At 61.9% G+C, this 42,073-nt stretch carries 29 protein-coding genes and 1 tRNA gene (1 of these 30 running past the window's edge); 16 read left to right on the forward strand and 14 right to left on the reverse strand.

All coding sequences use genetic code 11. The annotated features are described in order from the left end of the window. Positions 1 to 1,693, reverse strand: partial view of a translation elongation factor 4 gene (gene lepA, locus GOB93_RS13425; protein WP_173584013.1) — the 5' portion only. 110 nt of this gene lie to the left of the window's left edge; only the first 1,693 of its 1,803 coding nucleotides appear in the window; its start codon is at positions 1,691 to 1,693; its stop codon lies off the left edge, out of view. A gap of 241 nt (positions 1,694 to 1,934) precedes the next feature. On the opposite strand from lepA, the gene GOB93_RS13430 reads away from it, so the two are divergent. The 3 genes from GOB93_RS13430 to GOB93_RS13440 all read left to right on the forward strand — a co-directional run bounded on the left by GOB93_RS13430 (position 1,935) and on the right by GOB93_RS13440 (position 6,370). After that, on the forward strand, positions 1,935 to 3,731 hold the full coding sequence (locus GOB93_RS13430) for a M3 family oligoendopeptidase (protein WP_242010773.1): 1,797 nt from the start codon (positions 1,935 to 1,937) through the stop codon (positions 3,729 to 3,731). A 3-nt stretch (positions 3,732 to 3,734) separates the two neighbouring features. Beyond that, entirely contained in the window at positions 3,735 to 5,090 is a 1,356-nt protein-coding gene (locus GOB93_RS13435; RefSeq protein ID WP_173584015.1) for an ABC1 kinase family protein, read from the forward strand. Between the two features lie 356 nt (positions 5,091 to 5,446). Continuing rightward, a complete protein-coding gene (locus tag GOB93_RS13440; protein ID WP_173584016.1) occupies positions 5,447 to 6,370 on the forward strand; it encodes a LysR family transcriptional regulator in 924 nt (307 codons plus the stop codon). On the opposite strand, the gene GOB93_RS13445 is transcribed toward GOB93_RS13440, so the two are convergent. The 8 genes from GOB93_RS13445 to dapF all read right to left on the reverse strand — a co-directional run bounded on the left by GOB93_RS13445 (position 6,352) and on the right by dapF (position 17,939). Then, positions 6,352 to 8,124, reverse strand: coding sequence for a gamma-glutamyltransferase family protein (locus GOB93_RS13445; protein ID WP_173584017.1), 1,773 nt, complete (start codon positions 8,122 to 8,124; stop codon positions 6,352 to 6,354). The two genes, GOB93_RS13440 and GOB93_RS13445, sit on opposite strands and share 19 nt — an antisense overlap. Continuing rightward, positions 8,121 to 9,437, reverse strand: coding sequence for an MFS transporter (locus tag GOB93_RS13450; RefSeq protein ID WP_173584018.1), 1,317 nt, complete (start codon positions 9,435 to 9,437; stop codon positions 8,121 to 8,123). Before GOB93_RS13450 ends, GOB93_RS13445 begins: the two co-directional genes overlap by 4 nt. A gap of 10 nt (positions 9,438 to 9,447) precedes the next feature. Beyond that, positions 9,448 to 11,793: a TonB-dependent receptor gene (locus GOB93_RS13455; protein ID WP_173584019.1), complete on the reverse strand. Its 2,346-nt coding sequence runs from the start codon at positions 11,791 to 11,793 to the stop codon at positions 9,448 to 9,450. 378 nt (positions 11,794 to 12,171) lie between these two features. Beyond that, positions 12,172 to 13,440 carry an outer membrane beta-barrel protein gene (locus GOB93_RS13460; protein ID WP_173584020.1) on the reverse strand — a complete coding sequence of 423 codons (1,269 nt, stop codon included), beginning with the start codon at positions 13,438 to 13,440 and terminating at the stop codon, positions 12,172 to 12,174. Positions 13,441 to 13,669: 229 nt separating this feature from the next. After that, the gene (locus GOB93_RS13465; protein ID WP_173584021.1) at positions 13,670 to 14,452 is read right to left on the reverse strand and encodes an acetoin reductase; all 783 of its coding nucleotides are present in this window, start codon (positions 14,450 to 14,452) and stop codon (positions 13,670 to 13,672) included. A gap of 426 nt (positions 14,453 to 14,878) precedes the next feature. Beyond that, a complete protein-coding gene (ftsY, locus tag GOB93_RS13470; protein ID WP_173584022.1) occupies positions 14,879 to 15,835 on the reverse strand; it encodes a signal recognition particle-docking protein FtsY in 957 nt (318 codons plus the stop codon). A gap of 2 nt (positions 15,836 to 15,837) precedes the next feature. Beyond that, a complete protein-coding gene (gene mtaB / locus GOB93_RS13475; protein WP_173584023.1) occupies positions 15,838 to 17,115 on the reverse strand; it encodes a tRNA (N(6)-L-threonylcarbamoyladenosine(37)-C(2))-methylthiotransferase MtaB in 1,278 nt (425 codons plus the stop codon). Then, on the reverse strand, positions 17,112 to 17,939 hold the full coding sequence (dapF, locus tag GOB93_RS13480) for a diaminopimelate epimerase (protein WP_173584024.1): 828 nt from the start codon (positions 17,937 to 17,939) through the stop codon (positions 17,112 to 17,114). Before dapF ends, mtaB begins: the two co-directional genes overlap by 4 nt. Before the next feature lie 174 nt (positions 17,940 to 18,113). Between dapF and GOB93_RS13485 the strand changes: the two genes are divergently transcribed. Further along, positions 18,114 to 19,970 carry a hypothetical protein gene (locus GOB93_RS13485; protein ID WP_173584025.1) on the forward strand — a complete coding sequence of 619 codons (1,857 nt, stop codon included), beginning with the start codon at positions 18,114 to 18,116 and terminating at the stop codon, positions 19,968 to 19,970. A 147-nt stretch (positions 19,971 to 20,117) separates the two neighbouring features. After that, a complete protein-coding gene (locus GOB93_RS13490; protein ID WP_173584026.1) occupies positions 20,118 to 21,872 on the forward strand; it encodes a DEAD/DEAH box helicase in 1,755 nt (584 codons plus the stop codon). A 64-nt stretch (positions 21,873 to 21,936) separates the two neighbouring features. Here GOB93_RS13490 and GOB93_RS13495 read toward each other — a convergent pair whose 3' ends face one another. The 3 genes from GOB93_RS13495 to GOB93_RS13505 all read right to left on the reverse strand — a co-directional run bounded on the left by GOB93_RS13495 (position 21,937) and on the right by GOB93_RS13505 (position 26,295). Next, positions 21,937 to 23,043 carry a flagellin gene (locus tag GOB93_RS13495; protein WP_173584027.1) on the reverse strand — a complete coding sequence of 369 codons (1,107 nt, stop codon included), beginning with the start codon at positions 23,041 to 23,043 and terminating at the stop codon, positions 21,937 to 21,939. A 2-nt stretch (positions 23,044 to 23,045) separates the two neighbouring features. After that, positions 23,046 to 24,572 carry a flagellar hook-associated protein FlgK gene (gene flgK, locus GOB93_RS13500; RefSeq protein ID WP_173584028.1) on the reverse strand — a complete coding sequence of 509 codons (1,527 nt, stop codon included), beginning with the start codon at positions 24,570 to 24,572 and terminating at the stop codon, positions 23,046 to 23,048. A gap of 154 nt (positions 24,573 to 24,726) precedes the next feature. Continuing rightward, positions 24,727 to 26,295: a flagellar hook-basal body complex protein gene (locus GOB93_RS13505; RefSeq protein WP_173584029.1), complete on the reverse strand. Its 1,569-nt coding sequence runs from the start codon at positions 26,293 to 26,295 to the stop codon at positions 24,727 to 24,729. 373 nt (positions 26,296 to 26,668) lie between these two features. Between GOB93_RS13505 and GOB93_RS13510 the strand changes: the two genes are divergently transcribed. The 10 genes from GOB93_RS13510 (at position 26,669) to GOB93_RS13555 (ending at position 40,201) form a co-directional block, all read left to right on the forward strand. Continuing rightward, the gene (locus GOB93_RS13510; protein WP_173584030.1) at positions 26,669 to 29,659 is read left to right on the forward strand and encodes a beta strand repeat-containing protein; all 2,991 of its coding nucleotides are present in this window, start codon (positions 26,669 to 26,671) and stop codon (positions 29,657 to 29,659) included. Positions 29,660 to 29,672: 13 nt separating this feature from the next. Beyond that, positions 29,673 to 30,479 carry a flagellar hook assembly protein FlgD gene (locus tag GOB93_RS13515; RefSeq protein ID WP_173584031.1) on the forward strand — a complete coding sequence of 269 codons (807 nt, stop codon included), beginning with the start codon at positions 29,673 to 29,675 and terminating at the stop codon, positions 30,477 to 30,479. A 369-nt stretch (positions 30,480 to 30,848) separates the two neighbouring features. Further along, positions 30,849 to 32,513 carry a flagellar basal-body MS-ring/collar protein FliF gene (fliF, locus tag GOB93_RS13520; RefSeq protein ID WP_173584032.1) on the forward strand — a complete coding sequence of 555 codons (1,665 nt, stop codon included), beginning with the start codon at positions 30,849 to 30,851 and terminating at the stop codon, positions 32,511 to 32,513. A gap of 2 nt (positions 32,514 to 32,515) precedes the next feature. After that, the gene (gene fliG / locus GOB93_RS13525) at positions 32,516 to 33,523 is read left to right on the forward strand and encodes a flagellar motor switch protein FliG (protein ID WP_173584033.1); all 1,008 of its coding nucleotides are present in this window, start codon (positions 32,516 to 32,518) and stop codon (positions 33,521 to 33,523) included. Then, entirely contained in the window at positions 33,520 to 34,224 is a 705-nt protein-coding gene (locus GOB93_RS13530; protein WP_173584034.1) for a hypothetical protein, read from the forward strand. Before fliG ends, GOB93_RS13530 begins: the two co-directional genes overlap by 4 nt. Positions 34,225 to 34,237: 13 nt before the next feature. Continuing rightward, positions 34,238 to 34,561: a flagellar motor switch protein FliN gene (gene fliN, locus GOB93_RS13535; RefSeq protein WP_173584035.1), complete on the forward strand. Its 324-nt coding sequence runs from the start codon at positions 34,238 to 34,240 to the stop codon at positions 34,559 to 34,561. A gap of 12 nt (positions 34,562 to 34,573) precedes the next feature. Next, positions 34,574 to 35,917 carry a sigma-54-dependent transcriptional regulator gene (locus tag GOB93_RS13540; protein WP_173584036.1) on the forward strand — a complete coding sequence of 448 codons (1,344 nt, stop codon included), beginning with the start codon at positions 34,574 to 34,576 and terminating at the stop codon, positions 35,915 to 35,917. Continuing rightward, the gene (gene flhA / locus GOB93_RS13545) at positions 35,914 to 38,067 is read left to right on the forward strand and encodes a flagellar biosynthesis protein FlhA (RefSeq protein ID WP_173584037.1); all 2,154 of its coding nucleotides are present in this window, start codon (positions 35,914 to 35,916) and stop codon (positions 38,065 to 38,067) included. Before GOB93_RS13540 ends, flhA begins: the two co-directional genes overlap by 4 nt. Positions 38,068 to 38,108: 41 nt before the next feature. Beyond that, positions 38,109 to 39,281, forward strand: a complete 1,173-nt coding sequence (locus GOB93_RS13550; protein ID WP_173584038.1) for a flagellar biosynthesis protein FlhF — start codon at positions 38,109 to 38,111, stop codon at positions 39,279 to 39,281. Between the two features lie 11 nt (positions 39,282 to 39,292). Continuing rightward, positions 39,293 to 40,201: an AAA family ATPase gene (locus GOB93_RS13555; RefSeq protein ID WP_173584039.1), complete on the forward strand. Its 909-nt coding sequence runs from the start codon at positions 39,293 to 39,295 to the stop codon at positions 40,199 to 40,201. Positions 40,202 to 40,419: 218 nt separating this feature from the next. Here GOB93_RS13555 and GOB93_RS13560 read toward each other — a convergent pair whose 3' ends face one another. Further along, positions 40,420 to 40,854: a hypothetical protein gene (locus tag GOB93_RS13560; protein ID WP_173584040.1), complete on the reverse strand. Its 435-nt coding sequence runs from the start codon at positions 40,852 to 40,854 to the stop codon at positions 40,420 to 40,422. 145 nt (positions 40,855 to 40,999) lie between these two features. Here GOB93_RS13560 and GOB93_RS13565 point away from each other — a divergent pair, with 145 nt between their 5' ends. Next, entirely contained in the window at positions 41,000 to 41,218 is a 219-nt protein-coding gene (locus tag GOB93_RS13565; protein ID WP_173584041.1) for a lipoprotein, read from the forward strand. Between the two features lie 702 nt (positions 41,219 to 41,920). Here GOB93_RS13565 and GOB93_RS13570 read toward each other — a convergent pair. Beyond that, positions 41,921 to 41,989: transfer RNA gene (locus GOB93_RS13570), tRNA-OTHER, on the reverse strand. Between the last annotated feature and the right edge of the window lie 84 nt (positions 41,990 to 42,073).

Genomic DNA, 42,073 nt, shown 5'->3' on the forward strand with positions numbered 1-42,073 from the left:
GGGAGATGTCGCCGCCGTAGCATTTGGCGGTGACGTCTTTTGAGAGCGCGCCGATGGTTTCGCGGGCGATGACGCGCGAGCCGATGGCGGCCTGGATGGCGATCTTGAAGAGCTGACGGGGGATCAGCTCTTTCAGACGGGCGCAGATTGCCCGGCCCCGGCTTTCGGCGGCGGAGCGGTGGGCGATGAAGGCCAGGGCGTCGACGGGTTCCTGGTTGACCAGGATGGAGATGCGGACGAGGTCGCTCTCTTCGTAGCCGTCCATCTGGTAGTCGAAGCTGGCGTAGCCGCGGGTCAGGGATTTCAGCCGGTCGTAGAAATCGAACACCACCTCGTTGAGCGGCAGGCGGTAGACGGCCATGGCGCGGTTGCCGACATAGGTGAGATCGGCCTGGATGCCGCGACGCTCGGTGCAGAGGGTGAGGACGGCGCCCAGATACTCGTCGGGGACCATGATGGTGGCTTTGATCCACGGTTCCTCGATGGACTCGATCAGGGACGGATCGGGCATGTCGGCGGGGTTGTGGAGGTCCTCGGTCTCGCCGCTGTTCATTTTGAGGTGATAGACGACGGACGGGGCGGTTGCGATCAGGTCGAGATCGAACTCGCGGGAGAGGCGTTCCTGGATGATTTCCAGGTGCAGCAGGCCGAGGAAGCCGCAGCGGAAGCCGAAGCCGAGAGCGGCTGAGGTTTCGGCCTCGTAGTGGAAGGAAGCGTCGTTCAGGCGCAGCTTGGAGAGGCTGTCACGCAGCTTTTCGAAATCGTCGGCATTGATCGGGAAGAGGCCGCACCAGACGACGGGGATGGAAGGCTTGAAGCCGGGCAGCGCCTCGGCGGCGGGTTTGCGGTCATCGGTGATGGTGTCGCCGACATTGCAGTCCGCGACGGTTTTGATGGCGGCGTTGATGTAGCCCATCTCGCCCGGACCGAGATCGTCCACGGGGACCATGCGGGGCGAGAACACGCCGACCTGGTCGACGAGATGGGTGGCGCCGGAGGACATCATGCGGATGCGGGCGCCTTTTTTCAGGCGGCCTTCCTTGATGCGGACGAGGATGATGACGCCGAGATAGGCGTCGTACCAGCTGTCGACCAGCATGGCCTTGAGCGGCTTGTCGGCGTCGCCGGTCGGGGGCGGCAGGCGGGTGACGATGGCCTCCAGCACGCCTTCGATATTGATGCCGGTCTTGGCGGAGATTTCGACGGCGTCCTCGGCGTCGATGCCGATGACTTCCTCGATCTGGGCTTTGACGCGCTCGGGTTCGGCGGCGGGCAGGTCGATCTTGTTGAGGATCGGGACGATTTCGTGATTGGCGTCGATCGCCTGATAGACGTTGGCGAGGGTCTGCGCCTCGACGCCCTGGGAGGCGTCGACGACGAGCAGAGAACCTTCACAGGCGGCGAGCGAGCGGCTGACTTCATAGGCGAAGTCGACGTGGCCCGGCGTGTCCATCAGGTTGAGGACGTACATCTTTCCGTCTTTGGCCGGATAGGTCAGGCGGACGGTCTGCGCCTTGATGGTGATGCCGCGCTCGCGCTCGATATCCATGTTATCGAGCACCTGGTTTGTCATCTCGCGGGCCGTGAGGGCGCCGCACGCCTGGATCAGCCGGTCGGCAAGGGTGGACTTGCCGTGGTCGATATGGGCGATGATCGAGAAGTTGCGGATCAGGTCGAGGGGCGTGTCGGTCATGCGCGTCCCATAAGGGATAAAACAGTAAAAGTCAGCTATCGAAAACGGGCGATTACGCCGGAAGCGGGCGGATCATGCTCTCGCCTCCCGCGTGGAGCCGCGCTACAGTCGGGACATGGTTGATCAAGCGCCCTTCCCTCGCCTGCTTTTCCCTCATGCCGCCCCGTTTTGCGGGCCGTTGTCCCGGCCGCTGTCCGGATCGCTATCCGGGCCATTATCCCGGTCGCTGTCGGGGCTGGCGATGAGTCCTGACGGTGGGCAGGCAGCCGCGCCGGAAGCTCAGGATACCCCGCCGCGCTGGGATCTGTCGGATCTGTATGCGTCGGCCGATTCGCCTGTGCTGACGGCGGACCGGGAGCGGATTGCCGAAGAGGCGAAGGCGTTCGCGGAGCGGTATCGCGGGAAGGTGGCGACGCTGTCCGGCGCGGAGCTGGCGGCGGCGATCGATACCTATCAGGCGATCGACGAGGCGATGGGGCGGATCGGGGCGTTCGCTTCCCTCTCCTTCTCGGCGGACATGACCAGCCCGGAGACGGGCCGGTTCAGCCAGTCGGTCCGGGAGACGCTGTCGGATATCTCGACGGATCTGCTGTTTTTCACGCTTGAGATCAATCTGATCGACGATGCGGATCTGGAGGCGAAGCTCGCCGATCCGGCGCTGGCGCACTGGCGGCCGTTCCTCCGGGATCTGCGGATGTTCCGGGCGCATCAGCTTCCGGATGAGATCGAGCAGGTGCTGCTGGAAAAATCCGTCACGGGGGCTTCGGCGTGGTGCCGGCTGTTCGATGAGCAGATGAGCGCGGTCCGGGTTTCGCTGGACGGGAAAGAGCTGACGCTGGGCGAGGCGCTGAATCTGCAGTCCGATCCGGACCGGGCGGTACGGGAGAAGGCGGGGCGCGCGGTGGGCGCGACATTGCAGGGCAATCTGCAGCTCTGGTCGCTGATCACCAACACGCTGGCCAAGGACAAGGCGGTCTCGGACAAGCTGCGGAAATATCCGCGTCCGGAATCGTTCCGCAACATCTCGAACATGGTCGAGGATGAGGTGGTGGACGCGCTGGTCTCGGCGGTGGTGACGGATTATCCGCGGCTGTCGCATCGTTATTATGCGCTGAAGGCGAAGTGGCTCGGGCTGGAGAAGCTGGAGCACTGGGACCGCAATGCGCCGCTGCCGGGGATGCGCGAGCAGAACATCCCGTGGAGCGAGGCGAAGACGATCGTCCGGCAGTCCTATGACGAATTCGATCCGCGTCTGGGCAGCCTGGTCGGGGAGTTTCTGGACAGGCCGTGGATCGATGCGGCGCCGGTTCCGGGGAAATCGCCGGGGGCGTTCGCGCATCCGGTGGCGCCCTCAGTGCATCCTTATGTGCTGATGAATTACCGCGGACGCACGCGGGATGTGATGACGCTGGCGCATGAGCTGGGGCATGGGGCACATCAGATTCTGGCGGGGAAGCAGGGATATTTCATGTCCTCCACGCCGCTGACGCTGGCGGAGACGGCGAGTGTGTTCGGGGAGATGCTGACGTTTCAGCATCTGCTGGAGAACGAGACCGATCCGGCGCAGAAGCGGCTGATGCTGGCGGCCAAGGTCGAGGACATGCTCAACACGGTGGTGCGGCAGATTGCGTTTTACCGTTTTGAGAGCCTGGTGCATGGCGAGCGGCGCAATGGCGAGCTGCTGCCGGAACGGATTGGCGAGATCTGGCGTCAGGTACAGACGGAGAGTCTGGGGCCGGCGTTCCACTTCACGCCGGAATACGACGCATACTGGACCTATGTGCCGCATTTCATTCACTCGCCGTTCTATGTTTATGCCTATGCTTTCGGTGATTGTCTGGTGAACGCGCTTTACGGTGTCTATCAGGAAGGGGCTCCTGGTTTTCAGGACAAATACCTGGCGATGCTGGCGGCGGGCGGGACGAAGCGGCATCGGGAGATGCTGGCGCCGTTTGGTCTGGATGCGGGCGATCCGGGGTTCTGGCGGCGGGGGCTGGATGTCATTTCCGGCTTTATCGACCAGCTTGAGGTGGGCTGAGCCATGGCGGAAAGAGATCTCGACAGCACGGGCCTGTTTGGCGAACTGGGGCGGATGATCCGCACGACCGGAACGGTCGGCGGCATCGCGGCGCGGATTGCGGGCAACAGGATCGGCTTTCGTGGCAATGACGCGGCGCACGCGGAGGATCTGAAGTCGGTTCTGGGCGGGCTGAAAGGGCCGCTGATGAAGGCGGCGCAGCTTCTGGCGACGATCCCCGGCGCGTTGCCGGACGAGTATGCCACGGAGATGGCGCAGCTGCAGGCGAATGCGCCGCCGATGGGCTGGAGCTTTGTCCGGCGGCGGATGGCGGCGGAACTGGGACCGGACTGGCAGAAGCATTTTCGCGAGTTCGGGCGTGAGGCGGCAGCGGCGGCGAGCCTGGGGCAGGTTCACCGGGCGGTGCTGCTGAACGGCGAGGTGGTGGCCTGCAAGCTGCAGTATCCGGACATGGCGACGACGGTTGAGGCGGATCTGAAACAGTTTCGCATGGCGATGGGGGTGTATCATCGTCTCGACAATGCGATCCGTCAGGAAGACGTCATCGAGGAGCTGACGGAGCGGCTGCGCGAGGAGCTGGATTACCGTCGCGAGGCGGCGAATATGCGGCTCTACGGGGTGATGCTGAAGGATTCGGCTTCGGTGACCATTCCGAAGCCGGTCGATGCGCTGTCCACGCGGCGTCTGCTGACGATGGAGTGGGTGACGGGACGCGGGCTGCAGGCGGTTCTCGACACCAGCCCGAGCCAGGAAGAGCGCAACCGGATGGCGAAGGCGCTGTTCGAGGCGTGGTATGTGCCGCTTTACCGCTACGGCGTGATTCATGGCGACCCGCATATGGGCAATTTCACCGTGCGGGAGGATGGCGGGTTCAATCTGCTCGATTTCGGGGCCATCCGGGTGTTCCGTCCGCAGTTTATCCACGGGATCATCGATCTGTGCGAGGCGCTGCGGGTCGGGGACGAGGACCGGGCGGCTCATGCCTATGAGATGTGGGGCTTTAAGGGGCTGTCACGCGAGACGATGACGGTTCTCAACGAGTGGGCGAGTTTCCTTTATGAGCCGCTGATGCAGGACCGGGTGCGGACGATCAACGAGGATCAGGAGACGATTTTCGGGCGGGACATTGCCGCGCGGGTCCATACGGGACTGCAGCGCACGGGCGGGGTGAAGCCGCCGCGTGAGTTCGTGCTGGTGGACCGCTCGGCGATCGGGCTGGGCTCGGTGTTCATGCGGCTCGGGGCGAAGCTGAACTGGCACCGGATGTTCCAGGAGCTGATTGCGGATTTCAGCGAGGAGGCGCTGGCGGAGCGGCAGCAGGCGGCGCTGCGGGAGGCGGGCGTTGAGGTGAGCGTGTGAGGGTGCGGTAACGGCGTCCCTGCCTGTGCCCCTGTCGCGGCTGTTCTGCCGCTGCCGTTCTGTTGCTGCCATTCTGCCGGCCGGGGCATCTGCCGGCCGTTTCTGCCAGAGCATCTCTGTCAGGGGGTTTCTGTCAAAGTGTTTCTGCCGGATCGTTTCTGTCGTAGTGTTGCTGTCAGAGCGTTTCCGCCAGAGAGTTCCTGTGTGTCGGGTGTTTCCGCCGGAGCATTTCGGGCTGACAGTCTTTTCTGTCGGGCTGGCTGTGACTGATGCCTTCAGTCCCGGACGGCCCGCAGGTGTGTTACCAGACCGCGCTCCGGATGACGGAGAGCCTGTAAGCTGAAAGACGGCTGTTTATGCCCCGTGACCATGATCTCGATCCACAGTTGCTGCGGTCCTTTCTGGCTGTGGCGGATACGCTGCATTTCACGACAGCGGCCCATGCACGCGGGGTCAGTCAGTCCACGATCAGCCAGCACATCAGCAAACTGGAAAAGTTTCTCGACCGCTCTCTTCTCGTAAGAAGCACGCGCGATACCCGTCTGACGGAAGACGGGCAGCTCCTTGTTCCTCATGCCAAGCAGATTCTCGCGGCCTGCGATGCGGCGTTTGACGAATTCGAGCCTGATTTCCTGTCGGGTCATATCCGCTTCGGGGTTTCGGACGATCTGGTTCTGTCCCATCTTCCCGAGGTCCTGCGGGAATTCCGCACCATGTATCCGAGCGTGCATGTTTCGCTGGTGGTCGGGCTGAGTTCGGAGCTGAACCGGCGTCTGCATTCGGGCGAGCTGGATGTGGCCTGCACGAAGCGGTTTCTGCCTTCGAGTGAGGTGTTCGAGGGCGAATGCGTGCTGTGGCGCGAGCAGCTCCGATGGCTGGGAGCGCGGGGGCTGTCGCTTCCGGAGACGGGGCCGGTGCCGCTGGTCGCTTATGAAAAGGAAGGCCTGAACCGGCGGCGTTCGATCGAGGCGCTGAATCATGCCGGGCTGGCGTGGCAGCTTTCCTTCGTCAGCGACCATCTCAGCGCGCTGATCGCGGGGGTCCGGGCCGGTTATGGCGTCTTCATGCAGTCTTCGCTGCTTACCGATGACAGCATCGTTCCGGTGGAGACGCCGGTTCTGCCTCCCCTGCCGGAGATGGAGTTTCTGCTGGTGCCGGGGCGTTCGACCCGCGCCGTGAAGGCGCTGATGCGCACGCTCATGGAGAATGTCTCGCGGGTCGCGCCGCGCGGAAGCGAGATTCCGGCGGCGCTTATTCCTGTTCAGCGGGCGACGGCGTAACCCTGCATGCCACGGGGGTTGGCCCCGGCGTAAAGACGTCCGCCCTCTTCCCGCCGGACGGCGGACAGGCGGCCCTCGCTCCAGTCTCCGCCGACCACGACATCATGACCGCGATTCCGCAGATCGTCCACGACATCCGGGCTGAAACGGCCCTCGACGACGATTCTGCCGGGGCGGGCGGTGTGGGGCCAGAAGCTGCCGGGCCAGTGTTCGCAGTGGAAGCTCGGGGCATCGATGGCTTCCTGAATGTTCATGCCGTGACGGGTCATGCGCAGGTAGAAAATGACCGACCACTGATCCTGCTGGTCGCCGCCCGGGGTTCCGAACGCCATCCAGGGTTTGCCGTCTCTGAGGGCGAAGCTGGGTGTCAGGGTCGTTCTGGGGCGTTTGCGTGGCGCCAGGGCATTGGGGTGATCGGGACGGACCGAGAACATCTGCGCCCGCGAGCCGAGGCAGAAGCCGAGTTCCGGGATGACCGGCGCGGACTGGAGCCAGCCGCCGGACGGGGTCGCGCTGACCATGTTGCCGGCGGAGTCCACGATATCGATATGGCAGGTGTCGCCTGTGGTCGTGCCCATATTGGACACGGTGGGCTCACCGACGCCGCTCGCGGCCTCGCTGCCGGCTCCGGTGGCGGGCGTGAAGCCGGCTTCCGGGATTCTGCCGTCCGGATGGCCGGGGCGGAGGTCCAGCGACGCCCGGTCGGTGACGAGCGCGCGTCTGGCGTCGTTGTAGGCGGCCGACAGCAGGGTCGCGAGCGGGACGTCCGGGGTGTCGCCGTAGAACGCCTCCCGGTCGGCGTAGGCCAGTTTCGCGCATTCGGTGACGGTGTGCACGAAATCCGCGCCGCAGGGAGGCATGGCGGAGAGGTCGAAGCCCTGCAGGAGCGCCAGTTGCTGGAGGAAAACCGGTCCCTGGCTCCAGGGGCCGCATTTCAGGACGGTGTGGCGGCCGTCACGCAGGGAGACGGGCTCTTCGAGCGTGGCGCTCCAGGCGGCCAGATCCGCTGCGTTCAGAAAGCCGGCATGGGGTTTTCCGCTGCTGTCCATCATCGGGATTCTGCAGAAGCGGTCGATGGCTACGGCGACGAATCCTTTGTACCAGGCGTTGCGGACGGCATCGATGCGGTCTTCGCGGGTTGCGCCGGTGGCGGCGGCCTTCAGGCGTCTGAGAGTCTGCTCCAGAACGGGACGGCGAAGAAGCGAGCCGGCGGCGGGCACCTTGCCGTTGGGCATGAATGTTCTGGCGTTCTCCGGCCAGTATTCCCTGAACAGCGTTTCCACGCTGGCGATGGTGGCGACCATCTGTGGCATGACGGGCACGCCTTCCACGGCGTAGAAAATCGCGTAGTCGATGACATCGGCGAAGTCCCAGGTTCCGAATTCGCGCAGCATCAGGCACCAGGCGCCGAACGCTCCCGGCACGACGGCGGCGAGGTGGCCGGTTCCGGGGATGTGATCGAGGCCGAGAGCCCGGAAGGCGGCGATGCTGGCGGCGGCGGGCGAGACGCCCTGTCCGCAGATAACGTGCTGTTTTCCGGTTTTCGCGTGACTGATGATGATCGGCGCGTCGCCTGCGGGGCCGTTGAGATGGGGTTCCGCGAGCCACAGTGTGAAACCGGCGGCGACGGCGGCGTCGAACGCGTTGCCGCCTCTTTCCAGCACGGCCTGTCCGACGCTGCTGGCCAGCCAGTGCGTTGTGGCGACGGCGCCAAATGAACCCTTCAGTTCGGGACGTGTGAGAAACGGGATCATGCAGGACGCGCTTTCTTCTTGTCTGTGATGCGTGTGGCCGGTGTTGTGTTCCGGAGCGTATTCCGGGGCGTGTTCCGGCAGGCCATGAGGATCACGGCCGACAGGGCGCATATGGTGATGACGTATCCGATCCAGGACAGTTTGCTGCCTGTGAGACTGATGATCCCGGCGAAGACGAGCTGCGCGGTGGACCCGAACAGGGTCACGCCGATGGAATAAGACAGGCCGATGCCGAAGGCACGCTGTTCCTTCGGGAACAGGGAGGCGAGGAAGGCCATTCCGGCGCCTCCGGACACGGCATTGCCGACCATGAGGACCGCGCAGGCGAGTGTCAGGTTCAGGAGGGACGGCGCCTGGAGCATGAGCCAGAAGACCGGCAGATAGAGCACGGCGTTGATCAGGCGGGAGACGATGATGACCGGGCGGGCGCCGTAGCGGTCGGCGAGCAGGCCGCCTGAGAGGGAGCCGGCGAACCCGACAACTCCGTTGCTGATATTGATCAGCAGGGCCTTGCGGACGGGCATATGCAGCGTGTGGACGGCATAGGTCACGGCGAACTGGAAGAAATATTGCTGGATGGTGCTGCCGGCCTCGTAGACGACGCCGATGGGCAGGCAGCTGAACGCGTGATTGCGGAACTGCCGCATGAAGTCGGCGAAGGAGGGCCTTTCCTCTGGGGTCGGAGCGGTTTCCTCCAGGGTTTTCCGGAGATAGATTCCGACGGGCGCGATGAGGGTTCCAAACACGAAGGGCAGTCTCCAGGCCCAGTCGCGGATTGTGTGCTCATCGAAGCTGAGGAAGAGGATCAGCCCGAGCAGGCCCGACATGAGGGCGCCGAGATGCTGTCCTGTCGTCTGCCAGCTTCCGGCGAGGCCGATGCGATTTTCCCGTGCGTTTTCGACGAGGATCGAGGTGGCCGCTCCGAGTTCGCCGCCGGCGGCGAATCCCTGCAGCAGCCTGGCGATCACGAGGGCGAGCGGAGCGAGGAGGCCGATCCGCGCATAGCCGGGGAGAAAGGCGATGATGGCGCTTCCGGCGGCCATGACCCAGACGGTGAGTGTCATGGCGGCGCGGCGGCCGTGACGGTCCGCGTAAGCGCCGATGATGAAGGCGCCCAGCGGGCGGACGAGGAAGCCGATCCCGAATGTGGCGAGCGTCATCAGGAGCGCGGCGTCACTGTGGCCCGCGGGGAAGAAAGTGTACGAGATCACGGTCGCGAATGTCGCGTAGGCCGTGAAGTCGAACAGTTCGAAAGCGTTGCCGATGGCGGCGCCGACGATATTGCGTCGGGCCGCGGCGGATGTCGGGGTCATGGGTCCGGCCTTAATATGTCAGGGACATGCGGCCGCCGATGAAACGGGGTGGTCCGGGGATATAGAAATAGGTGGTTGAGGCGTTTCCGGCGGTTTCGGCATATTGCCGGTTAAGGATGTTACTTGCATAGGCGGTAACGGACCATGGACCGTTCTTTGGCCGGAATGTGATATGGGCGCCGAGCAGGAAATAGGTCGGCAGACGATAGACGCCGACGCCGCCGGGAGTGATGGCCTGGCTGTCGCGATACATCCAGTCCACACCGCCTTCGACGTTGTAGCGGCGGAAGATATCCCGGCGGTAATCGGCCTCGCCGTTGAGGGTCAGTTTGGGGATGCCGCTGTCGACGCCGGCGAAACTGTCGTAAATGCCTTTCCAGACGCCGGTTTTTGTGAAGTAGGCGTTGGTCTGGCCGCGATCGATATTGTCGAAGATCTGATAGGTGCCGCGCTCCCAGCCGAGATTCTGCGTCAGGTAGACATGCGGAAGCGGGTGAGCCTCGATGGAGGTTTCGAAACCCCAGATCTCCGATTTCGGCGCATTGATGATCTGTGACAGCGGGCCGTAATTCGGAACGAGGAACGTGCCGACCACCTGCTGATCATGATAATCGTCGTAGAATGCAGCAGCGTTCAGGCGCAGACGTCCCGGAATGAGGTCGCTTTTGAAACCGGCTTCGAAGGTGAGGACGGTTTCGGGTTTGAAGGGGGCGAGCTGGGCCTGTGAAACGGTATTGTTGGCGGTGAAGCCTCCGGGTTTATAGCCTTTGCTGGTCTTGAAGTAGAGCAGCGTTCCTTTCGTGGCCTGCCACTGCACGCCGAGCACGCCCGAGACCTGTGCGGACAGGGTCGATTCGTTATTGAACTGAAGATTGTTGATGCCGAAATGCTGTGTGCTGAGGCCGACAAGCGCGCGCTGATCCAGCGTATGGTTCAGACCGCCGAACACGGTGACGTTCCAGGGCAGTCTGTAGCTGACGTGGCCGTATTCGGAGATGCTCTGCTGGGTCGAGCGAAAGGCGGTTTCGCTGAGGTAGCCGCGCTGGGGCAGGTAATCGGTGAAGTCGAAATAGTAATTCTGCAGCATACGCGTGCGGTTATAGAAAGCACCGACATCCCATTGCAGCCGGTCGGAGGGGCTGGAGTTATGCAGGCGGACTTCCTGCGAGAAGACATTGGCCACGATGTTGCGGTAGGTGTCGCCGGTGGACAGGGATGTTGCGTCCTGATCCGTATATTCGCCGACCCGTTCGGTTTCATAGGCGCTGATGGATGAGAGCGTCACTTTCCCGAAATCGTGCGACATGTTGAGGTCCGCGCCCCAGAGCGTGTTGTGTTCGCTCGGCATGAGGCTTGAAGAGCGTCCGATGAGCCGGGCGAACTGCGGGCGCAGGCTCCATTCGGCCTGCTGGTATCCCAGGGACGGAATGGGCTGGGACGCGACCAGGCCGAGCGCGGGGCGGCCGACGACGACCTGATCGTCATCCTGGGTCCAGTGGCCGGTCAGCGTGATGGTTGTATGCGCGTCCGGGGTCCACCGGAGTTTGGCGCGCAGTGAGCCGTCATTCGCGTTGCCGAGATGGGTGTGATTCTGCGGGTCATATTGCCAGCCGCCGCCGTGAACGGTCTGTCCGGCGATGCGGAACGACAGGTTTTTCGCAATCGGTCCGGAAATAAACAGATCTGTTCTTGATCTTGCGTAACTCGCGATATCTTCCGAAACGCCGCCGTGCCAGTCCGGGGTCGGATCGTTTGTGTGGATGGAGACCTCGCCGCCTGAATCCGCCATGCCGTGCGTGAAGCCGACGGGGCCGGGGGTGACATCGACGGTCGACACGTCGAACATCTGGCCGCTCATCATCGTGTTCAGCGGAAAGGCGACGTCATCGAGATAGGTCATCACGGATGACATGTTGTTCTGCGTGAAATCGTTAAAACCGATGCCACGGATGAAGAAGTTTGTTGTCCCCGTTCCGTTCATGCTCTGGATCGTGACGTTCGGGGCGACGCGCTGGAGCCCTTTGACGTCGAACACGCCCCTGTTGAGCAGGGTGTCGGCCGAAATATGGGTCGAGGAATTCGCCTCGTGCTGCGCTTTTGAAAAACGGAAAGCCTGGCGGGAGGAACTGACCGTGACGACCTCGTCTTCGCTGCTGACGCGCCCTTTCGGGGCGGCGTGCTGACGCGGTTTTACCTGCCGGGCGGCGGCATGGTTTCCGTTCTTCGTATGGTGGGCGGTATCGGCCGCGCTGGCTGCCGGAAGGGACGCGCCTGCTGTCAGCGTGATGCCGAGAGCCGACACCACCAGAGGAAGTCTGCGGGTCTGATCGGGGCGGGCACTTTTCTGACGGACCATATGTCCCTCTTATTCGATTTTCAGATATTACGATACGTTAGATATTTTGTTATCCGATATAATTCGTATTGGCAATGAGATTCGATGCCGGAGAACGGGAGACGACCCTTTGCGGGGAAAGGATTTCCGATTTCTGCGTAAGAAATTTTCTCTCGTGGCGTATGCCAGAGCGGCGAAAGACCGGGCGTCGCGACGAGGGATGCCGGCTGAAAATGGACTTGCGTGGGATCAGGTAACGGGCGTTTGGCAGGGCCGGGAGCGGGTCAGGTGCGTGGGTCCGGACGAACTCAGGCGGGATGAACCGGTGCAGGAGGACGGGTCCGGGAGAGGCGTGAATGGCGGGGAATGAAGTGGCCGGGTGTGCTGGGGAGCGGTGTGTCAGAACCCGAGCATCATGTCGCCGCCGAAGGTGAACATGCCGGTGTTGCGGCCGTCATTGAAAGGCGAGGTGCCGTTCAGGGAGCGGTCGAAGCGGATTTCCGGGCGGATGGCGAAATAGCCGGCTTTCTCCGTCAGCGGCTTTCGCCAGGTGACGCCGAGGGTCAGGGCTCCGTAGGTGGTGGGCGGGGCGCTTTCGGCGGGGGCCGGGGTGGTGCCGGCGATGCCGCGCATATAGGCCTCGTCGCTGAGGAAGCTGCTGACGAGCAGGCCGGTATTGTCGCGGTAGATTTCACCGCGATAGTTGAAGGTCAGGTTTTTCGCGAAATGCCAGGAGAGGTAGGTGACAACGCTTTCGGCATCGGCGCGGAGGCCGTTATCGTGCAGGTAGTTGAATTCTCCCATGAGGGTCAGCGTGTCGCTGACGTGGTACGTTGCCAGCAGATCATTCCAGAAGCGCATGGCGCCATTGGCCTGCCGGGCGCCGAGGGCGTAGCGGGAATCCTCCGGCCCGAAGCGGCTGAGTTCGGTGATGGTGAGTTTGCCGTGGGCGAGGTTGTTGAGATTGATGCCCGCGTAACCGGCGGGTTCGGCGTTGTTGTCGTTGCGGCCGAAGGTGGTCTGGTTGCCGGTGTCGATGCCGGTGAGGACGTCGATCATCGGGGTTACGTGGATGGTGGCCATCATGCCGACATGCTCGAACGGGACGGAATATTCGCCGGTATAGCTGAAAGTATAGAAAGGGCGGGCGTTCGGGTCGAAGGCTTCCGGTCCCATGGGGGCCTGGAGGATGCCGGCCTGCATCTCGACGCCGCGTTTTGTGAACCAGGGCAGATGGGCGTCGACATGAGCCTGGGCGGGGATGATCTGGTAGCGGGCGTTGAAGGCCTGATCGGAGATTCCGAGCAGGTGGTAATAGCGGGAATCCGAGCCGTAATTCGCTTCCAGGGTGAAGCCGAAGCTGTAGCCTCTGGCATCCGGATCGACGGGGCGGATGACGTTCAGGTCGAACTGGTTGAGCTGGGCCTGATTGGCGTGATCGCCGATGAAATTGCCGAAATTGATGCCGTTATCGGGGCGGGCGGGGTTGGCGGTGATGCCGCCGTCGATATGGCCGCCGATGGTGATGCCGCGCCACCATTGCTCGAAAGCGTCGGCGCCGGGCGCCGGGGCGAAGAGGGAGACGGCGGCGCGGGCGGGCTGCGGGGCGGTTCCGAAAGTGGCGAAAACGAGAGCGATTCCGGTGACATAATGTCTCAGTCTCGCCATCCGTCCTCTTCCCCGCTGTCCCCGGCTGCGTTCCGGTCCTATGGGAGACGGAAAAGTTCGTTTCCGTTTCTATATCGTTTTAAAACGACATGACCGCTTTCCGTTTGTAGATTCCGATCATGAGATTGGAAAGACGGAGCGGGCGCCGCTCCCGGTCTGTCTGTGTTTCTCTGCGTGCATTCCGCGTAGCCGGGAGAGCGACGACTGCGCGGAATGCAGGACGGGAGGATCAGCGATAAACGATGCCGCCATCAATGAGGATCGACTGGCCTGTAACATAATCGGAATCCGGGCCGGCGAACCAGGAGACGAGGCAGGCGACGTCGTCGGGGGTTTCGGCCCGGCCAAGGGCGATGCCGTTCACGAATTTGTTATAGGTTTCGCCTTTTGGCGCGCCGGTGAGTTTGGAGAATTCGCTGTCGATGAGTTCCCACATTCCCGTTCCGACGACGCCGGGGCAGTAGGCGTTTACGGTGATCCCCTGCGAGGCATATTCCTTCGCGGCGGCCTGAGTGAGCGCGCGGACGGCGAATTTGGTCGAGGAGTAAATGCCCAGCATCGCGTAGCCTTCGTGACCGGCGATGGAGCAGGCGTTGATGATCTTGCCCTTCTGCTTCCGCTCGATGAATTTCGCGGCGGCGAGCTGAACGCCCCAGAGAATGCCTTCGAAATTGATGCGATAGATGCGCGCCACTTCTTCCGGCGTGACATCGGCGATGGCTCTGACCTGAGCGATCCCGGCATTGTTGACGATGATATCGAAGCCGCCGAGGGTTTTCTCTGTGTGATCGATGGCGGCGGCCACGGCGCTGCGGTCTCCGACATCGGCGACGAAGGTAGTGGCCCTGCGCCCGAGAGCTTCGATTTCCCCGGCGACTTTGCTGATGCCGTCATCATTGATGTCGATGAGGGCCACGTTTGCGCCGTCTCTGGCGAGGCGGAGGGCGATGCCGCGCCCGATCCCCTGCCCCGCTCCGGTGACGAGGGCGGTTTTCCCTGAGATGTCGGCCATTGTTTCTTATCCTTGTTGTATGGCGAAAAGGCTTCTCCGGTCGGCGTCGCCTGTCTGGTTCCGGAAGGCCCGGACGGGACGATGCTTCATATTCTGTTCCGGACGCCAGTGTTTTTCGCATCGGGGGTTCGGACAAGACGGGTGGCCTCTGCTCCGGTCAGTCCTTTCGGGCGGCACGGGCGGGCTGCGGAGGAGGGTTTCGCGGCGGGTCTCGCCCTGAGATGGCTGAGCGGGCGCGCTTCTGGCAGTCGCCCGGCATGAGGCCGGAGACGCACTCGTGAGAGGTCGGATTTTAAGCGGGGCAGGTCGCCGGCTTTGCCTCGCCGTTATCCCGGATGGGTATGATACGGATGACTGCGGCATCCGTCGGATTTGCCGTTTCATACGGCGGCTTTCCGTGACGCCTCTGCCCTGCCGGGTCTGGAATCAGCCGGCGGGTTTTTCTTCGGTGTCTTCGGCTGTGTTGTCGGAGAGGGAGGTTTTGCCGACGAGGCCGCGGGCGAATTCCTGGGCGGAGAACGGGCGGAGGTCTTCGGCCTTTTCGCCGACGCCGACGGCGTGGACGGGGAGTTTGAACGCGTCGGCCAGAGCAACGACAATGCCGCCGCGGGCGGAGCCGTCGAGTTTGGTGACGATCAGGCCGGTGACGTTGACCAGTTCTCGGAAGACGCGGACCTGTTCGATGGCGTTCTGGCCGGTGGTGGCGTCGAGGACCAGGATGACGGAATGGGGGGCGGTCTCGTCGAACTTCTTCATCACGCGGATGATCTTCGCGAGCTCCTCCATCAGCGCGCCCTTGTTGTGCAGGCGGCCGGCGGTGTCGATCAGGACGAGGTCGGCGCCTTCTGCCTTGCCGCGCTTGAGGCCCTCGAAAGCGAGGCCGGCGGCGTCGCCTCCGGGCTTGCCGGCGATGACCTGGGTTCCGGTACGCTCGCCCCAGACCTGAAGCTGCTCGACGGCGGCGGCGCGGAAAGTGTCACCTGCGACCATGATGACTTTTTTGCCCTGCTCGCCGAAATAGCGGGCCATCTTGCCGATGGTGGTGGTCTTGCCGGTGCCGTTCACGCCGACCATGAGGACGACGTGGGGCTTCAGCTCGGGGTTGGGCTCGAAGGGGATGGCGACGGGTTCGAGCACGCGGGCGATTTCGTCGGCGAGGGCGGTGCGGATTTCCTCGTCGGTGACTTCGGTGCCGAAGCGGTTCGCGCGGAAGGATTCGATCACCCGTTCGGCGACCGCCGGGCCGAGATCGGCGGCGATGAGCTGGTCTTCCAGTTCCTCAAGAGCGGCTTCGTCGAGCTTGCGCTTTGTGAAGACGGCGCTGAGTTTCTGGGTGGAGCGTGACAGCCCCTGTTTGAGACGGGAGAAAAATCCGAGTGCCATGATTACACGATCTCGGCCACGAGGCCGCCTTCGTCAACTGCTGTGGCGCGCAGAACCTCGATGCGGCCGGCTTCGGACTGACCGCCGGCCAGGCGCACGGGGGCGAATTCGGCGCTGTGACCGCTTTCGGGGGTTTCCATCAGGACTTTGAGATCGCGCCCGAGGAGGCTGCGATAATAGGTCTGTGCAGCCTGGTCGCCGATGGCGCGGATGCGGGCGGCGCGGGCCTTGCGTTCCACGACAGGGATGGCGGGCATCCGGGCGGCGGGTGTGTCCGGGCGGGCGCTGTACGGGAAAACGTGCAGGTAAGGCAGGGCCGCCTGTTCCAGGAAGGAGAGGGTTTCTTCGAACAGGATTTCGTCTTCTGTCGGGAAGCCGGCGATGAGATCGGCGCCGATACCGATTTCCGGCCGGATCGAACGGGCGCGGTCGATGACGGCGGCGGCGTCCGCGACGAGATGGCGGCGCTTCATGCGCTTGAGGATCATGTCCGAGCCGGCCTGCAGCGACAGGTGCAGATAGGGCATGAAGCGGTCTTCGGCTTCGAGCAAACGCCAGATGTCCTCATCGATTTCGACGGGATCGACGGAGGAGAGGCGCAGGCGTTCGAGTTCCGGGACGAGGGCGAGGACGCGGCGACAGAGCTGGCCGAGGCGGGGCGTGCCGGGAAGGTCGCCGCCCCAGGAGGTGATATCGACGCCGGTGAGCACGACTTCCCGATAGCCTGCGCCGACGAGGGCGCGGACCTGTTCGACGACGGCGCCGACCGGGACGGAGCGGGAGGGGCCGCGACCGAAGGGAATGATACAGAAGGTGCAGCGGTGATCGCAGCCCTGCTGGACCTGGACGAAGGCGCGGGTGCGGCCGGCGAAGTCGGTGACGAGGTGGGCGGCGGTTTCTTTCGCGGCCATGATATCGGAGACGGCATGGCCTTCGGTGAGGGCTTTTGCCGACCAGCTTTCGGCTTTCAGCTTGTCTTCATTGCCGAGCACGCGGGAGACGCCGGGGATGGCCGCCCAGCGATCGGGGTCGATCTGGGCGGCGCAGCCGGTGACGACGATCCGGGCGCCGGGGCGCTGGCGGTGCGCGCGGCGGATGGCCTGACGCGCCTGCCGCTCGGCCTCGCCGGTGACGGCGCAGGTATTGACGATGATGACATCATCCAGCGCGGCGGCATGGCCGCGCATGACTTCGCTCTCGTACGTGTTGAGGCGGCAGCCGAAGGTCAGGATGTCCACGCCGCCGCCTTCTGTCGGGGCGTCGGCATCTGTGCTGGTCATTTTGGATAGGCCTCGGGATCGACCGTGCCTTCGAACGCGAGCTGCGCCGGGCCGGTCATCTGGACGTGATCGTTGTCATCCCATGCGATAAGCATCTCCCCGCCGTCAACCTCAACCGTCATGCGGCGGTCGGCGAGCCCTCTTCTGGCGGCGTTGACGACGGCGGCGCAGGCGCCGGAACCGCAGGCCAGGGTGAAGCCGGCGCCGCGTTCCCAGACGCGCAGGCGCATGCGGTCAGAGGCGTCGATCCGGGCGAAACCGATATTGGCGCGATCGGGGAAGAGCGGGTCCATTTCCAGGGCGGGGCCGCGTTCGGCCTCGGCGAGATCCTGCACGAAGAAAGTGGCGTGGGGGTTGCCCATGGAGAGCGCGGCGGGTTCGCCGTCGAGCGGCAGGCGGAGGGTGTCGGCCGCATAAGCGAGCGGGACATCCTGCCAGCCGGTGCGGGGGAGGCCCATATCGACGGTGACGGTCGCCCTGCCCTCTTCTTTCGCCGGATGGACGCAGGCCGTCAGGAGGCCGCCGCGTGTCTGGATGGTGAGGTCGCTTTGTCCGGTTTCCGCGCTGAGCAGGCTGGCGACGCAGCGGGAGGCGTTGCCGCAGGCGCCGGCTTCGCTGCCGTCCGGGTTGAAGAAGCGGACCAGAGCCAGCGCGCCCGGCGCCGTCGCCTGGCTCAGGGTCACGAACTGATCGCAGCCGATGCCTCTGCGGCGGTCGGCGAGAGCGCTGATGCGGGCTGGCGAGAGGCGGAGCGGCGCGTTCCGTTCGTCGATGACAACGAAATCGTTACCTAATCCATGCATCTTATGAAAATGTATCGGCATGTTACTCTTATAAACCATACGTGGCTTTGAGGCTAAAAAAACGCTGTTTTCCGCGGATACGCACATCTGATATGCGTTTTGTGAATATATGTAATTCGTATAATTATTATTTACTGCGTTGAGGTAGCAATGTTTTGTCGCAATTGCCCCTCTGATAATGGACCTTTTCCACAAATGCCGCAAAGCCCGACGATTCTCCGCCGGACCAGACGCCCTTATGTCATTGCTCTTCTTGCCGGCTCGACGATGATTTCGCTGTCCGCCCGGGCGGACGATCAGAGCGAATCACTCGAACTGATGGAAAAACAGATTGCGCGCATTCAGGAACAGCAGGCTCAGCTGACTCATGCGCTGATCGGGCTGCAGAAGCAGCTTATCGCCCGCAAATCGACATTGCAGCATTCTTCGTCGGCTCATGCCTCCCTGAGCCGTGCGACGCGCCAGCACATTGCCGTCGCCAATGGCTCCGTGGCCGAACGGCCGGAGGAAATGCCGGAGGAGGAAACGACCGCCGGACGCGGTGTGTCGCGTCACGTTACCGGACCGGAGGTGACGCCCGTGTTCCCTGGCGCGGACCGGCCCACGGTCGAGTCGGTGGTGGCGCGTCGGGCTGAGGACGTGATTTCGCACATGGCGGAAAACAATGTCGGGCCGCATCCGCGTGAGACGGTTGGCGCGCAGGCGGCCGGCGCGGTGGGTGATCACGGTGTTTTCCACATGGGGCCGGTCACCCTGGCGCTGGGTGGTTTTGTCGACACGTCGAGTGTGCTGGAGAACCGGCATGTTCCGTCCGGGACGTTCAACTACTGGCAGGACATGCCGTTTAAGAACGACCCGCGCTATCACACCAACAATTTTGAAGGCAGCGCGCGTTACAGCCGCATTTCCCTGATGGCGCGGGGCAATGTCAGCAAGACCGAGACGATTTCCGGCTTCTTCGAAATGGATTTCGGCGCGGGCGCGGCGACGACGGACGCGTATGAGAGCAACAGCTACGCGTTCCGTCTGCGGCAGGCTTATCTTGCCTATGACAACAGTGAATCGAATTTCCATTTTCTGGCCGGCCAGGCCTGGAGCATGCTGACGCCGGATCGCGTCGGCATCATTCCGCGTCAGGAGAGTCTGCCTGAAACGATTGAGTCCTCGATGCTTGCCGGACAGACATGGACGCGGCAGTGGCAGGCCCGTTTTGTCAAGGACATGATGCATCACAGGCTCTGGCTCGGCCTGTCGATCGAAAATCCGCAGACGCTGTATGATACGACCGGCTTTACGAACAATGACGGCACGGTGTCCCTGCCGAACGGACAGGTGGCGACGGTTTCCTCCGACGGCACCGGGCTGACCAATCCGGCGCCGTTCTCGAATGAGATCGCGCCTGATGTGATCGCCAAGGTTGCCTATGATCCGTCCTGGGGTCATTACGAGCTCGAAGGTATCCTGCATTTCCCGCATGATCGCGTGTCCGGCGTCGGTTACGGACATAATAACACGGTGATTGCCGGCGGCGGCGGCGGATCGATGGTGATTCCGATCATTCCGCATGAGCTGGAAGTCCGCCTGGCAGGGCTGGCGGGTGTCGGCATCGGGCGCTACGGCTCTGTCCTGCTCCCGGACGCAACGCTGAACGCGCAGGGAAAGCCGGTTCCCCTGCCCTCTGTCCAGGCCAGCGCCGGCATCATTGCGCATCCGAGCACCACGCTTGATGTTTACGGCTATTTCGGCACGCAGCGTGAAGGGCGGCGGTCATTTTCCGTGGACGGAGAGAATTATGGCTATGGCAACCCGAATTATTCCAATGCGGGCTGCAATATCGAGCTGTCCTCCCTGCCCTGCACGGCGAATACCAAAGGTGTGACAGAGGTCACGATCGGCGCGTGGTGGCGGTTCTTCAAGGGGCAGTTCGGCACGGTGGAAGCCGGCACCCAGCTGGCTTATTCCCGGCGGCAGATCTGGCAGGGCGTGGGGGGCGATCCCTCGACCTCGATGAGTCAGATTTTCTTCGATTTCCGATATCTGCCCTTCCAGTAGTCCCGCGCCGGTCTGCCGGCCCGAAGCGGGGAGAGTCCGGGGGGTTATTCCGGCCTCTCTTTTTCCGTCTCCGGTTCAGTGCTGGTATTTTCAGGCAATAGTCTCTATTGCGTGCTTCCGACTTCGTTCCATGGACATCCCATCACAATGCCTTTTCCGGACACCGTTCCTACCCTCGCCCATGCCCTGGCCGAGCGGGGTTATGACGACCCTACTCCTGTACAGGCCGCCGTTCTGGCGGATTCTGCCCGCAAGCGGGATCTGCTTGTTTCCGCGCGCACGGGTTCGGGGAAGACCGTGGCGTTCGGGCTGGCGATGGCGGACGATCTTCTCGATGCGTCCGGCCAGATTCTGCCGGCCGTCAAACCGATGGCGCTTGTGATCGCGCCGACGCGCGAGCTGGCGCTGCAGGTCAAGAATGAGCTGTCCTGGCTGTATGCGCAGACCGGCGCGCGGATTGTTTCCTGCGTGGGCGGCATGGAGCCGCGAAAGGAAGCGCGGGCGCTTGCCGGCGGCGCGCAGATTGTCGTGGGGACGCCTGGTCGTCTGTGCGATCATCTGTCCCGTGGCAATCTGGATCTGTCCGCGCTGAAGGTTGTGGTGCTCGACGAAGCGGATGAGATGCTGGATCTCGGTTTCCGCGATGAGCTGGAGACGCTGCTGCAGGCGACCCCGGAGACCCGTCGCAGCTTTCTGTTCTCGGCGACCATTGCGCGGGAGATCGCGCGTCTCGCGAAGCGCTACCAGCATGACGCGCTCCGGGTCGATACGCTTGGCGGCAACGAGCCGCATGCGGACATTGAATACCGGGCCATTCTGGCGGATCAGGGCGACACCATCGGCGCTGCCATCAACACGCTGCGTCTGATCGAAAGCCCGGCCGCGATCGTGTTCTGTCATACCCGCGAGGGGGTGCGGCAGATGCAGAATGCACTGCTGGAGCATGGCTTCGCGTCAGTCGCGATCTCCGGTGAGCTGGGCCAGAACGAACGCAGCCGGGCGATCGAGAGTCTGCGCAACGGGCAGGCGCGGGTCTGCGTGGCGACCGATGTGGCGGCGCGTGGCATCGACGTGCCGACGCTGGGCCTGGTGATTCATGCGAGCCTGCCGGGGAGCCCGGCGACGCTGCTGCATCGTTCCGGCCGGACCGGACGTGCGGGACGCAAGGGAATCTGTGTTCTGATCACGCCGCCCGGTCGTCGCCGTCAGGCGGACCGGCTGTTCCAGGCGGCGGGCATCGATGCGGCCTGGGCCTCTTCCCCGACCGCGGACCAGATCCGCGCGGCGGATGCGGAGCGTCTTTTATCCGCTCCGGTCTTCGACCACGAGACGAAACCCGGGCAGGAATCGCTGGTGGAGCGCCTGGTCGCCGAGCGCACGCCGGCTCAGCTTGCGGAGGCGTTGGTGTCGCTCTGGCAGTCCGGTCTGCCCAAACCGGCGAATGTCCGCGCCATCACGCCGGGCGCTTCGTCCGGACCGGCTTCTCCGCGTGCTCCCCGTGACTCTTCGCGCTTTGAACGGACGGGTGAGCGCGAGCGGGCGCCGCGCGAGCGCAATATCGCGGGTTCGTGGTTCCGTCTCTCGGTCGGACGGGCGGATAAGGCCGATCCGAAATGGCTTGTGCCGCTTCTGTGCCGTCTTGGTGGCGTGACGAAGCAGGATATCGGCGCGATCCGGATCGCGCCGCAATATACGCTGGTTGAGATTGCTCAGGATAAAGCGGAACGGTTCGCATCCTGCGCTTCCGCCGCCGATGCGGATGAGATCCGGATTGAACCGTCTCAGCCCCCTTCGGGCAAAGAAGCCGCGCCGGCGCGCGGACGGTCTCCGGGAAGCAGGCCCCCTGCCCGGAAGCGGCCTTCCGGACCACCGGGCAAAAGCTCCACCCGCAAACGGAGCTGACCGGGCGGCCGCGACTGATGTCGCGGCCTGGTCCTCAGGCGGCTGGCTCTCAGCCTGTCACTCGTCAGATATAACTGGCGAGTGTCATGCTCTTCATATCCGCGATCAGCGTGTACGATGCCTGGAGCTGATCTGTAATCTGGGTGCTCTGCGTGGATAATGTTGCCAGATCGGCGTCCGTCACATTGCCAAGCTGTGTGCTCAGCATTGTGCTCACTGACGTCAGCAGGGTTGCCTGGGAGGTCAGACTGTCCTGAGTAATGCCGAGGCTGCCTTCCTTGCTGGTCAGCGCGGCTGAGACCGAGGACGTCGAAGACTGTAATGTTGAAACAAGATCTGAAAACTGTGTGCTGGATGTATCGGCGCTGCCGAGGGACGCAACGATCATCAGGTTTCGCATCAGATCTTTAATCATCGACCCGGTGGATGTTGATGTTGCCGGCGTTCCTTCCGTCGCCACCATTCCCACGGTCACCGTATCGTTGTCCTGTCCGACGATGGCCGTGCTGTCCAGCGACGAAACGGTTGACGGATCGGCTGAGAGAGCACCGGAGAAAACGGAACTGGCGGAGACGGTTGAGCCGTCATCAGCCGTGACCGTTTTTCCTGAGGCCAGAGCTGTCGCATTCTCAAAAACCGTCTCGGCGCCATCAGTCGAAAGCCCGGAGACTATGCTGGCCGTTGCGGTAGCGAGATCACTCGTTGCGAGACCGGAAGAATCCGTCACGGGAGGATTGCTGCTGTCCGTGCCGGCGAAAACATAGCCGGTTCCGGAGGTGGTATTCAGCAGGGTTCCGAGCTGCGCGAGGTCGGTTTTCGCTGTTTCCACGATGGTCTGAAGCGAACTCGTGCCTTCTGAGCCTGAGAGCGACAGGAGGCTGGTCTGCAGATCTGTTGCGATCGAGGAAATCTGTGTCAGGGCCGTTTGTGTGACAGAAAGATTTGTCTGCGCGGAACTCACTGAACTCTGCCAGGTCGAGACTGCGGTAATCTGCGGGGAAAGGCTGATCGCCGTCGCGCGGTCGCTGCCAAGACCCGCATAGGTCTGCGATTTGACGCCGGTGCTGGTCTGATTCTCTATATCCGTCTGTTCCGCAGCGAGTTCTTTTACTGCCTGCTGCAGAACATAGGACGTTCCTGAAGCTCCGTATAATCCAACTGTTGTGCTCATGATTATGACACCGCATCAAGAAGGGCGGTAAACATGGCCTGTACCGCCGTTATCACTTTCGCATTTGCCGTATAGGCGTTCTGGAGCGCCACCATATTTGACATCTCGTTATCGACATCCACGCCGGATACGGTGGAGACTTTTGTCGCAAGGCTGGTCTGAACCGTTGTGGCGGTCGACAGATCGGATGTCGCGGCCGAGGCCACCGCCGCCTGCGCTGAGGTGAGCGTGGTGGCCAGGCTGCTCAGGCTCTGGTTTGCGCTGTAGCTTATCGTCAGCGTTCCGGAGGCCCCCAGAGACGAGACCGGGGCCGCGAGGTCGCCCGAAACATCGGCCGTCGCGGAACCCAGAGCCTTCGAAAGCGCGTCCGTGACTGTTGTCGTGCTGCCGTCCGGCGCAAGCTGCGACGGATCGCTGACATAGGACGGATTGACCTCAAGTGTACTGGAGAGACCGGTGATGCCGGAGGGGGTGGTCGCCGACGTATCCGATGCGGGCATGCTGCCTGTGCCGTCGGTAAAAAGCGTCATCCCGACGGCATTAAAGCGGTTGGCCAGCGTATAGGAGAATGAATCCAGCTGGGCCTGCATCTCGGGATAGACATTGTCACGAAGATCGATATTCGCGCCGAGGCTGCCGCCTGTCAGGCTTGAGGTGATATCGACGGACTTGCCGTTGATTTCGAGATCGATTCCCGGGATGGTCGATGAGCTGGCGTCACTGGAATAGGACGATGACGCGGAAATTGTGATGTCCGATGTTGACAGAGGCCAGGTCGAAGACGGGGTCTCGATCCCCGAATTACTGTCCGGTTCGGTTGGCAGCTGGGTGCCGTTCGCTGTCTTGACCAGCATGTCTCCGCTGGAGGTCTCCGTGAATGTGACCGAGAGCTGAGAAGACAGGTCGGACATGACGGCGGCGCGCTGATTTTCCAGATCGGCGACGCTGACGCCCTGAACCTTGAGCGAGACGATCTGCTGCGAGATCTTACCGATCGTCGTCAGATCGGTGTTGATGTCCGACACGCCGCTCACGATTGCATCCTGCGCGGACTGGCGCTGTGTCTGATACTCTGTTGAAAGCGTGTTAATGGCCGAGGTCAGGGTCTTTGCGCTGGAAATGACGGTGGCCTGCGCCGTGGAATCGGTCGGGCTTGAAACCAGCGCTGTCAGTGCGTTCGATACGTTTCCGAGATCGTCCGACAGGGTGTTGGTCGATCCGGAATCCGAGCTTGTCGATCCCTGCAGGGCGGTGATGGCCGAAAGGGAATTATCCTTCACGGTCAGCGCCGCAACCTCAGCGTTCTGCGTGTACAGCCCGGCTTCGAGCGCATCGTTGACGTTACGGGTCGTGAGGCCGATGGCCACGCCCGAGCCGGTGCCTGCCGCATCTTTTGCGCTGAGATTGGCGACTTCCTCGACATAGCCCGTGGTGCTGGCGTTGGACACGTTTTGCGAGAGCACACCGAGCGCGTACTGCGTGCCTTCGAGGCCGCTGGTCGCTATCGACAGTGATGAGTTCAGATCCATAGTCACCAGCTCCGGCGAAAATTCTGCCGTCATGAGTCATGAGGCGGAGCGCGTCCGGACCGGGCATCGGCCCTGACGGTCATGTTAATCCCGGCGGGACGCCTGCACTGTGGTCAGGCTGCCCTACCCGAATGAAGAAGACGTAAACGAGCGCTTATCGGATCATGCTGATCGTTGCCTGCAGGAGCGTGTCCGCCGTCGTCACGATTTTCGTGTTCGCGGTATAGGCTTCCTGCGTGACGATCAGACTCGACAGATCGGAGGTCAGATCCGTTGTTGAGGATTCTGTCGACGAGGTTTCAAGCGTTCCGGTGCCATTCGCGCCGACGACGCCCGTTTTTGCCGACCCTGAAGCGGATGTCGCCACATAGGCCTGTCCGTCCACGGCCATCAGGCCGTCTGCGTTATTGAACGATGAAAGAGCGATCTTGCCGACCAGCTGCGTGTCGCCGTTGCTGAATTCGGCCATGATGGAGCCATCGCTCTGCATTTCCAGACCTTCATACGTGGCGCTGGTGGCGCTGTCGCTGGTCAGGGTCGGCGTGCCGGAATTTTCCTTAGCGGTCGTTGTGCCGGCGGCGCTTCCGATAGTGCCGAGGTCGATGTTGACGGTCTGGGAGGCCGCGCCGTTGGTGTAGGTCAGCGTGACTGGCAGTTCGGCGGTTGATCCTGTGTAGCCGGTGCCGACATTCGTATACACGGTATTGCCGTTTGAATCCGTAACCGCATTCCCGCTGGAATCCAGTTCCGGCTGCTGGACCGAGACGATATTACCGGAGGAGTCGAACGTGACCTGATAGGTCGTGGTCGCGGGCGTGGTTCCGGAGTTTGTCGCCAGCTGCATCGACGTGTCGGATGAGTCACCGTTAGTGACCGTAACATTGTAGATTGTATCGCTGTAATCTGAATCCGTGGCTTTAGCAGCAGTCTCGGCGTCTGTGTCCTCACTCCACACAGTGGAGACCGTATGCGCAGCGGAAGTGGAATCATAAACAGTTTGTGAATAGACTCCTGGAACCGTCGTCCCGGCCGCAGTCGCCGCAGTCACTGCCGAAGTCACCGCCGCCGTCGCCGCATTGCTGCCAGCCGTCTGAGCCTCAGCCGTAGTTTCGTTAGCTGCGATAGCGGCATTGTAAGCGGCGGTGGAGGCATCTGACATCGCGGTCGCGGTCGTGGAGCCATCCGAGATCCCGCCCGTCATTGTCAGCGTCGTCGTCTCTGTGGGGCGGAATGCGATATTCGATGCGTTGATTTCCGTCAGCTGCGATGTGTCGAGCGTGCCGGTTTTGGCATCCGCCATATATCCTTCGAGGTAATAACCCGATGTATTGACCAGATAACCGTTTTTATCTTCCGAAAAATCACCGTTACGCGTGTAATACTGCTGATCGCTGAATGTCTCGGTGCCCGCCGTTGCTTCGCCGGAAGGCAGGGCGACATCGAAGAAACCGTTTCCGGAGATGGCAACGGCGAGGGAATTGGTGCTGGAGGAAATCGTTCCCTGCTGCTGGGTCTGGGATGTTGTCACTGCACCGACACCGTCCGATACGGCCTGTGTGGAGGTCGACGCGAGTGAGTTCGAAACGAAATCCTGGAAGCTCGTTTCCGACGCCTTGTACCCGACCGTCTGACTGTTTGCGATATTGTTACTCAGATTGGTGAACGCGGTGGACTGGGCGTTGATGCCTGCGGTGGCGGTGGTCAGTGCATTGAAGATCGACATGGATCACTCCTTAAGCCGGCTGCCGGAAACAGGACGCCGGACAGGCCTTGATGACTCAGACCATGCAGGAAGCGTGCCAGGATCGGTCCGGAGCCGGACTGATCGCCATATTTTCCTGAATGATTGCGGTTTTCCGCCTTTCAGGAGGGAGAGCGCCAGGGCCGGAACGGGGCAAGATCGCGTGTTTCAGGATGCCGCTGACAAAAAGAACCCGGCATAATCTGCCTGGGCGGCAGATATGACCGGGCGCGAAGGCGGATCACCGGTGACAGGGCGGAGCGGGACTGCGGGAATACATGGAAAATCGCCTGCTCCGCGATGTGGCCCGAAACTTGCATCATGACTGATCAGGATCAGACGATCGGGAATTGTTATGGCAAGTTTGCTGACATCGACGCTTTCGGAGAAGAGCCTGAAACAGCTCACGGGAGCAGGCGTCGCGTCATCGGTCGGAAAGCGGAACAGCGGCCGGGTGGTTGCCGGCGGGTCCGGAGCGGCTTCATTTTTCGATGCCATGAATTCGGTCATGCAGGGCGGTCAGGTGACCGGTTCGGGGAATATACGCCCGGTTAATTCCCCGGCTGTAAGTTCCGGAACGACAGCAGCGGCTGACAGCGCGAGTTCGTCCGGCAGGACGCAGGCTGCGACAGTTTCGGGAGCGAGTGACAATGTGCCAGATTCGTCCGTAACGACGGCGTCCGGTGATCCGGGGACAGCGGATTCCTGCACATCCGGTAAAAAGGAAGCGGATAAGACGTCCGGGTCTGCCCGCGAGCGGAAAAACGGGGCTGTTGCCGGAACGATGTCTGCCGGAAAGCAGGTGACGGGTTCAGGGAAATCCGGCACGGAGACATCGTCGTCGGCTGCCAGGTCGTCAGGCAGCCGAAAGAAAAAGGATGACGGGGACGATGCTGTCGCCACCGCCGCTGCGCCGCAGGATCTGACAGGAAGCATTCTGGCGTCCGCCGCTGCGGTCAGTGGCAATGCCGACCCGTTGCCGGTGAGTTTTCAGCCTTCCGGGACATCGGATGACGCCGCGTCTGTAACGGCGGTTGCGGGCATTGCTGCCGTCAGCGGGGCATCCGCTTCCGGTGGAGCGGCGTCCGGGATTATATCCGATGGTGATACGGGTGTTACGACATCGGTATTTTCCGGGGGAGGCACGTCGGAACCGGCGAAAGGTGCCGGGACGGATTCCGCGTCACAGGGGGCGGCAAACTCCCTTGCCGGGACATCGCTCCTGTCGGAGGGCGTTGCGGTGTCCGTGGAAAATGGTCCGGATATATCGGCTCTGGCAAGGATGGTAGCGCAGGGCAATGGCACTGACGGGTCTGCGGCGTTGATGTCGGGATCGGGCGCATCAGGCGGTTCTGTTCAGCCGGTAACGGCAGTCAGTCAGGTTTCGACGGGTCCGGCCGGGGTGTCGGCGGGCGTGTCTTCGGCAGCGGAATTGCAGGGTGTCACGCAGGCGGCGGCTGTCAGCGCCGGGCAGAGCGCTGCCGCGCTGCTGGCTGCGCAGACGGTTTCGTCATCAGGTGAAGGGGACATTGCGGACACAACTGCTTCCGATGCCGATCCAGCGCAAAATGCTGCCACGAATACTGCTGATGTGGCGGGCTCTCCCGCACCGGCAACCGGCAAGGTGACTGTCCGCGCGGCGGAAACACAGACTGCAGGCGTTTCCGCAACGCTGTCCGGCACACAGATTCCTGGTGCAGGGACATCCGGCGGGACGATGGCGTCCGCTGCGGCGGGGGACGGAGTGTCTTCGGAAGGGGATGCATCAGATGCAGTAACTGCGTCCGCCGATGTGTCCGGTCTGTCGGCGGCGGTTTCGGGGGCAATGGCGGCACTAGCTGACATTGGGGCTTCTGTTTCTGCGGAAAATTCCGACAGCGGCATGAATGGTACCGGGCAGGCGGAGATGCAGAGTGCTGACGTTTCAGCGATCCTGTCCGGCGCGCAGATCCCGGATGTGGGGACGTCTGGCAGAACGACAGCGTCCTCGTCCGAGGGAACCGGACTGGCGTCAGCGTTCGGAGGTGTCGCAACCGATGCAATAGCTTTGTCCGCTGATACCTCCGGATCGTCCGCGACGGTTCCGGGAGCGGTGGCTGCAGTCGCCGATACCGGGTCTTCCGCTGCGGAGGCTTCGGTCAGCAGTATGAATGCCGCTCACCAGCCGGGCGCGGGGCAGTCGGCGGCGGGAACGGATATGACGGGTGTGAAGCGAACATCCGGCAGAACGGCGCACCGGCAGGCGGAGACGCAGAGTGCTGACGTTTCAGCGCTCTTGTCCGGCGCGCAGGTTCCGGATGCCGGGACATCTGACGGAACGACAGTGGTGTCCTCGTCTGAAGGGACCGGACTGACGGCAGCGTCAGGAACTGCCGCAACCGATGCCGTGGCTTTATCCGCTGACGCATCCGGGTCGTCAGCGGCGGTTCCGGAAGCCGTGGCGGCAGTCGCTGATACCGGGTCTTCCGCTGCGGGGTCTTTGGACGGAAGCGCCCATGCTGCCGGGCGGGCTGATGCGACGCGGGCCGTGGCGGGGACGGAAAGTGCGGCAGCTTCCCGGACAGACCAGACGCCGGCGGCAACGGCGTCTGTGGAAGAGCCTTCGGCTACCGACGGGAAGGAGAGCAGATCTTCCGACGGATCGTCATCGGGCAGGCAGGATGAGAAAAATGGACGGGAGGCGACCCTTACGGCGGCATCGGTCGTCGCGCCAGTGCCGGTTGCGACAGAAACCTCTTCTTTTCAGGATCTGACGTCAGGTTTCAGCAACGAAAGTGAAGACACGTCCGCCAACGTATCCGGCTCCGCCACGGACGCCTCCGCGCCGGCGGTGAGTGTCGCACGTTCCGCGGACGGGGCGTCATCGGTCAGCATTACCGTTCCGATGAGCGACGATCAGACGCCGGTGCATGTGATGATCGATCAGAACAGCGATACGTCCGGCCTTCGCATCCACATTGGAACAGCAGCCCTGACGACGCTGAACGAACTGCAGTCGGGCCGGCATGAGCTCGTGAATGCGCTTGAGAATGCGGGCGTATCTGCCGCCGGCGCGGAGATTTCTTTCGGACTCGCGGATGCATCGGGCGGGCCGTCGTCGCGGGGGCAGGAGCAGTCGCAGTCGGGAACGCAGGAGAGCGGCTCCGGCTATCAGTCCTTTTCCGAAGATTTCAGCGGTTCCGGCGGCGGTAACGGCAGCGGCTCCGGCGGATCTGGCGGCGGGACAGCCCGTGCTCAGATCGCTTCCTCTCTTCCGGCGACCGGTCTTAGCGTTCAGACGGGCGACGCCGCCTGTCTCCCGTCATCAAGTTTTTCGCGCTCTGGCAGCGTCAATATAACAGCCTGAAGGAACTGACCTCATGGTGACCGCCACAACATCCACGACATCGACAGCCTCTTCAACCAGCCTGCTTTCGGCGGCCGTCTCATCTGCCCAGGGCGCGGCATCGACGAACAGCGCCGCCACGACCACCACCTCTACGGATTCCTCGACGAGCACGAGCGCGCTTTCGTCGCTGACCAGTAACTTCAATACGTTTCTGACTTTGCTGACGACGCAGCTCAAAAATCAGGACCCGAGCAGTCCGATGAGCAGTGACACGTTCACGTCGGAACTGGCGCAGTTTGCCGGGGTGGAGCAGCAGGTTGATACCAACACGAATCTTCAGACTCTTATTTCGCTGACCGAGGATGGCCAGCAGTCCGGCGACATGTCTCTGGTGGGCAAGACGGCCACGGCGTCGACCAGCGTTCTCCCGCTCCAGGACGGGACGGCGACCGCATCCTTCACGACGACATCGGCGGAACCGATTGCGATTGCTGTCACCAACAGCTCGGGCACGGTCGTGAAAACCGACGAGCTGACCTCTTCGGTGGGCGCCAATACCTGGACCTGGGATGGCACGGATTACAACGGCAACCAGCTTTCGGACGGCTCTTACAACATCGCGATCGAAACGATGGACAGTTCCGGCAACACCTCGGCGGTGCCGTTCACGGTGACCGGTTCGGTAACGGGTGTGGACCGGACCGGCAGCTCGATTTACGTCGAGATGGGCGCCGCGAAGGTCGATATGTCGGATGTCACGTCGTTCTCGGACAGCTCGTCGGATTCATCCGGCACCTCATCAGGTTCATCGAGCTCATCGTCTTCGGGTTCTTCATAAAACGAACGGGTGCGGAGAGCTGCCGGCCGGCGCGGTTCTCTCCGGCGCGGTTTTCCGCGGTTGTTGCGGGAGGTCCGGACGATTCCGGCTTCTTTTGCAGGCATGCCGGATTGTTCCTGCTGTGCGCCTCCTCCGATTCCGCGGATGGATTCGTTCTCCTGACGGATTAAAAACCTCGGCCGGGCGCGGGAAACACACATAACCCGGCAAAAAATGCCGACCGTTAACCGGCAAGTAATCGGGCGACCTCACTTTCACGGGATCAGACGCAGTCAGACTGAAACGGAACGACGTGGCCGCCAGCATTCTTTTTCCCGCCCGATATTTCACAAAGTCTCTCCGCTTGAGTCTTCCGGCGGACGGTTCCCTTTGAAAGCAACATTATCCGGCCTGAAATCTCTGGGCCTGCCCCGTCTCATCGCACTTGGCGCGGTGGGCGTGGGTCTTCTCGGTATGCTTACGGCGCTCACCCTGCACGGGTCCAGGCAGCCGATGTCGCTGCTCTACAGGGATCTGGATCTCCATGAGGCGTCCCAGATGGCCGATGATCTGGAGAAGGCGCATATCGACCATGTCGTTTCGCCGCAAGGCGATTCCATTTCGGTTCCGCGTGACCAGATCGCATCGGCGCGCCTCATGCTCGCGCGGGACGGACTCCCGTCCGGGGGTTCGGTCGGCTACGAAATCTTCGATCACGCCAGTACGCTGACGACCACGCAGTTTGAGCAGAATATCGATGAAATGCGCGCGCTTGAGGGAGAGCTTGAACGGTCCATCAGACTGATCCGGGGCGTTCGTGGCGCACGGGTTCATCTGGTCATGCCGCGCCGCGAGATGTTTTCCACCGAAACGCAGGCGGCGCAGGCCAGTGTTCTGCTCACCACGGCGGGAGGAAAGATCGACTCTGAAAACGTGCAGGCCGTTCTTAACCTGGTGTCGGCCGCAGTTCCGGGACTGAAGCCCGAGAACATCGCCATTATCGACAACCACGGAAACGTTCTGGCGCGCCCTGGCGATCATGCCGGGCCTCTCGGGCTGGCGCACGGCATTGATGAGCAGCGGCAGGCGACGGAGACGCGGCTCTCGCAGGCGGTGGAAGCAATGCTCATTCCGACGCTTGGAGCGGGTCATGTCCGGGCGGAAGCCGCTGTGACGATGAATCTCGATCAGGTTCATGAAACGCAGGAAAGTTACGATCCCGATCAGCAGGTTCTGCGATCACAGCAGACGACTTCCGACAAGAGCGTCAACACCGAGGGACAGCAGAACGTCTCGGTTGCGAATAATCTTCCGAACGCCAACGCCGGCCAGCAGAGAGGCGGAAGCCAGGACGACCGGCGTGAAGAGACGAACAATTACGAGATCGGAAAGCGCGTCAGGACCGTCATCCAGGACCAGCCGCGCATCTCCCGCGTCAGCCTGGCCGTCATGGTTGACGGGACCACGCATCCCGGTCCCGACGGAAAACCGGTCTGGACTCCTCTGGATAAAACGGAACTGGACCGGATCACGACACTGGCAAAGACCGCGATCGGCTATGACGAAAAACGCGGCGATACCGTCAATGTCGTGTCGATGCGTTTCGCCACTGAAGCGGATGCGGAAACTCCCGCGCATACGGGCTGGATGGGGCTGCCGGTCGATAAGAACGACATCTTCCACATGGGCCGCAGCCTGGCGCCCGGGCTCCTGATTTTCCTCGCTCTGGCGTTCTTTGCGAAGCCGCTCCTGAAAAAGGACGGCGCCGAGGTCACGGAGTCTTCCGAAGAAGCTGTCCCGGCTCTCTCCGGCGAGACACAGCGCCCTGTTACAGCGTTGCGGGAGCTGGATGACGAGGCGGCCGGCTTTGGCAGCCCGGCTCAGCTCGCTCTGGAAGGTCCGGAGAGCGCTCAGCCCGAGTTCATGAATCTGTCCGGGATCGACGGACGCCTCAAGGCATCCGCCATACGGCGTGTCCGTGAGCTGGCGTCGTCCAATCCGGAAGAGAGTCTCAATATCATCAGGTCGTGGCTGTCGCCACAGTACGAGGGCTGAACATGCTGGGGAAAGCAGGGGTAACAGGCGCACAGAAGGCGGCCATTCTTCTACTCGCGCTTGGTGAAGACAGCAGCACGCAGCTTTTTTCAACCATGCATGAATCCGAAATCAGGGAGATTTCGGCGGCGATGGCGACGATCGGAACCATCCCGGCGGAAACTGTCGAGACGGTCTGCAACGAATTCTCCAAGTCGTTTTCTTCGGGCGACATGCTTGTGGGGACGTTCGAGACGACCGAACGGATGCTCAGGAAGGCGCTGCCCGGCGATCGCGTCAACCAGATCATGGAGGAAATCCGCGGTCCAGCCGGACGGACGATGTGGGACAAGCTCGGGAACGTGCCGGAGAATGTTCTGGCCAGCTATCTGCGCAACGAATATCCGCAGACGGTCGCGGTCATTCTCAGTCGCCTGCAGCCGGCCCATACGGCGCGTGTCCTCGGGCTTCTGCCGGAAGATTTTGCCGTCGATGTGATGATGCGCATGCTTCACATGGAGAATGTTCAGCGCGACGTCATAGACAGTCTCGAGACGACCCTGCGTTCCGAATTCATCGCCAGCCTCGCGCGGTCGTCGAAACGCGACAGTCATGAGCTTCTGGCCGAAGTGTTCAACAATTTCGACCGGCGCATTGAAGGGCAGTTCATGAATGCGCTTGAACGCCGCAATCTCGAAGACGCGGAACGGGTCAAGGCGCTCATGTTCACCTTTGACGACATCAGGCGTCTTTCAAAAGAAGTCATCATGCGGATCATGCGCGACATCAATCGCGAGAAGCTCCCTCTTGCGCTCAAGGGCGCGTCCGAAGATGTTCGCAGTCTTTTCCTTTCGTCCATGACAGGGCGCGCGGGAAAGATCCTGGAGGACGAAATTGCTTCCCTTGGTCCCGTGCGCCTGAAGGATGTCGATGCGGCCCAGTCCGAAATCGTCGCCACCATTAAGGAACTCGCCAATCAGGGCGAAATCGATATCAGCCCGTCAGCAGACAGTAACGAGCTGATCCCGTGACCAGTGACATCGTCATTCCGTATTCGAATACAGCCGGCATTCTGTTTGCCGAGGATTTCGATGCCCTGCCGGAGGAACAGTCTCCGGAGGGTGCGGATGACACCGGTCTGGACGACCATGACCCCGCTCCGCCCCCGGCCCCGGTTTATACGGAGGAAGAACTCCATGCCGCTGTGGACGATGCAGTGCAGAAGGCGACTGAACGCACGGCCCGGGAGACACGGGAGACCTTAAAGAATGAATATGACCAGGCCATTGAAACGGAAAACAGCACCCGCATCGGAACCATTGAGACGCTTCTGACATCTGTTCAGACGGATCTGGCGTCCCGGCTGGATTCCTATGCCGATGCTCTTGGAAAGGCTCTTGCGGATGCGGTCATCTCCGCGTTTCCACAATGGGCGGAAAAGATCGAAACGCTGCAGGCCGGCGCATTGCTGCGTGATATTCTGCCAATGTTTACGGAGGACTTCCAGGTCCGTCTCCGGATCAGCCCCGCCACCGCCGCTCTCGCGAAGACCGACCCTGTTCTCGGGCGCTTTTTTCAGAGCGCGTGGCTTACAGCCGAGACCGATGCGTCACTCGGGCCGAGTGATTTTTCGATGACCTGGCCTGACGGAAAAATCGTTCGCCGGCTCGATGACACCGTCAGCGCCCTTCTGTCGACTCTTAATGCTCCCGCCATCTCCTCACCTCAGTAACAGGACAATCCAGATGCCTTCTCAGTCCGCACTCGACGATCTGAACCAGTTCGAAGCAACCCCCTCCGACCAGGACACTGTAGCGGCGCATGGTCTTGAGGCTGTTTACGATATTCCGGTAACTGTAAGCGCTGTTCTCGGTCGTTCAACAATGCAGGTCAGCCAGCTTCTGAAGCTCGGGAGAGGCGCTGTTGTCGAGCTTGACCGGAAAGTCGGCGAGGCAATCGATATTTATGTCAATAACCGGCTGATCGCGCGTGGCGAGGTTGTCATGGTTGATGACAATCGTCTCGGCGTGACGATGACCGAGATCATCAAATCCGATAAAAATATCTGAGGCCGGCATCGGATGCGCGTTCTTATTGTCGGTCCGTTATCCGGTGAACTGGGCAAGGCGGCCAGTATCGTGCTTGCGCGCGGGGCTCTCGTCGATCATGCGGAATCTGTCGATCAGGCAATAAGCCGTATCTGCGGACAGGGCGATCACAAGCTCATTATCTGCGGCATCGAGTCCGCCATTGCACGGCTTGTCGAGGGACTTCGCCGCGAACGGATTTCGACGCCGGTTCTGGCCTGCGGTCCGGAAGATCCGGAACTGGCGGCACTGGCGATTGCGAACGGAGCCGAGGATTACATCCCTCTCCCGCCCGATCCGGATCTCATTGCGGCGTTCATTCAGAATGCGACGGATGAGACCCAGACAGTTCTCTCCTGTGATCCTGTGATGCGCGGTGTTCTCGCGAAGGCCGACAGAATTGCCGCCTCCGATGCCTCAGTTCTGATTACCGGTGAGTCCGGGACCGGAAAAGAGGTGATGGCCCGTCATATTCATCAGAATTCCAGACGATCCAGAGGACCGTTCGTGGCTCTGAACTGTGCGGCGTTGCCGGAAACGCTTGTTGAATCCGAGCTGTTTGGACATGAGAAAGGGGCGTTCAGCGGCGCGACGGCGCGGCGGATCGGGCGTTTTGAGGCAGCGAATGGCGGCACGCTGTTACTGGACGAAATCAGCGAGATGGATGTTCGCCTGCAGGCCAAGCTTCTTCGCGCCATTCAGGAGCGTGAAATCGACCGGCTTGGCGGAAACGCACCTGTTTCCGTCGATGTAAGACTGATTGCCACGTCGAACCGCGATCTTCCTGCGGAGGTCGCGGCTGGCCGGTTCAGGGAAGATCTCTATTTCCGGCTGAACGTCGTGTCGATCGCGCTGCCGCCTCTGCGCAGCCGTCCGCTCGATATTGCCTTTCTGGCCCGGCATTTCGCACGTTACTACAGCGAGATGAACGGTCTCCCGGACCGGCCGGTGACGGCGGAGGCAATGACCCGACTGGAGAACGCCATCTGGCGGGGCAATGTGCGTGAGCTGGAAAACACGATGCATCGCGCCGTGCTGATGGCGCCCGGCACTGTGATCGATGCCGATGCGTTTGAATTCCCGGAGATGCCGGTACCAGCGGCGTCCGGAAAATCCGTGTCTTCTCCGGAGACGATGTCGCCCTGGGTCGGTCACCGGATGGATGAAGTCGAACAGGCGCTGATCCTGGATACGCTCTCGCACACCGACGGAAACCGCACCCATGCGGCGTCTCTGCTCGGAATTTCCATTCGGGCGTTACGCAACAAGCTGCGTGATTATGCGCAGCAGGGAGCGGCCATTCCGCCGCCCTCACAGGGGATGACGGCGCCGCAATGAGCGACACAAACAGTCCGGTCGTCAGAGAGTCCCGCAAACTGACGGGCGATATCATCAGAAATATCCGCTCGTTTGATATTCGCAGTCTGAGAAACGGCGGGTGGCGGCGTCTGCTGCCCGGAACGGATGTGGGTCTCGCCCTGGGTGTGGCGGCCCTTCTGTCCATTCTGATCCTGCCGCTTCCGACGATGATTCTCGATGTCGGACTGGCGCTCTCGATCACGTCTTCCGTCCTGATCCTGATGGTCGCGCTGTTTCTGAAACGCCCTCTGGATTTCACCTCTTTTCCGACGCTGCTTCTGCTGACGACACTTCTGCGGCTTTCTCTGGAAGTCGCGACAACGCGCCTGATTCTCGGGCACGGCAATGAAGGCGTGTATGCCGCGGGCCATGTCGTCGCGGCCTTTGGCGGCTTTCTCATGGGCGGTGACGTTGTCATCGGCGGCATTCTGTTCTCGATCCTGCTTGTCGTGAACTTTATGGTCATCACCAAGGGATCGGGACGAATTGCGGAAGTCGCTGCCCGTTTCTCGCTGGATGCGATGCCGGGGAAGCAGATGGCGATTGACGCCGAGCTCGCGTCCGGTTCGATTTCCGACCGGATCGCGCAGAAAAAACGGCGTGAACTGGAGGAGGAGAGCGGTTTTTACGGAGCGATGGACGGCGCGGCGAAATTCGTTCGTGGTGACGCCATCGCCAGTCTGATGATCACCGCGATCAATATTATCGGCGGTCTGACGATCGGGCTGATCCGTCACGGCATGCCCCTTTCGGAAGCCGCGTCCGCCTTTACCACTCTGACGATCGGTGACGGCCTGGTTTCGCAGATTCCGGCTCTTCTCGTTTCGACGGCGGCCGGTATCGTTGTGACCAAGGGCGGCACGGAAGGCGCCGCGGACGCCACGCTGGTCCGCCAGCTCGGCGGCGGCCCGAAGCCGCTCGCGCTCGCCGCCGGCATCGCGGGCGTCCTCGCCATGATGCCGGGGCTTCCGGCGATTCCGTTTCTGGCTCTTGGCGGTCTGGCCGCGGCCGGTTCCTGGATGCGCCATAAACATCCTCTTTCCGACGATGACGAGGAAGCGACGAGCACCGCGATCGTGCCCGCCAGCAAGGAGCCTCCGATCACGGACTCCCTCCGGATCGACATGATCCGGCTTGAGCTTGGCTTCGGTCTTCTGTCGCTGGCCAGCGGCGAGACGCCTCAGCTGACGGAACAGATCAAGATTCTCCGGCGGACGGTCGCGTCCGAGATGGGATTCATTCTGCCGCCGGTTCGCATTCAGGATAATCTGCAGCTGGCGACGGATCACTATTCCGTCCGGATCAAGGAAATCGAAGTCGGTTCCGGCGATGTTCGCCCGAACCGTCTTCTGGTCATGAACCCGGCGGGCGGCCTGCCGGACCTTCCCGGAGAGGCGACAAAAGAACCCGCCTTCGGTCTTCAGGCCATGTGGGTGGATATCAGCCTTCGGGAAAAAGCGACATTTCAGAACTACACTGTCGTTGATCCAGCCAGTGTGATCGTGACGCATCTCAGTGAGCTCGTTCGGGAAAATCTCTCGGATCTTCTGACATATACCGAGACACAGAAGCTTCTTGACGATCTGCCACGCGATCAGCAGAGGCTGGTGACCGATCTGATCCCGTCACAGATCTCGCTGGGAGCGGTGCAGCGTGTGCTGCAGGCTCTCCTTGCGGAGCGTGTTTCAGTCCGCGATCTCTCGACAATTCTCGAAGCGATCCAGGAGGCGTGTGGTCTGGGGCTCCGGGCGATCCCACAGATTGTCGCGCATGTCCGCACACGACTGTGCCGGCAGATCAGCGCCGCCTTTACGGGACCGGGCGGTTATATTCCGATCGTCAGCCTCGGGCCAGCCTGGGAGAGCGCGTTTCTTGAGAGCATGGTTGGTCCTCCCGAGGATCGCCAGCTTGCCATGGCCCCTTCCCGGCTGAATGATTTTATCGGACGGCTCAAATCGACTCTCGATCAGGCGGCCTCACTGGGCGAGGCGCCTGTCGTTGTGGTCAGCGGCAGCATCCGTCCGGCCGTGCGGGCCATTATGGAACGTCTGCGGCCGGCGACGCCCGTGCTGGCCCAGGCGGAGATCGCTCCGCGCGCGCGTATCCGCACGCTGGCAACAATTCAGTAAGTAATTCGTTCCAAAGTCGTCGCTTCACTACGGAATACAGCATGAAACTGAGAACATTCTCCGGCGTCAACATGAAGGATGCTGTCAGGCAGGTCAGGGCGACGCTTGGTGAGTCCGCGCTGATCCTGTCCGAGCGCGTTACCGGAAGCGGTGTCGAGGTGATTGCCGCCATTGATATGGCCGATGACGATGATATGGCGACCGGACCGCTCAGTGCCGGGATGTTTTCCGGGGTTCCGGGCGGTACTCCGGCCGCGGCGGATGCAGATGGCGGCGTAGCCCCGCAGCACCCGATGAGCGGCGACAGTGAGACCGTTTCACCGGACACGCTCAGGGACAGACTGCTCTGGCACCGGATTCCGGATGTTCTGGTCGATGATCTCGTAACGGCGCCACTTGCCACGGCGCTCTCGAAACTGGTCCGGTTTGGCTGTTTTTCGTTTGCGCCGGGAAAATCGCCGCTTGCGCTGGTGGGGCCACCGGGTTCGGGGAAAACCCTGTCGGTCGCGAAACTGGCGACCCGCCTGGTGCTGGCAGGGAATACGCCTCTTGTGATCACAACCGATCGCGAGCGCGGCGGCGGCATCGATCAGCTTGCGGTGCATACGCGGCGTCTCGGGATTCCGCTGCTGGCGGCGCATGATACCGCGACGCTGAAGAGGGCGCTGAACCAGCGGCGGAACGGACAGCCCGTTCTTATCGACACCGCCGGGACCGATCCGTACGCCGGGGATACGCATGCCATTCTGACGGAACTCACATCGTCAACGCGGGCTCAGCTCTGTCTGACGCTGCCGGCGGGGTATGATACGGAAGAGTCGGCGGATATCGCGGAGATTTTCTGTAAAGCCCGGACGCGGATGATGATCGCGACCAGACTGGATCAGGCGCGCCGCGTCGGCAATGTGGTCACGGCGGCGGCGTGCGGGCTGATGCTGACGGAAGCCGGCATCAGCGATGCGACGGCGGGCGGTCTGACGTGGCTTACGCCACGGCTTCTTGCCTCCCGTCTCGCGGCTCAGGGAGACCCGCCGGTGATGATGTCCCCGGCGACGGAACAGGATAATCCGGCCTCCGCGCCGCGCCGGGTGTCCGACACTGCACGGGCGGCCTCTTCCGCACGGTCGCAGGTTGCTCATTCCGGTATTTCACATCATTCAGCAGCATCGCTGGCGCAGCAGACTGTCCGTCCGTCCGCGCTGGCCGCAATGTGAGGAGCTGCGCAATGTCACAGGCTGCCTTTGCGTCTCCGGCACGTCCTTACAGCAAGGCGTTACGAACCGCTTTTCTGCCGGAAAGCACGGTCAGGGATCTCCCGCCGACGCCACGGATCGTCGCCATCGCGTCGGGGAAAGGCGGTGTTGGCAAAACGTGGTTTTCCCTGACGCTTGCCCATGCGCTTCTTCGTGAGAATCGGGAGAGCCGGATTCTGGTTGTCGATGGTGATTTCGGTCTCGGGAACGTGGATATTCAGCTCGGGCTGCGCCACAAATTCGATATCACGCATATTCTCAAACGCCAGATTTCCATCACCGAGGCCATCACGCCCTGTTTCCTGGCCGATGCGGGAGGCTCCTGTCAGCTCGATATTCTTCCGGGCCATTCGGGAGCTTCGACGCTCAGCCTGCTGGGGCATGACCGGATTCACGAACTGCTGGAACAGCTCCGGACGCTGTCCGGCTACGATATGATTCTGATTGATCTGTGCGCCGGCATCGACTGGAGCGCGCGGGCGATTGCCGCCGCGGCTGACACGCTGCTTCTCGTCACGACGGAGGAGCCGACGGCCCTGACGGATGCCTATGCGGTGCTTAAACTTTCAATGAGAGACAGGCAGCTTGACGGACTTCGGGAGACCAATGCCGAGATTGTCGTCAATCAGGCGGCGGGCATTCGTTCAGGACAGGCGGTCTACGGGGTTCTGGCTGAAGCCTGTGAGCGTTTTCTTCATCAGACCCCTCGTCTTGCCGGTGTCATCCGGCGGGACCGGCGTGTTTCGGAAACGATCCGTCTGCAGCGTCCTTTCCTCGGCGATCATTCGGGATCGGTTGCGGCCGGGGACATTATGCGGATCGCGCGGCATGTTGCCGGCGATGTGTCCGTGATCCGCAGGCCAGTGATGAGCGTCGGCTGACAGCTTCGGCGCGAATCGCGGCAGGAGACTGTTTCAAAAACCTGCCCGTGAAATCTGCTTCAAGTTATAAAAAGTTTTTGGTGAAGCTTTTTCCAAAAAGCTTCAGAAGACATCGCTTTTTTGGAAAAGCAGCATTCCCTCACGCTCCACAAAAAACCACCCCGAAATATTTTCATAATTCAGAGATGGTTTCACGAACATCTCTCTGAAGCAGTCTCTCAGCCGACCGCTTCACTCCGTGGCGAATAAGCGGGCTGTCCGGTTGCCGCGCTCAGACGGTCACATACGATCTGCGTGTCGTAATCCGCCACGGCCGCCGGACAGGCCGTTCCGGACAGTTCTTCAGGATAGCCCGTGTTGACGAAGGTTTTCAGGATCAGTCCTGCCAGTGCTTCAGCAAGGCTTTCCTGTTCGGATACGCCCCGGAAACGCCCGCCTGACCGAAACCAGACAATCGGTTGTTTGCAGGGAGCCGACCCGTCGGGCAAACTTGCCAGCGGTCGGAGCGTGTCTGCGGTGGAACCGGCCGATGTCGGGTTTCTCACCGAGAACTGGCGGGACACCGGAATACGGCTGAGGAAGGACCAGCGGTCATGAAGAAACAGAGCATTATCGTCCTGGCGCTTCTCGCCATTCTCGCGGCCTGCTGTCATAAGCCAGATCCGAATAACCTGCCTGTGGATGGCTCGATCCGGTGCAATTTCGATCATGTCCCGGGTGAGAAGACGGTCTGTCCAATGCCTCACTGAGGATTATGCGGGAGAAGCCTGACGGGGCCGGGATTAGACTGGGGAAGGAATGAAACGATTTCTGATACTGGCTTCGGCGGCGGTCCTGCTGGCTGCGTGCTCCGGCCACACTCCGCTGACACCACGGCAGGAAGCGCATCGCGATCAGACGAAACTCCACAGATGCAACGAGATTTCGGACCGGGCCGCGCGCGGGCGGTGCCTCATGGCTGAGTCGCGACGGCATTATCTGTATGAGCATCCGCCGGGGCAGCGCACGCGCCGCTGATGGCGAAACACCGCCCTTTCACGGCGGTGGCTCAGGAGGAGCGTTCCGGCTCAGGGACGGGCCGGTCAGAGGGCTCCGGTCGCCCCTCAGGCGGGATTTTCTTCGCCCGAATGACGCCCAACTTCAGCCACGATCCGGCGTTCTCATCGTTTCAGGAGGACGTTATGACCAGATCCAGGCAAACGGCAATTCTCGCTGCTATTCTTCTTGCTCTGTCCGGATGTTATGGCGGATATGGGCACCATCATCACCACGGGCGCGGACATTACGGACCGCCACCGCCGCCGCCACGCTGGTAAATCGATCCGGCCGTGTGCCTTCAGGCGATATGTCCGGCTGCATTTGCCGTCGAAAATAGAGGATTGAGAACGATCCGGCATCAGGACACTGAAAGAAAAGTGCGAAGGCGCGCGCGACCGGTCGGTGCCTGAAATTTCCTGCTTCAGAAGTTTCCGCCGCCCAGGGACCAGGCGGCGCTCTGTGTTTTTTCTTATGCTTTGCGCTGCCAGAGTCAGGCTGCATGATCCATCGGGTCTCGGCGGCATCGACTGGACGAATGTCTGCCCAGTGGATCAGGAACGTCTGGCGCGAGAAGTAACGGAGCTTATGCAGTCCGCAAAACAGGCTTTTCGGCAACAGGATTCAGCCGCTTAAATGACTGAACGTATCTGATAATTCTGACGCTTCTGGCTGTTTTGCCAATGGCGTCCCGTACGGGAGTCGAACCCGTGTTACCGCCGTGAAAGGGCGAATTAAACCTTTTTATATCAATGGCCTTTTCAAACAAATGTCATGTTATCAGTGTGTTATTGTGTCTCTCGGTGTCGTGCTGTGTCATGCGGTGAAATGCTGATT

Origin of the sequence: Acetobacter musti, from assembly GCF_011516835.1 — a bacterium.
Lineage (GTDB): Bacteria > Pseudomonadota > Alphaproteobacteria > Acetobacterales > Acetobacteraceae > Acetobacter > Acetobacter musti.

What these genes read in the sequence shown, in the direction of transcription:
- GOB93_RS13430 (WP_242010773.1), top strand. Translation starts at nt 1,935, where the DNA reads ATGAGTCCTGACGGTGGGCAGGCAGCCGCGCCGGAAGCTCAGGATACC.
- GOB93_RS13435 (WP_173584015.1), top strand. Translation starts at nt 3,735, where the DNA reads ATGGCGGAAAGAGATCTCGACAGCACGGGCCTGTTTGGCGAACTGGGG.
- GOB93_RS13440 (WP_173584016.1), top strand. Translation starts at nt 5,447, where the DNA reads ATGCCCCGTGACCATGATCTCGATCCACAGTTGCTGCGGTCCTTTCTG.
- GOB93_RS13445 (WP_173584017.1), bottom strand. Translation starts at nt 8,124, where the DNA reads ATGATCCCGTTTCTCACACGTCCCGAACTGAAGGGTTCATTTGGCGCC.
- GOB93_RS13450 (WP_173584018.1), bottom strand. Translation starts at nt 9,437, where the DNA reads ATGACCCCGACATCCGCCGCGGCCCGACGCAATATCGTCGGCGCCGCC.
- GOB93_RS13455 (WP_173584019.1), bottom strand. Translation starts at nt 11,793, where the DNA reads ATGGTCCGTCAGAAAAGTGCCCGCCCCGATCAGACCCGCAGACTTCCT.
- GOB93_RS13460 (WP_173584020.1), bottom strand. Translation starts at nt 13,440, where the DNA reads ATGGCGAGACTGAGACATTATGTCACCGGAATCGCTCTCGTTTTCGCC.
- GOB93_RS13465 (WP_173584021.1), bottom strand. Translation starts at nt 14,452, where the DNA reads ATGGCCGACATCTCAGGGAAAACCGCCCTCGTCACCGGAGCGGGGCAG.
- ftsY (WP_173584022.1), bottom strand. Translation starts at nt 15,835, where the DNA reads ATGGCACTCGGATTTTTCTCCCGTCTCAAACAGGGGCTGTCACGCTCC.
- mtaB (WP_173584023.1), bottom strand. Translation starts at nt 17,115, where the DNA reads ATGACCAGCACAGATGCCGACGCCCCGACAGAAGGCGGCGGCGTGGAC.
- dapF (WP_173584024.1), bottom strand. Translation starts at nt 17,939, where the DNA reads ATGCCGATACATTTTCATAAGATGCATGGATTAGGTAACGATTTCGTT.
- GOB93_RS13485 (WP_173584025.1), top strand. Translation starts at nt 18,114, where the DNA reads ATGCCGCAAAGCCCGACGATTCTCCGCCGGACCAGACGCCCTTATGTC.
- GOB93_RS13490 (WP_173584026.1), top strand. Translation starts at nt 20,118, where the DNA reads ATGCCTTTTCCGGACACCGTTCCTACCCTCGCCCATGCCCTGGCCGAG.
- GOB93_RS13495 (WP_173584027.1), bottom strand. Translation starts at nt 23,043, where the DNA reads ATGAGCACAACAGTTGGATTATACGGAGCTTCAGGAACGTCCTATGTT.
- flgK (WP_173584028.1), bottom strand. Translation starts at nt 24,572, where the DNA reads ATGGATCTGAACTCATCACTGTCGATAGCGACCAGCGGCCTCGAAGGC.
- GOB93_RS13505 (WP_173584029.1), bottom strand. Translation starts at nt 26,295, where the DNA reads ATGTCGATCTTCAATGCACTGACCACCGCCACCGCAGGCATCAACGCC.
- GOB93_RS13510 (WP_173584030.1), top strand. Translation starts at nt 26,669, where the DNA reads ATGGCAAGTTTGCTGACATCGACGCTTTCGGAGAAGAGCCTGAAACAG.
- GOB93_RS13515 (WP_173584031.1), top strand. Translation starts at nt 29,673, where the DNA reads ATGGTGACCGCCACAACATCCACGACATCGACAGCCTCTTCAACCAGC.
- fliG (WP_173584033.1), top strand. Translation starts at nt 32,516, where the DNA reads ATGCTGGGGAAAGCAGGGGTAACAGGCGCACAGAAGGCGGCCATTCTT.
- fliN (WP_173584035.1), top strand. Translation starts at nt 34,238, where the DNA reads ATGCCTTCTCAGTCCGCACTCGACGATCTGAACCAGTTCGAAGCAACC.
- GOB93_RS13540 (WP_173584036.1), top strand. Translation starts at nt 34,574, where the DNA reads ATGCGCGTTCTTATTGTCGGTCCGTTATCCGGTGAACTGGGCAAGGCG.
- flhA (WP_173584037.1), top strand. Translation starts at nt 35,914, where the DNA reads ATGAGCGACACAAACAGTCCGGTCGTCAGAGAGTCCCGCAAACTGACG.
- GOB93_RS13550 (WP_173584038.1), top strand. Translation starts at nt 38,109, where the DNA reads ATGAAACTGAGAACATTCTCCGGCGTCAACATGAAGGATGCTGTCAGG.
- GOB93_RS13555 (WP_173584039.1), top strand. Translation starts at nt 39,293, where the DNA reads ATGTCACAGGCTGCCTTTGCGTCTCCGGCACGTCCTTACAGCAAGGCG.
- GOB93_RS13560 (WP_173584040.1), bottom strand. Translation starts at nt 40,854, where the DNA reads ATGACAGCAGGCCGCGAGAATGGCGAGAAGCGCCAGGACGATAATGCT.
- GOB93_RS13565 (WP_173584041.1), top strand. Translation starts at nt 41,000, where the DNA reads ATGAAACGATTTCTGATACTGGCTTCGGCGGCGGTCCTGCTGGCTGCG.